Raw genomic sequence first — 57,671 nt, forward strand, 5'->3', positions numbered from 1 at the left:
ACTTTTTACTTGTTGGCTTAACATTTTTAGCGACTAGCTTGATTTTCTATATTTTGGCCTGGTTAGGTCAACCAAGTTTGGAGAATACTCTCGTAAATGTTTCTAGCATTGCCTTTACTTTAGGCGTTGTAACATATATTCTATTAGGTCTAAAGATGATTACAGATACTTTAAAGACGAGTAGTCATCCTTAAAATAGAGCAAACAGAATCCACTTTCGAGTGGATTTTTTGTTACAATAGTACAGCAGTGCTTGAGATGACAAAATAAACACTCAAGACAATTATCTTACAAGTATAAAATGATAAAGCAAACCATTGAAGAAACGAACGAGAAAGGAAATCACACGCCATGTATGATTACATCAAGGGAACTCTAGTGAAAATTACCGCCAAGTATATTGTTATAGAAGCAAACGGCTTAGGTTATATTGTCACTGTAGCGAATCCATACAGTTTTTCTGACCAAATGAATCAGACTATCCAAGTCTATCTTCATCAGGTTATTAGAGACGATGCCCACCTTCTTTTTGGTTTCCATACTGAAGATGAAAAAGAGGTCTTCCTTAAGCTTATTTCAGTTTCTGGAATAGGTCCGACGACTGCCCTAGCCATTGTTGCTGTAGATGATAATCAAGGCTTGGTTGCTGCTGTTGATAATAGTGACATCAAGTACTTGATGAAGTTTCCAAAGATTGGTAAAAAGACAGCTCAACAAATGGTTCTGGATTTGGCAGGGAAATTTGCAGAGTTACCAACAGAAACGACCAAGACGACACCAAGTCAACCTGAAGGGAATCATCAATTGGATGAGGCTATGGAAGCCTTGATTGCTCTTGGTTATAAAGCCACAGAACTTAAGAAAATCAAGGCCTTCTTCGAAGGAACTAATGAAACGGCAGAGCAATACATTAAATCGGCTCTTAAAATGTTGATGAAATGAGGTAAGCAATGGTCAATCGTTGTCGTTGGGTTCCAACAAACAATAAATTATATTGTGATTATCATGACAAGGAGTGGGGAAAGCCTATTGGTGACGACCAAAAACTTTTTGAGCTGCTTTGCTTAGAAAGTTATCAGTCAGGGCTTTCTTGGTTAACCGTTTTAAATAAAAGACAGGCCTTTAATCGTGTTTTTCATGATTATGATATTGAGCGTGTTGCCCGGCTTAGTCTAAGTGAACTTGAAGATGCGCTTCAAAATCCAGACATCATTAGGCACAAACTTAAGCTAGAAGCAACCGTAAATAATGCCAAACAAGTACTAAAAATCCAAGATGAATTTGGCTCCTTGTCCCATTATTTTTGGCATTTCTTTGACGGAAAGCCCTTGATAAATAATGTTCCCACATATAAGGACGTCCCATCATCAACTGACTTATCCCAACAGATTGCCAAAAATCTAAAAAAGAGAGGGTTCAAATTTTTAGGACCGACTACTATATATTCATTTTTACAAGCCGCAGGATTTGTGAATGATCATGAAAACAACTGTGACTTCAAATAAATGAGTAGATTTGATTGACAAGACGAGAAAAACATGTTAGTTTATAAACGAACATGTTTTTGAGATTATTTTACGAATAGTAATACAGGTGAACCAATGAAAGCTGAATTGATTGCAGTAGGAACTGAAATCCTAACCGGGCAAATCACCAATACCAATGCCCAATTTTTATCTGAGAAACTAGCTGAACTAGGAATTGACGTGTATTTTCACACAGCAGTAGGAGATAATGAAAACCGCCTACTTTCAGTTCTTGATCAAGCCAGTCAGCGTAGTGATTTAGTCATACTTTGTGGTGGACTTGGCCCTACTGAGGACGACCTAACCAAGCAAACACTGGCTAAGTTCTTAGGAAAAGAACTCGTTTTTGATGAGGAAGCTAGTAAAAAACTGGATAGTTTCTTTGCTACTCGTCCTAAACACACACGAACGCCTAATAATGAACGTCAAGCACAAATTGTTGAGGGGGCTATTCCCTTGCAAAACCCGACAGGTCTTGCAGTTGGAGGCATCATTACTGCTCAAGGGGTGACCTATGTAGTCTTACCTGGTCCACCAAGTGAACTCAAACCTATGGTGAATCAAGAACTTATTCCAGCTCTTACAGAGAATCACTCAAGTCTTTATTCGAGAGTCCTAAGATTCTTTGGCGTTGGAGAAAGTCAATTAGTGACTATTCTGAAGGAGTTTATTGTTAACCAAACGGATCCAACCATAGCTCCATACGCTAAAGTGGGGGAAGTAACACTTCGCTTGTCAACAAAGGCTTCTTCGCAAGAAGAAGCAGATCAAAAACTAGATGTTTTAGAGAAACAAATTCGTTCGACTAAAACTCTAGATGGAAAATCCTTATCTGATTTCATTTATGGATATGGAGAGTCTAATAGTTTAGCCTTTGAAGCTTTTCGCTTGCTTAAGCACCATGGCAAGACTATCACTGCAGCTGAAAGCCTAACAGCAGGTTTATTTCAGGCTAGTATTGCTGATTTTTCAGGGGCCTCACAAGTATTTAAAGGTGGATTTGTTACTTATAGCATTGAAGAAAAAGCTAAAATGTTGGATATTCCCTTGTCGCAACTAGAAGAACATGGTGTTGTCAGTCATTTTACTGCAGAAAAAATGGCTGAAGGTGCTCGAGCTAAAACAGATAGCGATTATGGAATTGCACTTACCGGTGTAGCTGGACCAGATTCATTAGAAGGACACCCAGCAGGTACGGTATTTATTGGTATTGCTGATAGGAATCAAGTAAGGTCAATCAAGGTTGTTATAGGTGGAAGAAGTCGTTCTGATGTTAGATATATTAGTACCCTCTATGCCTTTAACCTAGTTCGCCAAGCTTTATTACAAGAAGACAACTTGATTTAAGTTTGTCTTTAACTATAGAAAGAAGAGGAAAATAAGTGGCTAAGAAAACAAAGAAAACAGAAGAAATTACAAAGAAATTTGGAGATGAGCGTCGTAAAGCACTTGATGATGCTTTGAAGAATATTGAAAAAGATTTTGGTAAAGGTGCAGTGATGCGTCTTGGTGAGCGTGCAGAGCAGAAAGTTCAAGTTATGAGTTCAGGCTCGCTAGCTTTGGATATTGCTCTTGGTGCAGGTGGTTATCCTAAAGGTCGTATTATTGAAATTTACGGACCAGAATCATCAGGTAAGACAACTGTAGCCCTCCATGCTGTTGCTCAAACACAAAAAGAAGGCGGAATTGCTGCCTTTATCGATGCAGAGCATGCCCTTGACCCTGCTTATGCGGCAGCCCTAGGTGTTAATATTGATGAGCTTCTTTTGTCACAACCTGATTCAGGTGAACAAGGTCTCGAAATTGCCGGTAAGCTGATTGACTCTGGTGCAGTTGATTTGGTTGTTGTTGACTCAGTTGCAGCTTTGGTACCTCGTGCAGAAATTGATGGAGATATTGGTGACAGCCATGTCGGACTTCAAGCGCGTATGATGAGTCAAGCCATGCGTAAGCTTTCTGCTTCTATCAACAAAACAAAAACAATTGCTATCTTCATTAACCAATTGCGTGAAAAAGTTGGTATTATGTTTGGTAATCCAGAAACAACCCCTGGTGGACGTGCTCTAAAATTCTATGCATCAGTACGTCTTGATGTACGTGGAAATACGCAAATCAAAGGGACTGGTGATAAAAAAGACCAAAATGTTGGTAAGGAAACTAAAATTAAGGTTGTTAAAAACAAGGTTGCTCCACCATTTAAAGAAGCCTTTGTTGAAATTATGTATGGTGAAGGGATTTCACAAACAGGTGAGCTTGTAAAAATCGCTAGTGACTTAGGCATTATTCAAAAAGCTGGAGCGTGGTTCTCATACAATGGAGAGAAGATTGGTCAAGGATCTGAAAATGCTAAAAAATATTTGGCAGATCATCCAGAAATTTTTGAAGAAATTGATCATAAAGTACGTGTACACTATGGTTTGATTGAACCAGATGAAGAGGATATTGTTGAAGAAGCACAAGTTGAAGAAACATCTGATGAACTTGTTTTAGACCTAGATTCAACCATTGAAATTGAAGAATAAGTGTAAAAGAGCCGACGAGCTCTTTTTTTCTGTTTTAATCTCTTGAATATACAATATAAGTGCACAATAAAAACTCATAAGATTTTCTAGTAAAATAGAATTGAACGAACTAGTTACGAAAGGAAATCTTATGAGCTACCATCATTTTACCATAGACGAGCGTGAAAGTATTCTCATTTACCGTACGCAAGGCCTAAATTTTTCTCAAATTGCTAAGTTACTTCATCGTCATCCATCTAGTATTAGTCGTGAGTGGAAGCGGCATCTAAAAGAAGGAAGCTATTCTCCAAGTCATGCACAGGAATCTTACCATAGGGCTAAATCACACTGTGGACGAAAACGTATGCTTGAAATAGATCACAATTTAAGCAATACCGTCAAACATCTATTTCTCAATTACCAATGGTCTCCTGAAGAAATAGAAGGTCGGTTGCGAATAGAGTATGGAAAAACTGTTATTAGTTATCAAACAATCTATAGAGCCATTTACAGAGGTCATTTTGATGATAACTCACTATCTCATGGTGCTCGTGGTGTCATTCGTAAACTTCGTCATCGTGGGAAAACACGTCATACTAAAGGTCATGTTGAAAATAGAGGGAAAATATCCATTTCTCATACAATTCACGAAAGACCAGAAGAAGCTAATAATCGAACTAGAATAGGAGATTGGGAAGCCGATACTGTTGCAGGTAAAACTGGAAAAGCTTGTTTAGTGACTCTAACAGACCGTTATTCTCGTTTTCTAAAAATCAAAAAGGTAGCTGTTAAGAAAAGCAAGTTGGTAATAGAAGCTATGGTAAAACTGTTAGAACCCTTGACGAAGTATACAGTAACTCCTGATAGAGGGAAAGAATTCACGTATCATCAGAAATTGAGTGATCAATTGAACATTGAAGTCTATTTTCCTGACCCTCATGCTCCATGGCAACGAGGAACCAATGAGAACACGAATGGATTACTTAGAGAATATTTTCCAAAGGGTAGTGATCTAACATTGGTTGATGATCAGACTATTCAGCTATGGGAGAACAAACTTAATAATAGGCCACGAAAATGTCTTAACTGGAAAACACCTTATGAAGTATTCTATGGGGAAAGTATGCACTTAATTTGACAATTCAAGCTAAATAAAAAACGGTCTATGGTAATTGAAAAAAGTCACCAAGATTCAAAATAGGTCGCTAGACCGATTTCTTAAATCAAGGACAGTGATAAGATAATAGTATCATGTGACAGAAAGAGAGAATTAACATGATTAAGATTTATACAATCTCAAGTTGTACAAGTTGTAAAAAAGCAAAAACATGGTTGAACAACCATCAACTTCCTTATAAAGAACAAAACCTTGGTAAAGAACCACTTACAAAAGAAGAAATCTTAAACATCCTATCAAAAACAGAGAATGGTGTTGAGAGTATTGTTTCATCAAAAAATCGCTATGCTAAAGCTCTAAATTGTGATATCGACGAGCTCAGTGTCAGTGAAGTGATTGATTTGATTCAAGAAAACCCAAGAATCTTGAAGAGTCCAATCTTAATTGATGATAAGAGATTGCAAGTGGGTTATAAGGAAGATGATATCCGTGCTTTCTTACCACGTTCAATACGAAATGTCGAAAATTCACAAGCACGCATGCGCGCAGCTCTATAAAAAAGTAAAAAAGGAGATACTTGCGATCTTCTTTTTACGTTTACTCTGGCATAGAAAATAAGTATTGACATTAGTTCGCAAACTTGATAGACTAATAAAGTCTTAAGGAAATTGTCCAGTAACAAAAAGTTTGAAAAACTTTAAAAAAGTTATTGACAAGACAGGTCAGAGATGATATTATAAATAAGCTGTTTCGCGAGAGACAGCGGACACGAGAAGTGAAAAAAACTTCAAAAAAAGTGTTGACAAGGCATTCTAGATTTGCTAGAATATAGAAGTTGTCTTAAGAGAGACAAAGACCTTTGAGAACTGAATAAGAAACCAAGTGCAGGGTTATAGAAGAAATTATAACCTGTCAATTTACAAGAATAAATCGTCAGACGACGGTAATGAGTTAACGCTCGAACAATTATTAAATTTTTTAATGAGAGTTTGATCCTGGCTCAGGACGAACGCTGGCGGCGTGCCTAATACATGCAAGTAGAACGCTGAAGAGAGGAGCTTGCTCTTCTTGGATGAGTTGCGAACGGGTGAGTAACGCGTAGGTAACCTGCCTTGTAGCGGGGGATAACTATTGGAAACGATAGCTAATACCGCATAACAATGGATGACCCATGTCATTTATTTGAAAGGGGCAAATGCTCCACTACAAGATGGACCTGCGTTGTATTAGCTAGTAGGTGAGGTAACGGCTCACCTAGGCGACGATACATAGCCGACCTGAGAGGGTGATCGGCCACACTGGGACTGAGACACGGCCCAGACTCCTACGGGAGGCAGCAGTAGGGAATCTTCGGCAATGGGGGCAACCCTGACCGAGCAACGCCGCGTGAGTGAAGAAGGTTTTCGGATCGTAAAGCTCTGTTGTAAGTCAAGAACGAGTGTGAGAGTGGAAAGTTCACACTGTGACGGTAGCTTACCAGAAAGGGACGGCTAACTACGTGCCAGCAGCCGCGGTAATACGTAGGTCCCGAGCGTTGTCCGGATTTATTGGGCGTAAAGCGAGCGCAGGCGGTTTGATAAGTCTGAAGTTAAAGGCTGTGGCTCAACCATAGTTCGCTTTGGAAACTGTCAAACTTGAGTGCAGAAGGGGAGAGTGGAATTCCATGTGTAGCGGTGAAATGCGTAGATATATGGAGGAACACCGGTGGCGAAAGCGGCTCTCTGGTCTGTAACTGACGCTGAGGCTCGAAAGCGTGGGGAGCGAACAGGATTAGATACCCTGGTAGTCCACGCCGTAAACGATGAGTGCTAGGTGTTGGATCCTTTCCGGGATTCAGTGCCGCAGCTAACGCATTAAGCACTCCGCCTGGGGAGTACGACCGCAAGGTTGAAACTCAAAGGAATTGACGGGGGCCCGCACAAGCGGTGGAGCATGTGGTTTAATTCGAAGCAACGCGAAGAACCTTACCAGGTCTTGACATCCCGATGCTATTTCTAGAGATAGAAAGTTACTTCGGTACATCGGTGACAGGTGGTGCATGGTTGTCGTCAGCTCGTGTCGTGAGATGTTGGGTTAAGTCCCGCAACGAGCGCAACCCCTATTGTTAGTTGCCATCATTCAGTTGGGCACTCTAGCGAGACTGCCGGTAATAAACCGGAGGAAGGTGGGGATGACGTCAAATCATCATGCCCCTTATGACCTGGGCTACACACGTGCTACAATGGTTGGTACAACGAGTTGCGAGTCGGTGACGGCAAGCTAATCTCTTAAAGCCAATCTCAGTTCGGATTGTAGGCTGCAACTCGCCTACATGAAGTCGGAATCGCTAGTAATCGCGGATCAGCACGCCGCGGTGAATACGTTCCCGGGCCTTGTACACACCGCCCGTCACACCACGAGAGTTTGTAACACCCGAAGTCGGTGAGGTAACCTTTTGGAGCCAGCCGCCTAAGGTGGGATAGATGATTGGGGTGAAGTCGTAACAAGGTAGCCGTATCGGAAGGTGCGGCTGGATCACCTCCTTTCTAAGGAAAAACGGAATGTACTTGAGTTTCTTATTTAGTTTTGAGAGGTCTTGTGGGGCCTTAGCTCAGCTGGGAGAGCGCCTGCTTTGCACGCAGGAGGTCAGCGGTTCGATCCCGCTAGGCTCCATTGAATCGCAAGATTCAAGTATTGTCCATTGAAAATTGAATATCTATATCAAATTCCATATGTAATTAATTACATATAGATAGTAACAAGAAAATAAACCGAAACGCTGTGAATATTTAATGAGTTAGGTCGAAAGACCAAAATAAGGTTAAGTTAATAAGGGCGCACGGTGGATGCCTTGGCACTAGAAGCCGATGAAGGACGTGACTAACGACGAAATGCTTTGGGGAGCTGTAAGTGAGCAATGATCCAGAGATGTCCGAATGGGGGAACCCGGCAGGTAATGCCTGTCACTCATTACTGTTAAGGTAATGTAGAGGAAGACGCAGTGAACTGAAACATCTAAGTAGCTGCAGGAAGAGAAAGCAAAAGCGATTGCCTTAGTAGCGGCGAGCGAAACGGCAAGAGGGCAAACCGAAGAGTTTACTCTTCGGGGTTGTAGGACTGCAACGTGGACTTAAAGATTATAGAAGAACTACCTGGGAAGGTAGGCCAAAGAGAGTAATAGCCTCGTATTCGAAATAGTCTTTATACCTAGCAGTATCCTGAGTACGGCGAGACACGAGAAATCTCGTCGGAATCTGGGAGGACCATCTCCCAACCCTAAATACTCTCTAGTGACCGATAGTGAACCAGTACCGTGAGGGAAAGGTGAAAAGCACCCCGGGAGGGGAGTGAAATAGAACCTGAAACCGTGTGCCTACAACAAGTTCGAGCCCGTTAATGGGTGAGAGCGTGCCTTTTGTAGAATGAACCGGCGAGTTACGATATGATGCGAGGTTAAGTTGAAGAGACGGAGCCGTAGGGAAACCGAGTCTTAATAGGGCGTATTAGTATCATGTCGTAGACCCGAAACCATGTGACCTACCCATGAGCAGGTTGAAGGTGAGGTAAAACTCACTGGAGGACCGAACCAGGGCACGTTGAAAAGTGCTTGGATGACTTGTGGGTAGCGGAGAAATTCCAAACGAACTTGGAGATAGCTGGTTCTCTCCGAAATAGCTTTAGGGCTAGCGTCGATGTTAAGTCTCTTGGAGGTAGAGCACTGTTTGGGTGAGGGGTCCATCCCGGATTACCAATCTCAGATAAACTCCGAATGCCAACGAGATATAATCGGCAGTCAGACTGCGAGTGCTAAGATCCGTAGTCGAAAGGGAAACAGCCCAGACCACCAGCTAAGGTCCCAAAATATATGTTAAGTGGAAAAGGATGTGGGGTTGCACAGACAACTAGGATGTTAGCTTAGAAGCAGCTATTCATTCAAAGAGTGCGTAATAGCTCACTAGTCGAGTGACCCTGCGCCGAAAATGTACCGGGGCTAAAACATATTACCGAAGCTGTGGATACCTTTATAGGTATGGTAGGAGAGCGTTCTATGTGCGAAGAAGGTGTACCGTGAGGAGTGCTGGAGCGCATAGAAGTGAGAATGCCGGTATGAGTAGCGAAAGACAGGTGAGAATCCTGTCCACCGTAAGACTAAGGTTTCCAGGGGAAGGCTCGTCCGCCCTGGGTTAGTCGGGACCTAAGGAGAGACCGAAAGGTGTATCCGATGGACAACAGGTTGATATTCCTGTACTAGAGTATATAGTGATGGAGGGACGCAGTAGGCTAACTAAACCAGACGATTGGAAGTGTCTGGCCAAGCAGTGAGGTGTGATATGAGTCAAATGCTTATATCTATAACATTGAGCTGTGATGGGGAGCGAAGTTTAGTAGCGAAGTTAGTGATGTCACACTGCCGAGAAAAGCTTCTAGCGTTAATTATACTCTACCCGTACCGCAAACCGACACAGGTAGTCGAGGCGAGTAGCCTCAGGTGAGCGAGAGAACTCTCGTTAAGGAACTCGGCAAAATGGCCCCGTAACTTCGGGAGAAGGGGCGCTGACTTATGGTCAGCCGCAGTGAATAGGCCCAAGCAACTGTTTATCAAAAACACAGCTCTCTGCTAAATCGTAAGATGATGTATAGGGGGTGACGCCTGCCCGGTGCTGGAAGGTTAAGAGGAGTGCTTAGCAATAGCGAAGGTATGAATTGAAGCCCCAGTAAACGGCGGCCGTAACTATAACGGTCCTAAGGTAGCGAAATTCCTTGTCGGGTAAGTTCCGACCCGCACGAAAGGCGTAATGATTTGGGCACTGTCTCAACGAGAGACTCGGTGAAATTTTAGTACCTGTGAAGATGCAGGTTACCCGCGACAGGACGGAAAGACCCCATGGAGCTTTACTGCAGTTTGATATTGAGTATCTGTACCACATGTACAGGATAGGTAGGAGCCTATGACCTCGGGACGCCAGTTTCGAGTGAGGCGTTGTTGGGATACTACCCTTGTGTTATGGCTACTCTAACCCAGATAGGTTATCCCTATCGGAGACAGTGTCTGACGGGCAGTTTGACTGGGGCGGTCGCCTCCTAAAAGGTAACGGAGGCGCCCAAAGGTTCCCTCAGAATGGTTGGAAATCATTCGCAGAGTGTAAAGGTATAAGGGAGCTTGACTGCGAGAGTTACAACTCGAGCAGGGACGAAAGTCGGGCTTAGTGATCCGGTGGTTCCGCATGGAAGGGCCATCGCTCAACGGATAAAAGCTACCCTGGGGATAACAGGCTTATCTCCCCCAAGAGTTCACATCGACGGGGAGGTTTGGCACCTCGATGTCGGCTCGTCGCATCCTGGGGCTGTAGTCGGTCCCAAGGGTTGGGCTGTTCGCCCATTAAAGCGGCACGCGAGCTGGGTTCAGAACGTCGTGAGACAGTTCGGTCCCTATCCGTCGCGGGCGTAGGAAATTTGAGAGGATCTGCTCCTAGTACGAGAGGACCAGAGTGGACTTACCGCTGGTGTACCAGTTGTTCTGCCAAGAGCATCGCTGGGTAGCTATGTAGGGAAGGGATAAACGCTGAAAGCATCTAAGTGTGAAGCCCACCTCAAGATGAGATTTCCCATGATTTTATATCAGTAAGAGCCCTGAGAGATGATCAGGTTGATAGGTTAGAAGTGGAAGTGTGGTGACACATGTAGCGGACTAATACTAATAGCTCGAGGACTTATCCAAAGAAAGTAACTGAGACATATTGACAACGATTTGGTTTCTTGATACAGTATAGATATTCAATTTTGAGTTGAGAATACTCAGAGTTAAGTGACGATAGCCTAGGAGATACACCTGTTCCCATGCCGAACACAGAAGTTAAGCCCTAGTACGCCTGATGTAGTTGGGGGTTGCCCCCTGTTAGATACGGTAGTCGCTTAGCGCAAAGGGAGTTTAGCTCAGCTGGGAGAGCATCTGCCTTACAAGCAGAGGGTCAGCGGTTCGATCCCGTTAACTCCCATTAAGCGGGTGTAGTTTAGTGGTAAAACTACAGCCTTCCAAGCTGTTGTCGCGAGTTCGATTCTCGTCACCCGCTTTATTTGGAAACAAATAACCAAGCATTTAGCTTGGGCGCGTAGCTCAGATGGTTAGAGCGCACGCCTGATAAGCGTGAGGTCGGTGGTTCGATTCCACTCGTGCCCATTATATGGTCCGTTGGTCAAGGGGTTAAGACACCGCCTTTTCACGGCGGTAACACGGGTTCGAATCCCGTACGGACTATATTTTATGGAGGATTACCCAAGTCCGGCTGAAGGGAACGGTCTTGAAAACCGTCAGGCGTGTAAAAGCGTGCGTGGGTTCGAATCCCACATCCTCCTTATAATTAACGCGGGATGGAGCAGCTAGGTAGCTCGTCGGGCTCATAACCCGAAGGTCGTAGGTTCAAATCCTGCTCCCGCAATATGGCTCGGTAGCTCAGTTGGTAGAGCAATGGATTGAAGCTCCATGTGTCGGCGGTTCGATTCCGTCTCGCGCCATTTGTTTATATTTTGGAAGGGTAGCGAAGAGGCTAAACGCGGCGGACTGTAAATCCGCTCCTTCGGGTTCGGGGGTTCGAATCCCTCCCCTTCCATAGTTACGGGCATAGTTTAAAGGTAGAACTAAGGTCTCCAAAACCTTCAGTGTGGGTTCAATTCCTACTGCCCGTGTTAGTAAAGTGGCGAATGTGGTGAAGTGGTTAACACATCAGATTGTGGCTCTGACATTCGGGGGTTCGATTCCCCTCATTCGCCTATATTTTTGGGGTATAGCCAAGCGGTAAGGCAAGGGACTTTGACTCCCTCATGCGTTGGTTCGAATCCAGCTACCCCAGTTATACTTTGCCGGCGTGGCGGAATTGGCAGACGCGCTGGACTCAAAATCCAGTGTCCGCAAGGACGTGCCGGTTCGACCCCGGCCGCCGGTATAAGTTACACTCCTTAAGGAGTGTTTTTTTGTCTATAGGAGTTTATTTTTTATGTCTGATAAATTTCAGCTTCTCTTAAAACAAATTCGTTTTCCTGAGGATCACGATGCTTTTAAAGAAATTAAAGATGGTTCTATTGAAACAGTAAAGCTATTTAAATCAAAACGCCAATGGTTCTTTGTTTTTTCTTTTCCTAGTGTTCTGTCTTATGAGTCTTTTGCTCTTTTTGATAGTTTACTTCACTCTTCTTTTAATTCTTTAGGTGCTAAAGCTTCTTTTGAGATTCGTTTAGTTTCTACTGCTTGCGATGATTCTTTACTTGGAGATTACTTTTCATATGCTTTAGATAGTTTAAAAGTGTCACACTTTTCTACTTATTCTTTATTCTCAAATCTAAAGGTTGAGATTTCGAATAATAGTATTTTTGTTAAGGCTCCAGAGCATATTATAAAGGAAAATTTACAAGATAGATTTATTTCTTTGATATCTAAATCTCTTTCTCAAGTTGGTTTATCTGATGTATCCATTTCTGTTGTCGAAGATAAGGAAGCTTCATCTTCTTTAGAAGAGGCTTACCAAACAAATAAGGTTTCTTTACAAGAACAAGCTGAGTCTCAAGCAAGACAAGCGCTTCAATCTATTCTTGAAAGTGCCCCAGCACCGAAACCTGTGACCGAACCATCACAAAATTTTGCTGAGAAACAAAGTCAACGTCAAGCTAGTTTTGATAAGGCTGAAATAACGCCAATGGTTGATATTAATTCTGAAGAGAATCGTGTTGTTTTTGAAGGATATATTTTTGATGTAGAGCAACGTGAAACTAAGACGGGTCGAATTATTATTAATTTCAAGGTAACTGATTATACCTCTAGTTTTGCTATGCAACGATGGGTCAAAGATAGTGATGAGCTTGCTAAGTTCGATATGATAAAAAAGGGGAACTGGGTAAGGGTTCGTGGCCGTATCGAGAATAATCCTTTCACTCATAGTCTGACTATGAATGTGCAAGATATTAAAGAAATTTCACATACTCCTCGTAAGGATTTGATGCCTGAGGGACAAAAGCGTGTAGAATTTCATGCGCATACCAACATGTCTACTATGGATGCAATGCCAACTGTTGAAGATCTTATTGATACTGCTGCCTCTTGGGGACACCCAGCAGTTGCTATAACAGATCATGCTAATGTTCAGAGCTTTCCTCATGGCTACCATAGGGCTAAGAAAGCTGGGATTAAGGCTATTTTTGGTCTTGAAGCCAATCTTGTTGAGGATAAAGTTCCTATTGTTTATAATTCTGAGGATTTGGAATTAAAAGAAGCAACTTATGTTGTATTTGACGTTGAGACAACGGGCTTGTCTGCTGTTCATAATGATTTGATTCAGATTGCGGCATCAAAAATGCATAAAGGTAATATTATTGAGCAATTTGATGAATTCATAGATCCAGGACATCCTCTTTCTGCATTTACTACTGAGTTGACCGGTATTACTGATAATCATGTTAAGGGTGCTAAACCTTTAGTGCAAGTTTTACAGGAGTTTCAAGAATTCTGTCAAGGAACTGTTCTAGTGGCCCATAATGCGACCTTTGACGTTGGTTTTATGAATGCCAATTACGAAAGACATCAGTTACCAACAATTTCACAACCGGTTATTGATACTTTAGAATTTGCACGAAATCTTTATCCTGAGTATAAGCGTCATGGTTTGGGTCCTTTGACGAAGCGGTTTGGTGTGGCTTTGGATCATCACCATATGGCCAATTATGATGCGGAAGCTACGGGTCGTTTGTTGTTTATCTTCATAAAAGATGTGTTTGATAAGCACGGTTTGACTAATCTGGAACAGTTGAACACGGAGTTGGTTTCTGAAGATTCGTATAAAAAATCTCGTGTCAAACATGCAACTCTATATGTTCAGAATCAAACTGGCTTGAAGAATATCTTTAAGTTGGTAAGTCTATCAAATGTCTCATACTTTGAGGGAGTAGCACGTATTCCTCGTACGGTCTTAGATGAGTATCGTGAGGGAATTATTGTAGGTTCTGCTTGTGCTGATGGTGAGGTTTTTGATACGCTTCTGTCTCACGGTATTGACAAGGCGGTTGAAGTTGCCAAATATTATGACTTTATTGAAGTTATGCCACCGGCAATTTATGCTCCCTTGATTGCAAAGGATTTAATCAAGGATGAGGCGGCTATAGAACAACTGATTAGAGATTTGATTGAAGTCGCTAATCGTCTGGACAAGTCTGTGCTGGCTACAGGAAATGTACACTATATCAACCCTGAGGATGCCATTTATCGTGAAATCATTGTTCGCGCTTTGGGACAAGGAGCCATGATTAATAGGCCAATTGGTAAGGGAGAAAATGCGAAACCTGCTCCTTTACCTGAAGCTCATTTTAGGACAACTAACGAGATGCTAGACGACTTTGCCTTTTTAGGAAAAGACTTAGCCTATGAAATTGTTGTAACTAATACGCAGGCTATGGCAGATCAAATTGAAGAGGTTGAGGTTGTCAAAAAAGACTTGTACACACCTTTCATTGATCGAGCGGAAGAACAGGTTGCGGAGATGACATATGCTAGAGCGTTTGAGCTCTATGGTAATCCTTTACCTGATATTATTGACCTGCGAATTGAGAAAGAGTTGTCTTCAATTCTTGGTAATGGTTTTGCCGTAATCTACCTGGCTTCGCAGATGCTAGTTAACCGTTCAAATGAACGTGGCTACCTAGTTGGTTCGCGTGGATCTGTCGGATCTAGTTTTGTTGCGACGATGATTGGAATTACTGAGGTCAATCCGATGCCACCTCATTATCTATGTCCTAATTGTCAACACTCAGAGTTTATTACAGATGGTTCCTATGGATCTGGCTTCGATTTGCCTGATAAGGAATGTTCAGAATGTGGAACGGAGTATAAAAAAGATGGTCAGGATATTCCTTTCGAGACCTTCCTAGGTTTTGATGGGGATAAGGTACCTGATATCGATTTGAACTTTTCCGGAGATGATCAGCCATCAGCCCACTTGGACGTTCGTGATATTTTTGGAGAACAATATGCTTTTCGTGCCGGAACAGTAGGAACTGTTGCAGATCGGACTGCTTATGGTTTTGTTAAAGGTTACGAACGTGATTACAATAAGTTTTACCGTGATGCCGAGGTCGATCGTTTAGCCATGGGGGCTGCGGGTGTTAAGCGAAACACTGGTCAGCACCCGGGTGGTATTGTTGTTATTCCAAATTATATGGATGTCTATGATTTCACACCTGTTCAATATCCGGCTGATGATGTAACGGCTGCCTGGCAGACGACTCACTTTAACTTCCACGATATTGATGAGAACGTGTTGAAGCTTGATATTCTGGGACATGATGATCCGACTATGATTCGTAAGTTGCAGGATTTATCAGGAATTGATCCAAAAGATATTCGAGCAGATGATCCAGATGTAATGAAACTTTTTTCAGGGACTGATATTTTAGGAGTAACACCTGAACAGATTGGGACACCAACGGGAATGTTGGGAATCCCTGAGTTTGGGACTAACTTTGTTCGTGGTATGGTCGACGAGACGCATCCGACGACCTTTGCGGAACTCTTACAGTTATCTGGTTTGTCCCACGGAACAGACGTTTGGTTAGGTAATGCACAAGATTTGATTAAGGAAGGTATCGCCACTCTGAAAACAGTTATCGGTTGTCGTGATGATATCATGGTATACTTAATGCATGCGGGATTAGATCCTAAGATGGCCTTCACAATCATGGAACGTGTGCGTAAGGGGATGTGGTTGAAGATTTCCGAAGAAGAGCGTAATGGCTATATTCAAGCTATGCGTGAAAATAATGTTCCAGACTGGTATATTGAATCTTGTGGTAAAATCAAGTACATGTTCCCTAAAGCCCATGCGGCAGCCTACGTTATGATGGCCCTACGTGTAGCTTATTTCAAAGTGCACCATCCTATTTATTACTATTGTGCCTATTTCTCAATTCGAGCTAAAGCATTTGAGCTTAAGACGATGTCTGCGGGTCTTGATGCTGTTAAAGCTCGAATGGAAGATATTAAGGAGAAACGCCAACGAAATGAAGCGACTAATGTTGAAAATGACTTATTTACGACGCTTGAAATTGTCAATGAAATGTTAGAACGTGGCTTTACCTTTGGTCAGTTGGATCTTTATAAGAGTCAGGCAACTGAATTTCTGATTGAAGGAGATACTTTGATTCCACCGTTTATTGCACTTGAAGGTTTGGGTGAGAACGTTGCTAAGCAAGTGGTTGCTGCGCGTGAGGAAGGTGAATTCCTTTCCAAGACAGAATTGCGTAAACGAGGAGGTCTATCATCTACCTTGGTTGAAAAATTGGATGAAATGGGAATCCTAGGAAATATGCCAGAAGATAATCAATTAAGTCTTTTTGATGATTTCTTTTAATAGCTAAAGAGAATCGTCATCAACTTTGAGAGAATGGAGTCAGTCTCTGTTCTCTTTTTGTTTAGGGGGCTGCATGAGATGCTAAAAAGCCAAAGCTGAGAGGAAACCTTTTTCTTCGTCTTATGGTATACTGATAGAAAATTATAGTTTCAAGGAGTTAATTATGGTTTTACCAAATTTTAAAGAAAATCTTGAGAAATATGCTAGATTACTGGTTGCTAATGGGATTAATGTACAACCTGGTCACACAGTGGCCTTGAGCATTGATGTAGAACAAGCAGAGCTAGCTCATCTCTTAGTTAAAGAAGCCTATGCTCTAGGAGCAGCTGAGGTAATCGTTCAATGGTCAGATGATATTATTAATCGCGAGCGCTTCTTGCATGCTGATATGGACCGCATCGAAGAGGTTCCTGCTTATAAAAAAGCTGAGATGGAATATTTGTTGGCCAAGAAGGCAAGTCGCTTAGGCGTTCGTTCATCAGATCCAGGTGCCCTTAATGGTGTAGCTCCGGAACGTTTATCTGCTCATGCTAAAGCTACTGGAGTGGCCTTTAAACCTATGCAGGTGGCAACTCAGTCTAATAAGGTTAGTTGGACTGTAGCTGCTGCAGCTGGTAAGGAATGGGCTAAGAAGGTCTTTCCTGATGCTTCGAGTGATGAGGAAGCTGTAGATTTACTTTGGGATCAAATTTTCAAGACCTGTCGTGTTTATGAAGAGGATCCTGTACGTGCCTGGAAGGAACATGCTGACCGTTTGGATGCTAAAGCACGCCTACTCAATGAGGCACAATTCTCAGCCTTACACTACCAAGCACCTGGAACAGATTTGACTCTAGGATTGCCTAAAAACCATGTTTGGGAGTCTGCAGGTGCCATTAATGCGCAAGGTGAAGGTTTCCTTCCTAATATGCCAACAGAAGAGGTCTTTACGGCACCAGATTTTCATCGTGCAGATGGTTATGTCTCAAGCACAAAGCCTCTAAGCTACAATGGTAATATTATTGAGGGAATCAAGGTAACCTTCAAAGATGGTGAAATTGTAGATATCACAGCGGATCAAGGTGATGAAGTGATGAAGAATCTCGTCTTCAACAATAATGGAGCGCGTGCTCTAGGTGAATGTGCTTTGGTTCCAGATCCAAGTCCGATTTCACAGTCAGGCATCACTTTCTTTAACACTCTTTTTGATGAGAATGCATCCAACCACCTAGCTATTGGAGCAGCCTATGCTACTAGTGTTAAGGGAGGGGCAGACATGACAGAAGAGGAGCTTAAGGAAGCTGGACTTAATCGTTCTGATGTACACGTAGACTTTATGATTGGTTCAAATCAAATGGATATTGATGGTATCCGCCAAGATGGTAGTCGTGTACCGATCTTCCGAAATGGGGATTGGGTAATCTAAGTATGATGGAGAATTTATCATGATTGGAAGTATGATAGTTGGTTTTCTAATTGGCCTTATTGCCTCTGCTATATCAAATAGGGGTGAACATATGGGCTGTATTGGTAAGACCTTTGTTGGATGGCTAGGTGCTTTTGTTGGTCAGCTTCTTTTTGGAAATTGGGGACCGATGCTAGCAGATACTGCTATCGTTCCTTCAGTACTAGGTGCTGTTATCTTATTAGCCCTTTTTTGGAATCGTAATAGTTAGAAATGAAAGAGTTCTGAGGTATTGGTTAGATATCTAAGGACTCTTTTTTCTTATTTTTTCATTTTCATATACCACTTTTAGAAAAACTGTGGTAGAGTAATAAAAACAGCATCTATTTGGAAAGGACTAGAAATGAGTGACTTAGATAAAAACATGGCTGTAAAAAGTATGGTAGTTATGCGTAAGGCTTTTCGTACCATCGATGCCAAGGTTTCTGAGACCTTTAAAGAATTTAATTTGACACCAACTCAATTTGGTGTCATGGACGTGCTTAATGCCAAAGGACGTATGAAGATTGGCGAATTAATTGACCGCATGCTTGCCACCTCCGGGAATATGACTGTTGTCATTAAAAATATGGAGAAAAAAGGTTGGTTGACGCGAGAAGCCTGCCAAACAGATAAGCGTGCTTTCGAGGTTGATTTGACGGATGAGGGCCGTCGTATTATTCAAGCAGCAATCCCGCCACATCAGCGAGCTATTGAGGAGACTTTTTCCGTTCTGACACCTGAAGAGCAGGCACAGTTGGTAGAGCTCCTGAAAAAATTTAAGAATGTCTGAGCATATTTCTTTATATTTCTAATGGAATTATATATATTACTATGTAGTAGTAAATATTAATTATTAGAAATACAAAGGAAACGTATCATGAAAAACATTCTATTTATCGTTGGATCTCTTCGCAAGGGATCATTTAACCACCAATTAGCAGAAGAAGCTGAGAAAATGCTAGCTGGTAAAGCTAATGTTTCTTATCTTGACTATAGTCAAGTACCTGTTTTTAATCAGGATTTAGAAAGTCCAGTTCTTCCAGTTTTGGCAGAAGTTCGAGAACAGATCTTGGCAGCAGACGCAATTTGGATTTTTTCACCGGTTTATAATTTCTCAATTCCTGGGCCAGTGAAAAATTTGCTTGACTGGTTGAGCCGTGCCCTTGACCTATCAGATCCTTCAGGGCCATCAGCTCTTCAAGATAAGATTGTAACCGTGTCATCAGTTGCTAATGGTGGTCACAATCAACTTTTTGATGCCTACAAAGACTTGTTACCATTTATCCGTACCCAAGTGGTTGGTGATTTTACAGCGACACGTGTAAATGATACAGCCTGGGCAGATGGGAAATTCCTAGCAACTGAAGAAGTTCTTGAAAGCCTTCAGAATCAAGCGGAAGCTTTGATTGAAGCGATTAAATAAGAATAATGAATACCCGAGGTTTCTAGCTTCGGGTATTTTTATATCTTGAATTGTCAAATTAAGTGCATACTTTCCCCATAGAATACTTCATAAGGTGTTTTCCAGTTAAGACATTTTCGTGGCCTATTATTAAGTTTGTTCTCCCATAGCTGAATAGTCTGATCATCAACCAATGTTAGATCACTACCCTTTGGAAAATATTCTCTAAGTAATCCATTCGTGTTCTCATTGGTTCCTCGTTGCCATGGAGCATGAGGGTCAGGAAAATAGACTTCAATGTTCAATTGATCACTCAATTTCTGATGATAGGTGAATTCTTTCCCTCTATCAGGAGTTACTGTATACTTCGTCAAGGGTTCTAACAGTTTTACCATAGCTTCTATTACCAACTTGCTTTTCTTAACAGCTACCTTTTTGATTTTTAGAAAACGAGAATAACGGTCTGTTAGAGTAACTAAACAAGCTTTTCCAGTTTTACCTGCAACAGTATCGGCTTCCCAATCTCCTATTCTAGTTCGATTATTAGCTTCTTCTGGTCTTTCGTGAATTGTATGAGAAATGGATATTTTCCCTCTATTTTCAACATGACCTTTAGTATGACGTGTTTTCCCACGATGACGAAGTTTACGAATGACACCACGAGCACCATGAGATAGTGAGTTATCATCAAAATGACCTCTGTAAATGGCTCTATAGATTGTTTGATAACTAATAACAGTTTTTCCATACTCTATTCGCAACCGACCTTCTATTTCTTCAGGAGACCATTGGTAATCGAGAAATAGATGTTTGACGGTATTGCTTAAATTGTGATCTATTTCAAGCATACGTTTTCGTCCACAGTGTGATTTGGCATTATGGTACGATTCCTGTGCATGACTTGGAGAATAAGCTCCTGATTTTGTATGGCGCTTCCACTCACGACTAATACTAGATGGATGACGATGAAGTAACTTAGCAATTTGAGAAAAATTTAGGCCTTGCGTACGGTAAATGAGAATACTTTCACGCTCGTCTATGGTAAAATGATGGTAGCTCATAAGATTTCCTTTCGTAACTAGTTCGTTCAATTCTATTTTACTAGAAAATCTTATGAGTTTTTATTGTGCACTTATATTGTATATTCAAGATGCAATAATGAAAAAAGACACCCTAAGGTGTCTTCGTATTATGAAGGCGGTAGACGGATTTGAACCGACGATCAAGCTTTTGCAGAGCCGTGCCTTACCACTTGGCTATACCGCCATAACAGATACCATTCTATCGAAAAAAAAAAGATTCGTCAAGTCTCTTTCATCAAATTGACGGGTTGTTTGTTCAAACTGCCTATTTACAAGAAACATAAAGAGGTTGAAAGACATTCAACCTCTCAGAATGAAGACAAACATCGTTTTTGATGTTTGTCTTTTTTATATTCTTACCTAATTCTCCTATAATCCAATAATATTGAGATATTTGGGTAAAATTATAGGTCTTTCCTGTCATCATTTTTACCAATTTTTTGATATTTAGACACGCTAAAGTAAGCCCAACCTTAGCTTCCATTTTGGACTTTCCTTTTTCTCTGGTATAACGTAAGTTATGATATTCTTTAGCTGTTCCGAATAACCGTTCTATCGTTTCTTTCCGGTGTTGATACCGTTCTTTCATACCACTTTGATGGCGAATATCTTCACAGACTTCTAGGGCATCTTTCCAAATATGACGCACAACAACTTTTTGGTGCTGGCGACTTTCAGTACAAATCGCTAACAAGGGACAGGTCTTACAAATTTTAGGATTACTTTTATACTCTCGATAACCTTCACGTGTGGTTGTACGATAAGTTAATACATGGTTCTCTGGACAAAGATAACAATCAAAATGCTCGTCATAGACAAAGTCTTTTGGACGTAAAAAATCTTTCTTACCTCTTGGTCTAGTGTAAGGGAAAACTGGTGTAATCCCTTTTTCTAGAAGAAACTTGGCAATACTAGGTGTTTTATAGCCTGAATCCGCAATAATGAATTCAGGTGAGAATGGTTCTAGTTTGACAAAAAGAGCAGAGAAAGCCTGACTATCATGGATGTTTCCTGCTTCAACCGTATAAGCTAAGGCCCAGCCGTGTTTATCACAAGCTACTTGAGCATTGTAAGCGAAGACTTCCTTATGTTCCCCCTTATGAAACCAACCACTGTCTGGGTCTGTCGTTGATTGTTTCTTAGGTTTAGCCTCGCCTTTTTTGGCGGGCTTTAAGAACTTTTTTGCGTGTTTTTTCCTATCTAAATTAATCTCAATCTCCAGTTGTTCACTCATGAATTTAGCTTTTTGATCAATAACAACAGTTTTGTACTTATGATTATTAGCAGCTGCCTTGATATGGGTCCCATCAATGAAGATTTCTGAGGGATCAATGAGCCCTGCTTCCAAAACATGATGAAGCACATGACTAAAAATGTGTGCTAACACTTCCTTGTTTTCAAAGCGTCGGCTATAGTTCTTACCGTAAGTTGTAAAATGAGGCACCTTATCGTCCAGAGATAAGCCAAGAAACCAACGGTAAGCCGTATTCACCTCAATATCTTTAATGGTTTGGCGCATAGAACGAATGCCATAAAAACATTGAATCAACGGAATTTTAACTAATAAAACAGGGTCTAGACTAGGGCGACCATTATCCGAGGAATAACTATCTTCGACAAGATCATAAATAAAAGAGAAATCAATCGTTTCCTCGACTTTTCTTAGAAAATGGTCTTTAGGCACAAGTTCATCAAGCGTATAGAATCCTACTTGACGTCGATTGTATTCAGGATTTTCTTTGTGAAACATAGGAACACCTCATCAAATACCTTTTTCTTTTATTATACTCCTTCAAAGCAAGAAAAATCCCCAGAAGTATAACTTCTGAGGACTTTGTCTTCAATCTGAGAGGTTGAAAGACATTCAACCTCTTTATATTAATTATAACTGTTGAAGATAGATTACTAACACGCAAGTGTTGATTATTGTCTAATCAAGTAATCAAAGGCTCCAATAGCAGCTGTAGCACCAGAACCCATGGAGATAATGATTTGCTTGTAGGCGCTATCTGTACAGTCACCTGCAGCAAAAATACCAGGGATATTTGTTGAACCAAATTTATCAACGATAATTTCTTGGCGCTCATTGAGTTCAATACCACTATCTTTGAGCCAAGCAGTACTTGGTACAAGACCAATTTGAACAAAGACACCTTCAAGATCAAGATGTTTTTCTGCGTTTGTATCACGCTCAACGTAATTCAAACCAGTTACATGATCTTGACCAACAATTTCTTTGGTTGCAACGTTCTTAAGAATGGTGAGATTATCAGTTTTAGCAGCTCGTTCTTGTAAGACTTGATCTGCCTTTAATTCAGGTAAGAACTCTAAGACTGTAACATATTTAGTAATGCCTGCTAAATCTAAAGCCGCTTCCAAACCTGAGTTACCACCACCGATAACTGCAACATTCTTTCCTTCAAATAGTGGACCATCACAGTGTGGGCAGTAAGTAACCCCTTTATTGCGGAATTCTTCCTCGCCAGGAACGTTGATATTACGCCATTTGGCTCCGAGAGCTAGGATAGCAGTTTTGGATTTTAAAACGGCACCGTTAGCCAGTGTCACTTCAATAAGTTCTTTCTTTTCGATGCCAGTAGCTAATTGACTTTTGATGATATCAACATCATAAGATTTCGTATGCTCTTCAACTTGGGCCATTAACTTAGGACCTTCTGTATATAGCGTACCAATCATGTTCTCAATACCGACTGTCTCGATAACTTGTCCACCAAAGGTTTCTGCTAAAAGACCAGTTTTTAAACCTTTACGGGCAGCATAGATGGCCGCACTGTTTCCAGCAGGACCACCACCAATAACCAAAACATCATAGACACCTTTATCAGCGAAAGCATCAGCATCAAGTGGTCCGTCCAATTTTTCTACAAGCTGTTCAATGGTTGCACGACCAGATGTAAATTCTTCTTGGTCTTTGTAAACCGTAGGAACAGACATGATACCTTTGGCTTTGACCTCATCCTGATACATACCACCTTCAATCATGGTGTGAGTGATATTTGGGTTCAAAACAGCCATTATATTAAAGGCTTGAACAACGTCCGGACAATTGTGACATGTTAATGAAACATAAGTTTCTAAATTGATGGGTTTATCAATCTTCTTGATACGTTCGATAGTGTCCTCATCAACTTTAGGTGGACGACCAGAAACTTGCAAGAGAGCTAAGATGAAAGATGTGAATTCGTGGCCCATTGGTAAGCCTGAGAAAATAACACGACTTTTTTGCCCTTTTTGTGCAATACCAAAACTAGGTTGACGTTTTAAATGTGTTGATTCAAGACTAATGCGGTCAGACATAGCGGCAATCTCGTCTAGAAATTCCTTCACTTTTCGAGAATTATCGTCATCCCCTAAATCTGTTTGTAATACAATATCAGATTCTAGTAAATTTAAATATTGTGCTAATTGCGTCTTGATTTCTTTATCTAAGACCATGGATACCCCCTGGTTGTTAAATTTTACCTACAAGATCTAAGCTAGGAGTAAGTGTTTCAGCTCCTTCTTTCCATTTGGCTGGACAAACTTCACCTGGATGTTGACGAATATATTGAGCAGCACGGACTTTATCAATAAGAGTGCTTGCATCACGTCCAATACCATCAGCGTTGATTTCCATCATTTGGATAACGCCATCTGGATCAATGATAAATGTACCACGTTGTGCGAGACCATCTTGCCCAAGAACATCAAAGCCTTGTGAGATGTGGTGTGAAGGATCTCCAATCATAGGATAAGTAATAGTTCCAACAACATCTGAGTCATCATGCCAAGCTTTGTGAACAAAGTGAGTGTCAGTAGAGACAGAGTAAACCTCTACACCAAGAGATTTAAGAGCTTCATATTGTTCTTGAAGGTCACCGAGTTCAGTTGGGCAGACAAATGAAAAATCTGCAGGGTAGAAGCAGAAAACAGCCCATTTTCCTTTAACATCTTTATCTGTAACAGTAATGAATTCCCCGTTGTGGTAAGCTTGTGCTGAAAATTCAATAATTTCTTTTCCGACTAATGACAAAATAATGTCCTCCTCTATTTTTGATAGCCTAATTATAAACAAAATACTTATCAACCTCAAAGAAAACGATTGCAATTTTAATAAGGGTGAATTTTTTCTAATGGTCAGACTGATTTTATAGCTTGTCAAATGTCACTTTTTTTGATAAACTACTATAGTTGCGTAAAGTGACAAATACTCATTCTAAGCCGATTGTGGTCTTGTTGCCGCAGGGTGGGACTGCAAGTCTAAAGCTTAGAAGAGGAAAAAACAATTTTTAAGGAGAAATGCTCATGGCAGTAATTTCAATGAAACAACTTCTTGAGGCTGGTGTTCACTTCGGTCACCAAACTCGTCGCTGGAATCCTAAGATGGCTAAGTACATCTTCACAGAACGTAACGGAATCCACGTTATCGACTTGCAACAAACTGTAAAAATGGCTGATACAGCTTACGAATTCGTTCGTGAAGCAGCAGCTAACGATGCAGTAATCTTGTTCGTTGGTACTAAAAAACAAGCAGCTGAAGCAGTAGCTGAAGAAGCAACTCGTGCTGGTCAATACTACATCAACCACCGTTGGTTGGGTGGTACTCTTACAAACTGGGATACTATCCAAAAACGTATCGCTCGTTTGAAAGAAATCAAACAAATGGAAGCTGATGGAACTTTCGAAGTTCTTCCTAAGAAAGAAGTTGCACTTCTTAACAAACAACGTGCACGTCTTGAAAAATTCTTGGGTGGTATCGAAGATATGCCTCGCATTCCAGATGTAATCTACATCGTTGACCCACACAAAGAACAAATCGCTGTTAAAGAAGCTAAAAAACTTGGTATCCCAGTTGTAGCGATGGTTGATACAAACGCTGATCCAGATGAGATTGATGTAATCATCCCAGCTAACGATGACGCTATCCGTGCCGTTAAATTGATCACTTCAAAAATGGCTGATGCTATCATCGAAGGTAACCAAGGTGAAGATGCTTCTGCAGATTTCCAAGAAGCAGCTGCAGCTGATTCAATCGAAGAAATCGTTGAAGTTGTCGAAGGTGACAACAACTAATCTTTAAGATTGGTTTGGGCTCAATGCCCACTAAAGATACGACAAACACCTAAGGGGCGGGGCTCAGCCCTGCCCCTTAGTTTGATAAAATAAATTTGGAGAAAAACAAAATGGCAGAAATTACAGCTAAACTTGTTAAAGAATTGCGTGAAAAATCTGGTGCTGGTGTCATGGACGCTAAAAAAGCATTGGTTGAAGTTGAAGGTGATATCGAAAAAGCAATTGAATTGCTTCGCGAAAAAGGTATGGCTAAAGCAGCTAAGAAAGCTGACCGTGTTGCAGCTGAAGGTTTGACTGGTGTTTACGTTAACGGTAACGTTGCAGCAGTTGTTGAAGTTAATGCTGAAACTGACTTCGTTGCGAAGAACGCTCAATTCGTTGAATTGGTAAACGAAACAGCTAAAGTAATTGCTGAGGGTAAACCAGCTAACAACGAAGAAGCACTTGCATTGACTATGCCTTCAGGTGAAACTCTTGAAGCTGCATACGTAACTGCTACAGCTACTATCGGTGAAAAGATTTCATTCCGTCGTTTTGCAGTTGTTGAGAAAACTGATGCACAACACTTCGGAGCTTACCAACACAACGGTGGACGTATCGGTGTTGTTTCAGTTATCGAAGGTGGAGATGATGCTCTTGCAAAACAAATCTCAATGCACATCGCAGCGATGAAACCAACTGTTCTTTCATACACTGAATTGGACGAACAATTTGTTAAAGATGAATTGGCACAACTTAACCACGCTATCGATCAAGATAACGAAAGCCGTGCTATGGTTAACAAACCAGCTCTTCCACACCTTAAATATGGTTCTAAAGCTCAATTGACTGATGCTGTTCTTGCTCAAGCTGAAGAAGATATCAAAGCTGAGTTGGCTGCTGAAGGTAAACCAGAAAAAATCTGGGATAAAATCATCCCAGGTAAAATGGACCGCTTCTTGCTTGACAACACTAAAGTTGACCAAGCATACACACTTCTTGCTCAAGTTTACATCATGGACGACAGCAAAACAGTTGAAGCTTACCTTGAATCAGTAAACGCTTCAGTAGTAGAATTCGTTCGCTTTGAAGTTGGTGAAGGTATCGAAAAAGCATCTAACGACTTTGAATCAGAAGTTGCAGCTACAATGGCAGCAGCTCTTAACAACTAATTCTAGTTACTAGATAAAAAGAAAAGAAGTTACGTGAATGAATCGTAGCTTCTTTTTTGTTGCTATTAAAAAACGTCTGAGTATGCCCCAGACGTTGAAAAAGTAATTAATGAGCGAAGGTATTTACACCAAGTAGAAGAGAGAGTGTTCCCATGATGATACCTGCAAGGATAACCCCAAGCATAACAGCAATAACACTACGTTTAAAGTCCCAATCTAGGATAGATGCTGCTAGGGTACCAGTCCAAGCTCCTGTTCCTGGAAGCGGAATTCCCACAAAAAGGAGAAGGGCCCAGAAGACACCCTTATCTCCGGCAGCTTTTTCAAGTTTTTGGCCACCACTGTGACCTTTTTTAAGACACCAGGTAAAGAAACCACCAATTAGAGGTTTGTCTGCCCCCCATTCGAGAACACGGCGGGCGAAGAAAAAGATAATTGGGACTGGAATCATGTTCCCAATGACACAAAGAATTAGGGCTTGCCACCAAGGAATACCTGAGGCGATAGCAACAGGTACGGCTCCACGGAGCTCAACTAAAGGAATCATAGAGATTAAGAGTGCAATGATGTATTTCATGAGTAACCTTTCATAGGGAAATAAAATAAGAGATAAGACTAATACTACTGCGAAAGTGCTAAAAAGTACTTATTGGATTAGGTGGGTCTCAGCCTGTTAAAGTGGATAGAAAATTTGAATCAAACACCTTAAGTTACCTAATATTTCAGTCTTATTTATTGTATCTTATATGGTCTCTAATGACAACTTTAAAAAGCTTTTTGAGGGTATAGTTTCCCATGAGCTGACATTTTTGGTATAATAATAGTCAGTTATAGTCAAATTAGACTGGAGGAATTAAGATGGCAAGAAATACATCAGATAGTATAGAAGAATATATTAAAGAATTGCTGGGCCAGTCTGGAATTGCTGAGATTCAACGCTCGAACTTAGCAGATACTTTTCAAGTTGTACCGAGTCAGATTAACTATGTTATTAAGACTCGTTTTACAGAAAGTCGTGGTTATATTGTTGAGAGTAAACGTGGAGGTGGCGGTTATATTCGTATCGTCAAGGTCAGATTCTCCGACAAGCACCACATGATTAATGATTTGCTTCAGAACTTGGCAGATCAGCTCAGCGAGCAGGTATTTACAGACTTGATTCAGTTGCTTTTTGATGAAAAAATCATCACTGAACGTGAGGGAAATTTGATTTTAGCAACTGCTAGTGATGATGTTTTAGGCGAAGATGCGGCTGCTATTCGTTCGCGTATTCTACGCTCGCTATTACTTAGATTGGATAGAAAAGGAAATTAGATGACGACATATTCAAGAAAAATGCAGGCCATTTTCCATCGTGCTCAGCTTGAGGCAGAGCGTTTTGGAAGTCCTTTCTTGGAGACTTGGCATGTGCTTCTGGCTATGGTTGAGGTTCCAGGATCTGTAGCCTACCTAACATTTACTGATTTTGAGGACCGTATTCGTGCGGAAGAGATTGAGACAGCCACTGTACTAGCGATGGAGAAAAGTCCAAAAGACTTGTCTGAATCCGATATTATCGATTTACGTGCACAGTCACATGCTTTAGAGGTTATGTTGCAAGAGGCAGAGGGAATTGCTAGTGTGACTGGTGCTGTAGAGGTAGGGTCTGAACATGTATTGATGGCCTTCCTTCTTCATAAGGATTTGATGGTTTGTCGTCTCCTTGAAGTTGCTGGTTTTCAATATAAGGATGACAGCGATAAGCCTCGCATTATCGATTTACGACGTTCTTTGGAGCGTTACGCAGGTCTTAGTAAGCAAGATTTGAAGGCCATTCATGACCTTCGTAAGCCTAAAAAATCAAAGGCATCAGGAAATTTTGCTAATATGATGCAGCCTCCTCAATCTTCTACTGGGGAACTGTCAGATTATACCAAGGACTTAACGGCAGTAGCCGAGTCAGGTGCTCTTGATCCTGTTATCGGACGTGAGAAAGAAATTTCACGCATGATTCAGGTTTTGAGTCGTAAAACGAAGAATAACCCAGTTCTTGTGGGTGAAGCAGGTGTTGGTAAGACGGCACTTGCGCTTGGCTTAGCACAGCGTATTGCTTCAGGCGAAGTACCTTTTGAGTTGGCTGATATGCGTATCTTAGAGCTTGATATGATGAGTGTGGTTGCAGGAACACGTTTCCGTGGCGATTTCGAAGAACGTATGAATCAGATCATTGATGAGATTGAAGCTGATGGAAAAATCATTCTTTTTATTGACGAATTGCATACGATTATTGGTTCTGGTTCAGGTATTGATAGCACCTTAGATGCGGCGAATATTTTGAAACCCGCTCTAGCACGTGGAACTCTTCATATGGTTGGAGCAACTACTCAAGCTGAGTACCAGAAGCATATTGAGAAAGATGCAGCTCTTTCTCGCCGTTTTGCTAAGATTACAATTGAGGAGCCAAGTGTACCTGAGGCGATTGATATTCTAAAAGGCCTACGTTCGTCTTATGAAGACTATCATCGTGTAACGATTACTGATGAGGCGGTTGAGACAGCAGTCAAGGCAGCCCACCGTTATTTGACGAGTAAAAACTTGCCTGACTCTGCCATTGATCTTTTAGATGAAGCGAGTGCAACTGTTCAAGGTCGTATCAAAAAAGAAGCCAAACGTGAGATAACGCCTTTGGATGAAGCGCTTCTATCTGGTGATATGAAGGCTGCTGTTAAACAATATAAAGCTAGCCAAAAAGCAAAATTACCAGAACCTGCCTTGGTAGATGCAGATCAGATTATGCAAACCCTTAGTCGTCTATCAGGTATTCCTGTTGAGAAGATGACTCAGGCAGATAGCAAGCGTTACTTGAATCTGGAAGCAGAGCTTCATAAACGTGTTATTGGTCAAGACGAAGCAGTTTCAGCGATTAGTCGTGCTATTCGTCGTAACCAGTCAGGTATTCGTACTGGAAAACGTCCGATTGGTTCCTTCATGTTCCTTGGACCTACTGGTGTTGGTAAGACAGAGTTGGCCAAGGCTTTGGCGGAAGTTCTCTTTGATGATGAGTCAGCTTTGCTTCGCTTTGACATGTCAGAATACATGGAAAAATTTGCGGCTAGCCGCCTTAATGGTGCTCCTCCAGGTTATGTTGGATATGATGAGGGTGGTGAATTAACAGAGAAAGTTCGCAATAAGCCTTACTCAGTTCTCCTCTTTGACGAGGTGGAAAAGGCTCACCCAGATATTTTCAACATCCTCTTACAGGTTTTGGATGATGGTGTCTTGACGGATAGTCGAGGTCGTAAAGTCGATTTCTCAAATACCATTATCATTATGACTTCGAACTTGGGAGCGACTGCTCTTCGTGATGATAAGACTATTGGATTTGGTGCTCAAGATATTTCTCATAATCACCAAGCAATGCAGTCACGTATCATGGAAGAACTTAAGAAGGCCTACCGTCCAGAGTTTATCAACCGTATTGATGAGAAGGTTGTCTTCCATAGTCTAGAGGAAGAGCAACTTCGTGAGATTGTCAAGATTATGATGAAACCGTTGGTATCAGCTTTGGCTGAAAAAGGGATTGACTTGAAATTCCAACCAGCTGCTCTCAAGCATTTAGCTAAAGATGGCTATGATGTTGAGATGGGTGCTCGTCCATTACGTCGCACGATTCAAACTCAAGTGGAGGACAAGTTATCTGAGCTCTTACTAGGTGGTCAAGTAGTTAGTGGACAAACTCTTAAAATCGGCTGCTCGAAAGATAAATTAACCTTTACAGTAGTGTAAAAATCAAACAAATAGACAGATTACAGGTGTAGTCTGTCTTTTTTTGTGTCAATAGGAGTCAAGATAGAGTCAATCTTTCTGTAAAGATGGGGTAAAAGAAAAAGCCGAGCAAAGCTCGACTGTAATAATTAGAGTTTTTCGTTGACAAAGTTGACAAAGTGATTCCACCAGACCTTGAGGAAGAAGCTTTTCTTAACTTCTTTACCAGCAACCAGTTCCATGCTAGGCATACCTTGGTTAGGCAAGTAACCTTCTCCTACAAGTGACTTATCTTCAAAGGTAGCAGTTCCAACCTTGTCACTTGAGTTGACAGGGGCTTGGACTTGATTTGTAGTAACTTTAATATGTTTACTATTGTTAGCATCTATTTTTTGGATGATATTAAAGTCAGACTTAGCAACAGCAGTGACTTGCTTAGATTTCCCATCAAGGACAGGGGCTTGGCTTTTACCGATGGCTTGTCCTTTTTTGGCAATGGTCTTGCTTTCCCAATGATAGACTACGTAATTAAGTAGGTCATTGGTTGCAGTGAAACGGGCGTAGTCATCAGTATCGGTATTATCAGCATTCAAAATGACTGTGATAATGCTCATGCCACTTTCATTTGAGTGGGCCACGAAGGAAGCACCGGCTAAATCAGTGGTCCCTGTTTTTAGGCCATCCACTCCTTTACGGTAACTAGGTTGTCCCTTGAGCATATAGTTGAAGGTTTTGAGTTTGTTGACACCATCAAAATCAGCTTCAGTTTTTTTAGTGATATCGAGAATTTCAGGATATTCTTTCACTACGTGTTGTGCAATGATAGCAACATCTTTAGCACTCATGGTATTTTCTTCGTCTGATTTAGAGCCTGGATAGATATTGTCACCTAAGTAAGAATTATTGAGACCAGAGGCATTGACAATCTTGGCATCAGTGATACCCCAATCTTTAAGTTGGGCTTTCATCATGTCGACAAACTTACTTTCGGTTCCTCCGATTTCCTCGGCTAGAGCAATAGATGCACTGTTGGCACTGGAAATAAGAGTTGCGTCAAGAAGTTGTTTGACAGTGTATTTGCGGGCGTCTAGTGGAATATTAGATACTCCGGTACTGACAGTTAGTTCAAAGGGGTAGTCAGAAATGTCAACTTTGCTGTTCCACTTGAGGTCTCCCTGATCTACCGCTTTATAAACCATATAGGCTGTTAGAAGCTTGGTAATAGAGCCAATCCCCGTAGAGGTGGTTGCATCTTTTTCGTATAAAATTTTGCCAGTATTAGCTTCGACAGCGATGGCATGTTTGGCTGCGGCATTATATCCTTTTTTCTTATCTGCTGCAAAAGCAGGGGCTACGCTTCCCAGACAGAGTAAGAAGGTCATCATAAGCGTAATCAGTTTTTTCATGGTTTGTTCCTTCATGTGTTTTGGATATTTATTATACCACATTTTGAGAGGAACTTAAGGTGTTGAGAAGGAGCTTTTACTTACAAGAATAATTTTTAAAGCAAGATAAAACTACCTTTTGATATCTAAAAGGTAGTTTTGTGTTTACTTGTTTCCTGTAAAGAAATTAACGATATGGTTCCACCAAACTTTTAAGAAGAAACTTTTCTTGATAGATTGGTTAGCTGTTACAGAAATTTGAGGTGGATCAGAGATGTAACCTGTTCCAACGAGATCCTTATCATCAAAGGTCGCTGTTCCAATAGTGTCATCTTTTTTGATAGGGGCTGTTATAGTTTTTGCTTTGATTTTAACAGCATCATTTTTGCTGTTTATTTTTTGAACGACTGTAAGGTCTGACTCGAGTTTAGCAGAGATGGTTTGACTGTCTCCATCGGCTACCTTAATATCATTTTTCTTGACGATTTGTCCCTTGGTGTTGAGGGTTTTGATTTTCCAGTTTTGAGTCACATAATCTAGCAACTCATTTGTGGCCGTGAATCTGGCTGCTTCATCTTCTCCGCCATTGTCCGCATTCATAACAACGGTAATTAAACTCATGCCATTTTCATTGGCGTGGGCTACAAAGGATGCCCCTGCAAGTTCAGTTGTTCCAGTCTTGAGTCCATCAACGCCTTCACGGTAGTTGTCTTGCCCCTCCAACATGTAGTTGTGCGTCGTTAATTTGTTGTTACCTTCGAAATCAGTTTCGGTTTGCTTGGTGATTTCAAGTACCTGAGGATAGTCTTTGATGAGGTGGTCTGCAATAATGGCAACATCTAGAGCGCTCATAGTATTTTCGTCATCTGCTTTAGAGCCAGGATAGCGGTTATCCCCAAGGTATTTATTGTTTAGGCCAGAAGCGTTAAATAATTTAGCATCTGTAATGCCCCATTCTTTAAGTTGGGCTGTCATAGTGTCAACAAAGGCACTCTCTGATCCTGAGATTTTTTCAGCTAGAGCAATAGCAGCACTGTTAGCGCTGGAAATGAGGGTGGCATCCAGGAGCTGTTTAACAGTGTATTTTCGGGAATCTAGTGGGACATTTGAAACTTCTGAATCAACGGTTAAGTTGAAAGGATAGTCTGAAATATCTACTTCAGTGTCCCAGGTAATTTTTCCTTGGTCAACTGCTTTATAGACCATGTAGGCTGTTAGGATTTTAGTCATTGAAGCCACACCATCAGGAGTAGTGGCGTCCTTTTCATAGAGGACTTTCCCAGTAGTTGCTTCGATAGCAATCGCATGTTTAGCAGAAACATTGAAGTTATCTGTCTGTTCTTGTGCTAGAGCAGGTGTTACTAGGCCTAGTAAGATTAAGGCAATCATAATGATGTGTTGTAATTTTTTCATAGTCATTCCTTTGTCTCTCATAAGTGTTTATTATATCACAAAACGACTTAAATATCTGAGAGAAAGGGAGACTTGGGCGCTAACTTATGCCGGAGCTCTGCCATTTTTGACTATATTATGGTAAAATGAAAGTTATATCAAATGAATGACATAAAGTTGACCGGTTCGTTTTTTTAAGGGCTGGTCATGGATAAAAAGAGGGATCAAACATGGCTAAACAAACTTTTGAGATGACCTTTGCAGGACGCCCGCTTGTCGTTGAAGTTGGGCAGGTAGCCAAGCAGGCTAATGGTGCTGTCGTCGTGCGTTATGGAGATACAACTGTATTATCAACAGCTGTTATGTCTAAAAAGATGGCAACTGCAGATTTCTTTCCTTTACAGGTTAATTATGAGGAAAAAATGTATGCAGCTGGTAAGTTCCCGGGTGGCTTTAATAAGCGTGAGGGTCGTCCTTCAACAGATGCCACTTTGACTGCTCGCCTCATCGACCGTCCTATTCGTCCTATGTTTGCGGAGGGCTTTCGTAACGAAGTTCAAGTCATTAACACCGTCCTCTCTTATGATGAGAATGCTAGTGCTCCGATGGCGGCTATGTTTGGGAGTTCTTTAGCTCTTTCTATCTCTGATATTCCTTTCAATGGTCCGATTGCTGGGGTTCAAGTGGCCTATGCTGCAGAAGATTTCATCATCAACCCAAGTGCAGCGGATAAGGAAGTTTCACTTTTAGATTTGACAGTGGCAGGTACCAAGGAAGCTATCAATATGGTAGAGTCAGGTGCCCAGGAATTGTCTGAGGATATTATGTTGCAAGCACTCTTGAAGGGACATGAGGCTATTCAAGAGTTGGTTGATTTCCAAAATTATATCGTTGCAGCTGTTGGCAAGGAAAAGGCTGAGGTTGAACTTCTACAAGTTGATGCTGATTTGAAAGTCGAAATCGAAACAGCTTATTATGATCAATTAGCTAAGGCTGTTCAGGTGGAAGAAAAACTGGCGCGTGAAGCAGCAACCCAGGCTGTAAAAGAAGAGGTCCTCGCTTCTTATCAAGAACGCTTTGCGGAAGATGAGGATAAGGAAACTATTCTGCGTGATGTAGCAGAAATCCTTGAGCAGATGGAACATGCTGAAGTGCGTCGTTTGATTACAGAAGACAAGGTTCGTCCAGATGGTCGTCGTGTGGATGAAATCCGTCCTTTGGACGCAGAGATTGACTTTCTTCCTAAGGTTCATGGTTCAGGTCTCTTTACACGTGGTCAAACTCAAGCCTTGTCAGTTTTGACTTTGGCACCTATGAGTGATACACAACTTGTTGATGGTTTGGATCCAGAGTATAAGAAACGTTTCCTTCACCACTATAATTTCCCTCAGTATTCAGTGGGTGAAACAGGGCGTTATGGTGCGCCAGGCCGACGTGAGATTGGTCACGGAGCCTTGGGTGAACGTGCCCTTGCTCAGGTTCTCCCAAGTGTTGAAGAGTTCCCTTATGCTATCCGTTTGGTAGCAGAAGTCTTGGAGTCAAATGGTTCTTCATCACAAGCTTCTATTTGTGCAGGAACCTTGGCTCTTATGGCTGGTGGTGTACCTATTAAGGCACCTGTTGCAGGGATAGCCATGGGACTTATCTCAGATGGTACTAACTACACTGTCCTAACTGATATTCAAGGTTTGGAAGATCATTTTGGAGATATGGACTTTAAGGTGGCTGGTACACGTCAAGGAATTACAGCTCTTCAGATGGATATTAAGATTTCGGGTATTACACCGGCCATTCTCGAAGAGGCTTTGGCTCAAGCAAAGGTAGCTCGTTTTGAAATTCTTGATGTTATTGAGTCAGCAATCGCTGAGCCACGTCCAGAATTGGCACCAACAGCACCTAAGATTGACAGTATTCAGATTCCTGTTGACAAGATCAAGGTTGTCATCGGTAAAGGTGGCGAAACTATTGACAAGATTATCGCTGAGACTGGTGTCACTATTGATATTGATGAAGAAGGTCTTGTTCAGATTTTCTCTAGTGATCAGGATGCTATTAACCGTGCTAAAACTATCATCTCCGATCTTGTACGTGAAGCTAAGGTTGGAGAGGTTTACACTGTACCCGTTGTGCGTATTGAAAAGTTCGGTGCCTTCGTCCACCTTTTCAATAAGACAGATGCTCTCATCCACATCTCAGAACTAGCTTGGGAACGTACTGAGCATGTCGAAGATGTGGTTAAAGTTGGGGGTACGGTAACTGTTAAAATTATCAAAATCGATGAAAAAGGACGTATTGATGCCTCAATCAAGGCCTTGCTTCCTAAGCCTGAAAAACTTGATGATGGGGAAAATGGAGGAGAGCATCGTCACCGCCGTCGTTCTCATCATAAACCACGCCACCATGATGAAAGTGGTGAAGCACCGAAAAATCCTGATAAATCAGAAACGAAAGAACAGACAGAAGAATGACAGAAAATCAAGAATTGCAAGCTTTTGATGAAACTCTAAAAGAATTTTTAAAGGAACCAGACCACTTTTTAACCAGTCTGGCTTTGGTTAATTACCTACAACGTACTCCCGTCTTGGCTGCTCAAGACCTCTACGCAGTTGAAGTGGAAGGAAAGAAGGTTGTTCCTGTCTTCACCAATGAACAGGACCTACAATCTTTCAAAGCTACTCAGGAGAGTGCTCGAGAACAAATTTGGATAGAACGTTCGAGCTTAGATGTTTTAACACAACTTGTTCAGGCAGAGCTTTTTGGTCTTGCTTTCAATTTAAAAGAGGATGGTGACTTCTCAAATACCACTCTTTTTGCAAGCAGTGAACTCATCCAGTTTATCAACTATTTCACTCAGACCCTTAATAATCTTTTGGGTGAGGAAAATCAAAAGGCAGCTCCTAAAGATAAGATTTATCTTGTTCCAGCCTTCGTTCACAAACGCGAGGAAGATGGCCAGGATGACCGTCTCTTTGCGACCATGTCGAATGCAGAGGGACAGAGTTATGTGCCTGTGTTTACGAACTTAACGAGCTTTGCAAAATGGTACGGTAACGAGACTTTTGGCCTACCTTTCCGTAAGGCTAAAGGGACGATTTTGCAATGGCCACTGTCAGAAATTTACCAGCCTTCAACAGGTGAAAATGAGTTGGATAAGGTTCAAGGTGTTGTCATCAATCCGTTTGATGAGCAGCCTGAGTTAGTCGACTGGTCTTATTTTAAAGGGGATGGCGAGTAGACCTAGTGTTAGTAGCTTTCCACTTTAAAGAATAATAGGCCACAGCAAACAATAATAACAATAATGATGTAAGGAGTGACCTAAATGGGTTGGTGGAAAGAAAGTATTGATATAGTAAAGAAAAATGACCCGGCAGCTCGGACGAGTTTGGAGGTTCTTTTAACCTACCCTGGCTTAAAAGCCTTGGCTGCTCATCGTATCTCACATTTTCTCTGGCGCCACCATTGTCGACTCTTAGCGCGTATGCATAGTCAGTTTTGGCGCTTTTGGACTCAGATTGAGATTCACCCAGGGGCTCAGATCGCTGAAGGAGTCTTTATTGACCATGGCTCTGGCCTTGTTATTGGTGAAACAGCTGTTGTGGAGAAGGGCGCTATGCTTTACCACGGTGTCACTTTAGGTGGTACTGGTAAAGATGTGGGAAAACGTCACCCAACCGTTCGTGAGGGTGCCTTGGTTTCAGCCCATGCTCAGGTCATAGGCCCTATTGAGATTGGAAAGAATGCTAAGGTCGGTGCGGCAGCTGTGGTTGTTGCGGATGTCCCAGAAGATGTTACAGTCGTTGGTGTTCCTGCTAAGGTTGTGCGTGTTCATGGTCAAAAGGATGAAGAAGTTATCCACGATATTGAAGAAGGTCGTGAATACTATAGCGAAAAGCTAGAAGACCTTCTAAAAGCAGCTAGCTTTCATTCATCACGTCTATAAGGAAAGGAAACGATGAAACTCTTTAGTTCAAAGGTGACTCGATTGACGGTTGTGGGTCCTCTTGCTCTTGTTTACATTGCTTTACATAGAGCAGACTATAGTATGGCCGCCTTATGGTTTTGCATTGCTCTGTTATGGGCCGGTCTTGTTTTTAAGCAACGACACAAGTGAGATTTGAGTAATGAAAAAATTCTTCAAGGACAATCCTTTTTTGGTCTTCTATATAGTTGGGAGTTTTCTTTCAGCTATGTCTCTCTTAGCTCAAGGTCAGCTAGATGCGGCTATTTGGATTATCATTCTCGTTATACTCTTGTGTTTGTACCTAAACCATATCAAAGATAAAAAATAGTTTCCAGTTAATTGAAAGGAATCTCTAGTGATTAAAATTTATGATACGATGACGCGTTCGCTCCGTGATTTTGTACCTTTGACAGAAAATGTTGTCAATATGTATGTCTGCGGACCAACAGTTTACAATTACATTCATATCGGAAATGCCCGTTCAGCAGTAGCTTTTGATACTATTCGTCGTTATTTTGAGTATTGTGGCTACACAGTCAACTATATTTCCAACTTTACGGATGTAGATGATAAGATCATCAAGGCAGCCAATGAAGCTGGTATTTCAACTAAGGAATTGTCGGACAAGTTTATCGCGGCCTTTATGGAAGATACCGGACAACTTGGCATCAAACCAGCGACACAAAATCCACGTGTTATTAACTACATGGATGAAATCATTGCATTCGTGTCAACCTTGGTTGACAAAGGATTTGCCTATGTCTCTGAAGGTGATGTTTACTTCCGAGTAGCTAAGTCAAACAACTATGCTAAATTGGCTAACAAGACCTTGGAAGATCTTGAAATTGGTGCAAGCGGACGTACGGATGCTGAAACAGAACGTAAGGAAAATCCTCTAGATTTTGCCCTTTGGAAAGCTGCTAAAGAGGGAGAAGTTTCTTGGGATAGCCCATGGGGACCTGGTCGTCCTGGTTGGCACATCGAATGTTCTGTTATGGCGACTGAAATCCTTGGAGATACTATCGATATTCATGGTGGAGGGGCAGACCTTGAGTTTCCACACCATACCAATGAAATTGCCCAATCCGAAGCCAAAACTGGCAAGACCTTTGCTAACTACTGGATGCATAATGGTTTTGTCAATGTGGATAATGAAAAAATGTCAAAATCCTTGGGTAACTTCGTGACCGTTCATGATATGCTTCAAACGGTTGATGGTCAAGTGCTTCGCTTCTTCCTAGCAACACAACAGTATCGTAAACCAATTAACTTTACAGAAAAAGCTATCCATGATGCTGAAGTCAATCTTAAGTATTTGAAAAATACCCACAGTCTTCCGTTGACAGAACAGGTGAATCAAGCTGAGTTGCAAACTTATCTTGACGCCTTCCAAGAAGCTATGGATGATGATTTTAATACGGCAAACGGAGTGACTGTTCTGTTTGACATGGCTAAATGGATTAATTCAGGCAATTATGATCAAACCGTTAAGGATGCTTTTGAAAAAATGCTCCAAGTCTTCGGTATTGTTTTCGAAGAAGAAGTCCTTGATGAAGATATCGAAAAACTCATTGAAGAGCGTCAAGCGGCGCGTGCCAACAAGGACTTTGCGACAGCAGACCGCATTCGTGATGAGTTAGCTGCTCAAGGTATCAAACTTCTTGATACCAAGGAGGGCGTGAGGTGGACACGTGACTAAACATCTTGATGTCAACCTTATTAATGGTATTGCTCTCGCTTTTGAGGGAGATGCTGTTTATTCCTTGTACATTCGCCGTCACCTGATTTTTCAAGGTCAGACCAAGCCAAACCAACTGCACCGTCTAGCTACACGCTATGTTTCAGCTAAGGCCCAGGCTAGTCTCATTGAAAAAATGCTGGAGCAAGAGCTTTTGACTGAAAAAGAGCTAGACATCTATAAACGAGGTCGTAATGCGAATAGCCATACCAAGGCTAAAAATACAGATGTTATTACTTATAAAATGTCAACAGGCTTCGAAGCAGTCATGGGCTATCTTCATATGACAGAGGATATCGCTCGCTTAGAGGAACTGATTGCTTGGTGTATTGACGAAGTTGAAAAAGAAATCTAAAAATTCTGCCGAGAGCAGGATTTTTTGTTTAAAGGCTATAAAAATTGTAACAGTTAGCCAGAGTTTCAAAATTTAGATTATTTGATAATCAAAGTAATTCGGCGTCTTGACAATAAAAAATAAGATGAAACTAATATTTAGCACCTTGAAAATGAGAAAGTTAAGGGATGTCTGACACGTGTAAAACCCCGATATAATAGCGTTTTTTAATAAAACTAATTTGACAGAAAGTAAAAAAAAAGTCTATAATATTAGTAAATGAGGCCATCTAAAAAATGAGGAGGTGAATGGAAATAGCTAAGAAAAAAGTTTTCTATACAACTTTTGCTGCTTTGATTTTATCTAGCTTTACGCTTCAAACAGGTAAAGCAGATGAAGTTCAGGTAAAACCTGATGAAGCTAAAATAGATTATGTTAATAGTGAGGCACCGGCTCCAGTTGCTCCTCAGGCTGATTTTTCTTCAGTAGGAGCTAAGGCAGAGTCAGCGAGTCAAGTAAGTTCAGTAGTGACCTCAACGTCACTGATGGTTGTCTCTTCAAGTGAGACAGATGAGGGGCTTCTTGAGGTACATTCTCAAGTTGATATCGTGGAGACTAGTGTTTCTACGACGACACCTCATTCAGAAGAGGCTCGTGCCCAGGCTTTTGGTGAGGATCGATCAGTAGCGGCATCTGAACGAGGAGATGCAAACCCAACATCTGATTCTGAACAAGCAAAACCAAATATTGTGCTTACTTATGATAAGTCTCATGAGGCTACAGCGACTGCAGAGTCTCAAGCTGTGACTTCAATGTATAAGAGTGAAAGCACACTATACACATCTGAACTTGCTGGAAATACACATGCAGTTATAGAAAAATCAGAGTATTCTTCACTGGATTCTCATACGACATCTGTAAGTGCGACTCCTACTAGCCAAGCTATTGCAACTTCTGAAGTCGCTTCTGAGTCTGCAAGCACTGCAAGCTCTCTTGCATCTACGGCTCCAGAAACGAGTCAGTTAAATAATAATTCAGAAGATAGCTTAACTGTCCTTACGGTTGGCTGGAAAGATTCATCATCAACTTCTGAGGTCTTTGAAACTTCTGTAGTGGTTTCTATGTTGCAAAGTGAGAGTTTGACCTATTCGTCAGAGGTAACCTTTACGGATGGACTTACTTCAGAAATCTTAGCAACTCCAATCACTTCTGAAGTTTATACCGTTGTTCCAAAACGAGACAGTACTGGAGCGCTTCTTGAAGATCAACCTGCTGTTACAGGGAATACAGATATTCTTTATTTAGCACGTGGTGAAATCTTTAACGTCAACTTTGATGTTAACAAGATGGAAGGTAAGAAGATTAAGGGCCTTAATCTAGTCCTTGATGGCAAACAAATTCATCACAGTTACTTTGTTGAAGGAACTCTGGATGAGGTCAATGCTGGTTTGAGTGCCTACCATTTGGCAGAGCAAACAACTGGTATTCATAAAATGACCTTTGAGTTGATTGATACGAATAACAATATTCATTACCTGACACAAACCTTCAGTGTCTTCAATGAAGGTGAGCGTCCAGTGACACCTGATAGTTACCGTAGGAATCAGTATTCATCAACAACGACTGTACCGGTTACTTATAATACCAGTGCAAATAGCTACACTGAAACAGCCAATCATATACAAGCTACGGCTGTTAATGAGTTGGCTGAGACAACTAGAGCGCTAACACAGCAATTGGCAGAACAAATTGCTGAGGTTTTGAGTGGTTGGTCTTCAGCGATTTCTGGAAATAGTTCAACAAGCGCAGGTTCAATTGATATCTTCCAAGCAGCAGGTAAAACCATTACTCAAGCTGCGAGAAAGATTGCAGAATCAATCTCAGATCCAGATACAATTGGTAAGCAAGCTTTGGCTGCTGCAACTGTTGTTCTCGTTCTTCTAGTGCTTTACCTAGCAGCAATTACATTTATTTAACATGCTTTGCCCTCGTAAGAGGGCTTTTTTTATGATAGAATTAGCTTATGAAAACAACTAAAGAATCAAGTCTAGACATTGTTTATGGTGTGCATGCCGTAACAGAGAGTCTGGAAGCAAATACTGGTAATAAACTCTATATTCAAGATGATCTTCGAGGGAAAAATGTTGATGCTATTAAGGCTTTGGCAGCTGAAAAGAAGGTTTCCATCTCTTGGACACCTAAGAAAACCCTGTCTGATATGACAGGTGGAGCTGTGCATCAAGGTTTTGTTCTTCGTGTGTCAGAGTTCGCTTATTCTGAACTCTCAGTTATTATGGATAAGGCTGAACAAGAGGAGAATCCTCTAGTCCTCATTTTAGATGGACTCAACGATCCTCATAACTTTGGTTCTATCCTACGTACAGCTGATGCTACTCAGGTGACAGGAGTTATTATTCCTAAGCATCGTGCTGTGGGGGTAACACCTGTCGTTGCCAAGACATCAACAGGGGCAGTGGAACATATTCCCATTGCTCGAGTGACCAATCTTAGCCAAACTCTTGATAAACTTAAAGAAGCAGGCTTCTGGGTATTTGGGACAGATATGGATGGCACCCCATCTCATAAATGGAACACAGCTGGGAAGGTTGCCCTTATCATTGGTAATGAAGGCAAGGGAATCTCTGCTAACATCAAGAAGCAAGTGGATGAGATGATTACTATTCCTATGAGTGGTCATGTGCAGAGCCTTAATGCTAGTGTGGCAGCTGCAGTTCTCATGTATGAAGTTTATCGAAACCGATTGTAACTATGAAAAAAAGAATACTTCTAGTTGATGGTTATAATATGATTGCCTTTTGGCAAGAAACCCGTCAACTTTTTAAGACCAATCAGCTTGATCAAGCTCGTGAAACATTGCTTCGTAAGCTTAATCATTATGCTAACTTTGAACATATTGATATTATCTGTGTATTTGATGCTCAGTTTGTTCCAGGGAGCCGTCAGCGTTATGATCAGTATCGTATCAGTGTTATTTTTACTGAGGAAGATGAGACAGCAGATAGCTATATTGAGCGCGCAGCGGCTGAGATGAATACTGTTCAAAATCTAGTTGAAGTGGCAACTAGTGACTTAAATGAACAGTGGGCTATCTTTTCGCAAGGGGCTTTACGTGTTTCGGCGCGTGAGTTGGAAGAGCGTGTCAATACCGTTAAGTCTGACCTAGACAAGATGTCGGCACATATTGACTTAAAGACACCAAAACTACGTCCTTGGGACGATGCACAATTAGGGAAATTACAGGACCTTTTAAATGAAATAGAATAGAGGGATATATGACATTTAATATTTTGACAGATTCCACAGCAGATCTAGATGAAAAATGGGCTCAGGAGAATAAGGTAGAGCTCGTTGGTTTGACCATCACGCTTGATGATATTGCCTATGAGACCGTTGGCCCTAACCGTTTAACGAGTGACCGTCTCTTAGAACGTATGCAAGAAGGCAGTCAGCCAACCACAAGCCAGGTGAATGTTGGTCAATTTGAAGAGGTTTTTCGTCGTCATGCTAAAAATGGTGATGCTCTTCTCTATATTGCCTTCTCATCAGTGCTTTCAGGTACTTATCAAAGTGCTGTTATGGCGCGTGACATGATTTTGGATGAATACCCAGAAGCTATCATTGAGATTGTAGATACCCTGGCGGCAGCAGGTGGGGAAGGTTATCTTTCTATTTTGGCGGCAGAAGCTCGTGACCAAGGTAAGAGCTTATCTGAAACAAAAGCCATGATTGAGGACATTCTGCCACGTTTACGGACCTATTTCTTAGTTGATGATCTCTACCATCTCATGCGTGGGGGTCGCCTTTCTAAAAGCTCAGCTATTATTGGTAGTTTGATTAATATCAAACCCCTTCTTTGGTTGGACGCTTCAGGCAAGTTGGTTCCTCTGGCCAAAATCCGTGGACGTAAAAAAGCCATTAAAGAAATGGTCCTACAAGCTACCCAGGATATTGGACATAGCACAGCAATTGTCGCTTATGCCAATGATATTGAAGCGGCGGAGAATCTAAAAGAACAATTGTTAGCAGTTGACGGCATTGAGCAAGTTCTCATTATGCCACTTGGGCCAGTCATCTCTACTCACGTCGGACCGGATACTTTAGCCGTCTTTACGATTGGTAAAGAAGCTAGATAGAAAAAGTGTCAGATAGGCTTTCCTATCTGATTTTTTTGTTTTCTGAAATGATAGATTAATAGAATATAAAAAGATAATCTATACAAAATGAATGATATATTTGACATAGTGTAAAATAATGCTATAATTAATCTAGAAAATGGAGGAAACAAAATGAAAAAGTCACAGAAAAAAGTAGCTAGCACGATGGATGAGCGTGCTCAGTTGATCAGCGGAGAATCTTCTGCTAGAGGTTATTGGATAGCCATGCTTGGTATATTTGTAACGATTATGGTTGCTAGTAAGACCCACTCCATCGAATTAGTGCAGTCACTATTAATCATCACTTTCTTTGGTTCTATGTGCCTAGTATTAGTTCACAGCGTATCACGTAATGGGCATCCATGGTTGCTAGACAAAAAACTTGAGAAGAAGATGCTCATATTATCCTGGGTAATGTGTCTTTTGGGAATTTTTATATCGCTAATGGGCCTTTTAAGTCTATTTCAGTCGTTTAAGATAGGGAAGAATCTTATGAGTAGTGTAGCATTTTTGACATTGGGTTTGACTCTTATTTGTGACTGCTGGGTTATCATTAAAAGAATCAAGAAGAACCGTTTGGAAGAACTAGAAAACGAAGAATAGGATTTTTGAATGAAAAATTTAAAAATGAAGTCAGCTCGTGTAGCAAAGGATCTCACTCAACAAGGCTTGGCAGATGCTATAGGAGTTTCTCGGCAGACCATCTCAGCTATTGAAAAAGGTGATTATAACCCTACTATAAATCTGTGTATTGCTATCTGCAAAACTCTGGACAAAACTTTAGACCAGCTTTTTTGGGAATCTGAGGATTAGTTTGTACTCACTTAGAGGTTATTTAGGCATGATTTCTAGTCTTACACCTTATAAAATGAGAGACTAAAAAAATACAAAAAATAAAAGAAAAACACCTCCAAATGACTTGCCTTGGACGTGTTTTTTTGATATTATGTTAAACGGTATTGTTTACCCCATTTGAAAGGCCCCGGAACCTTCCAAATACTTTTCGATGGGAAGGAACACCCATCACTCGTAAACAAAAATCGAACTATATATAGGAGAAATCATGAACAAAACAACATTTATGGCTAAACCAGGCCAAGTTGAACGTAAATGGTATGTCGTTGACGCAACTGATGTGCCACTTGGACGTCTTTCTGCAGTAGTTGCTAGCGTACTTCGCGGAAAAAACAAACCAACTTTCACACCACACACTGATACAGGTGACTTCGTAATTGTTATCAATGCTGAAAAAGTTAAATTGACTGGTAAAAAAGCAACTGATAAGATCTACTACACTCACTCAATGTACCCAGGTGGATTGAAACAAATCTCAGCAGGTGAACTTCGTTCTAAAAATGCTGTTCGTTTGATCGAAAAATCAGTTAAAGGTATGCTTCCACACAACACTCTTGGACGCGCACAAGGTATGAAATTGAAAGTCTTCGTTGGCGGTGAGCACACTCACGCTGCACAACAACCAGAAGTACTTGATATCTCAGGACTTATCTAATTCTAAGAGGAAAGGAGCACTAATATAATGGCACAAGCACAATATACAGGTACAGGACGCCGTAAAAACGCCGTTGCACGCGTACGTTTGGTTCCAGGTACTGGTAAAATCACTGTTAACAAAAAAGATGTAGAAGAATACATCCCACACGCAGACCTTCGTCTCGTTATCAACCAACCTTTTGCAGTTACTTCAACTGAAGGTTCATACGACGTACACGTTAACGTTGTAGGTGGTGGATACGCTGGTCAATCAGGTGCGATCCGTCACGGTATCGCTCGTGCACTTCTTCAAGTAGATCCAGACTTCCGCGATTCATTGAAACGCGCTGGACTTCTTACTCGTGATGCACGTATGGTTGAACGTAAGAAACCAGGCTTGAAAAAAGCCCGTAAAGCGTCACAATTTAGTAAACGTTAAAACTTATTTATACTTATTGAAAGCATTTCGTCTAATACGAGATGCTTTTTTTCTGGTTTAATTTTACAAATTGGGAAAATTAAAAAGTACAAATTAATGAAGTGATTATTGATAAAAATAGTTAATAATTGGTTAAACAAAATATATAACTCGTTTATAAATTTATAGAAATGAACCATTATAAATCTCCTCTTAAATATTGAAAAAATCATTGGCAGTGGACATACTTTAAGACTATATATTTCTGAAACTAGTTTCACAATACAAATATTGACATGCAATTATTAATTGGTGGATTTTAAGTTGACATCTACAAAGTTTAATGTTAGAATACATTCAAAAATATATTTGAATGAGGTGTTTTATGATTCAAAATATTGTTACTTCAATAATCCTGTATTCTGGGACAGCCGTAGACTTACTTATTATCCTAATGTTATTTTTTGCCAAAAGAAAAAGCAGAAAAGACATCATTAACATCTATTTAGGACAATTTCTAGGCTCTGTTAGTCTAATATTCCTAAGTTTGCTTTTTGCATTTGTCTTAAATTATATTCCTAGTAAAGAGATTTTAGGTTTACTCGGTTTGATTCCAATTTTCCTAGGCCTCAAAGTTTTGCTTTTAGGAGATTCTGATGGAGAAGCTATTGCAAAAGATGGTTTGCGAAAAGACAATAAAAACCTGATTTTTCTAGTCGCTATGATTACTTTTGCAAGTTGTGGCGCTGACAATATTGGTGTCTTTGTCCCATATTTTACCACCTTAAATTTAGCGAATTTGATAGTGACTTTACTTACTTTTCTAGTCATGATTTATCTCTTGGTTTTTTCTGCCCAAAAATTAGCACAAGTCCCTTCTGTTGGAGAAACTTTGGAAAAATATAGCAGATGGTTTATTGCCGTTGTCTATTTAGGATTGGGGATGTATATCCTGATTGAAAACAACAGCTTTGACATGCTATGGGCTGTGTTAGGCTAGGAGAAAAAATTATGAAAAAAGATAGTATCTGTCAAGTGGATGTTATAAATCAACAAAATGTTACAACCGCAACGAACTACCTTGAAAAGGAAAAAGTCCAAAAATCACTTCGCATTTTATCAAAATTTACCGATAATAAACAGATAAATATCATCTTTTATCTCCTTGCCGTCGAAGAACTCTGTGTCTGCGATATAGCCTGTTTATTAAATCTCAGTATGGCATCTGCCTCCCACCATCTTCGTAAACTAGCCAATCAAAATATCTTGGACACTAGAAGAGAGGGGAAAATTATATATTATTTTATAAAGGATGAGGAAATCAGAGATTTTTTTAATCAACTAGGATAACAACTATTTTTACTACTTTTCCATGATTATAGGGAGATTATAATCGTTGTTGTTTCAACGGTAGCAAACTGGTTTTTACATAAAGTAATTGATAAACCCAATATAGATCAGAAAGAATTACTTGAAGCTACCGCACAATATAGAAAGTTATTGATACCTGACCTAATAATTAAATGAGTGGGATTGATTCTATCCGTAATTGTCTATCCTCCGATTATGATGTATAGTGTTTTAATTGCGGCATTTTATATCATAACTTTAAAAACACTATCTGAAAAAAGAGTGAATAACTAAAAAATGGTGATCAAAGTTAGGTGTATTATTTTAATGCTTACAGACCTAAACTATTCCCCTATTTATAATCTATTGATTCATATTTTATGAAATTAATCAGTAGATATCGTTCTGAAAAGCCTTGATAATACGCTGTTTTTAGTCCAACTGAAACCCATACTTTCCAAACCAGGTCTTAAGAAAGCTCGTAAAGCTAGCCAGTTCTCAAAACGTTAATTCGTTGCTGGAAAGCAGAATACAAACGAAAACACTTTGCAGTTTGCAAGGTGTTTTTTGTATAGATTTCTGAAAAGTGTTCAAAATCTTACTAGAGTTTTGTCTTCATCTTGAAATTCTTATAACAATGTGATATATTTATAACAGATAAGATGTGATATATTTATAACACATTAAAAGGAGATGGAGAAAATGAAAATGTCGAAGAACTTAAAGATGATTCTTTATATCGCTAGCGTGCTTATTGTTGTATGTTTAGTATTATTGCTGGGGAATCACCTACCGATTCTAGCGAAAGGTGCTATTATGACGACGGCTTGGCTTCCTTCGTATTTGGTTTGTACGATGGTAACGGTCCTCTCAAAATCAACCTATCAAAAGAAAGAGAAAAACATGTTTGGGATTACTGCAAAATTATATACAGTGCTTGTATTTCTCTCGTCCTCAATCTATACTATTGGAGTTTGGCTTCTAACTCCTGGTTCTTTGATTAAGAATATAATGTTAGGAATTGGATTAAGTGTTCAATTGTTATTAATGTTTTACTTCTTATTCAAGAGGATTAATGAAGAACCCGATGAACGATTTTATAGAAATATTGCAAAGTCTTCTTCCATTTTGTTTACAATAGCAATCTTTATATTATTGGGAATTGCAACATTGATAGCTGTCTGTAAAGTTTTCGTTTTGAATGCTGGATTTCTTTATATTTTGGTGGCTTTTTTACTCTTATTATTTGCCATTACTTACTTTATCACTGAAAAAAGGGGATGAAATATGGCGAAAGAAAGTAAAATAAAGACTAACTTGAAAGAAGTAAGGGAAGCTTATGGTATGACTCAACAAGATTTAGCAGATCAAGTAGGAATACGGAGAGAAACGATTGTTCACTTGGAAAATAACCGCTACAACCCTTCGTTGGAAATGGCTTTAAAAATAGCGCAAGTCTTTAATAAACAAGTGGAAGAACTATTTCGTCTGAAATAAGAGAAGTAAAACAATCGAATTGATTTGTGTATCAGTTTTTGGAAACTTGTTATTCTATGGCGAGGTAGTGGTAAAAGGGAGTATTTTCAAAGGAGTTTTTCGTAATAACATTTTAGTTGAAACGCTTTCAAAAAAATAAGATAATAGTTTATTTTTCAAGAATTTTAACCAATAATAGAACTTTTTAGGTGGAAATACTCTCAAAAATGCTAATATTTCTCTAATCTATTCAATTGTGAGGTCTTGCATATTATGTAGTTATCATACAAAAATGATAAAAGTGAATGAATACATTCATTTGGAGGATGATATTGTTCTGCACTTCAAATTTATTGAAATCAAGAGTTTTTTATCTTCAACAAAGATTATTTGAGGTTTTGAAATAAAAGTTATCATAATAAAGAATGTATATTTTACAAATTATGCTTTTATATATGGATGTTCTTTTGTATTTTAACTTAAGGTAAGCCATAACAAAATGCTCAAAATAACACTAAAATTAAAAATAGTTAATCATAACTATTGGTTAGTATGTTCTAAAAACCCATTATTTGTGCGAATTGTAGGATATATTAAAATTCAAAAAAATTTTTTAAAAAATGTTGACATATCTCTAAATAGTGTTATAATCAATGGGTATCGGGAATACCTGATAAAAAAATAAGTTGTTTATAGAGGAGAATTAATTATGAAAAAAGTATTGCTTACTTCAGCAGCAGTTCTTGCGCTTTTTGCGGCTGCAGCGCCAGCAGTTGCGGATATCAATGGTGGAGCTAACACTCCAGGAGCATATGACCAACCAACAACAGGTGGTGGTGTGAATGATGCCTACAACGCTCAAACAGAATTTGAAAATGCTCGTAAAGTAAATGAATACTTGGCAGGGCATCAAGAAGATATCGATGCTGAAGCAGCTCAAGATCCAGCAGTAGTTGCAGCTAAATCTGAATTTGATGCGGTTGAAGGCGGATCACACCTTTACACTGAAAAGAAAGAAGCTTATGAATCAGCTTTGAATACTGCTCGTAACAACGTTCGTAACCGTTACACTGAAGAACTTCAAAAGAAATGGAATACTGCTTCTAAAAAAGAAGGTAATTACTACATTTTGAATGAAACTCCAGAACAAAAGAACGCTCGTTATGAAGCGGAACATGGAGCTCAAGCAGAAGATAAAACTGCTCCATCACAAGAAGATGTGAAAAAAGCTCAAACTTCAGCAGAAAAAGCTAAAAAAGCAGAAGAAAAATCTAAAGCAGTTAAAGAAAACAAATCAGGTTCTAAAGCAGAAGCAAAAGCTCTTCCAAATACTGCGGCAGTAAAATAATTAGTGATTACTAGTTATTACCAAGAATATCACTGAAGTTAGGCTTCAGTGATATTTTATTATTAATAATAAAATGAAGAGAGAGTAGAGATTTATGAGTAAACGCAATAGTAGCACGAAGATCTTAAATAAAAAATCCTTAAGTATTTTGGCATCCATTCTTGTATTAGGATTAGTGATTATTGGTGGAGTCAAACTTTTTACAGGAAACAATGCTCATTCACTTGGGAATAAGGTTACTCAAGTCAGTAACTATAAACCTACCGATGATGAAAAGAAGTATCTCAAGTCGAAGTTTGATGGTCTTTCTGCAACTAATTCAGATACGATTGCTTATATCTATGCACCAGGCACTCAATTAGATGAGCCTGTTGTACAAACTAAAGATAATTCTACATATCTAGATAAAACTTTCGAAGGAGGTAATAAGCCTCTGTTTGGTACTGTATTCATGGATACAGACAATAAGAAAGATTTTAGTGACCGTTTGACTTGGCTTTTTGGTCACGCTAGAGGAAGTCAGGTAGAAGACCATCGTATGTTTAATGATGTTAACTACTACAGTGATCAGTCGTTTTTTGACAAACACAAGTATGTTGTTGTAGAAACCCCTCAAAGAAAGTATTATTATGAAGCTTTTGCGATGGTTATTGTTCCTGAGGATACAGCTTTCTACCGTACATCATTCAAAGATGATAAGGATTTTAAGGAACAATTAGATATTATCTATGATACGGCTGATGTTAAAAACAAGGATTTGAAGGTTAGTGCTTCAGATAAATACCTCGTTCTTTCGACTTGTCGTGAGGAAGATCCAACGATTCGTGCCAATCTCTACTTGCGTCAAATTCCAGACTCTGAGATGTCTGACTTTGTAGCTAAACATGGAAAAGATTTGGAATACACACCAACACGATAATCATTAACAGAACTCTACTTCTCGTGAAGTAGGGTTTTTATTTTATTTGAACAGAGCTACTGTATTTTTAAAGTTGTTATAAGGGTGAGATGTAACTGTTTGTTAATCTTTTTTATCATTAATGGATCAGTTTTTTTGGTACACTAGTAGTATGAAAAAGGAGAGTGTTATGAAACAGAGCCAAGCTAAAAAGCGTGACAATGCGATGACTAATAAGATTTTGATGGGGTTGATTGCTCTCGTCTTAGGTTTGCTTTTTCTTGAGATTTTAATTGTTCATAGTAAGAATGAACAGCAAAAGAATGCCTCGAACCAGGTACAGACAGCACGTATCATGGCTAATGGGGACTTGCTCTATCATGACGGTCTCTATATGAGTGCCCTGCAGGCAGATGGTAGCTATGATTTCACGGAGAATTTTACTTATGTGAAGCCGTGGTTAAAGCAGGCTGATTTGGTTTTGGGTGATTTTGAGGGAACTATCAATCCTGACTATCCCTTGTCAGGTTATCCTCTGTTTAATGCTCCTCAGTCAGTGACCGCAGCTATTAAGGATGCTGGCTATGATGTTATGGATTTGGCTCATAATCATATCTTGGATTCTGGTTTAGAGGGGGCTTTTACAACGGCTGATGCTTTTAAAGAGGTGGGCATTGATCCTGTTGGTGTTTATGAAAAGCCAGTTCGTGACAAGGCGCCACTCCTCATCAAGAATGTTAATGGTATCAAGGTTGCAATACTTTCCTATGCTTATGGTTACAATGGCCTAGAGTCGAACTTGACGGATAAAGAGGTTGCAGACCACTTATCGAATTTGGATGAAAAACGTATGAAAGCTGAGATTCAGCGTGCGGAAAAAGAAGCAGATATCACGGTTATCATGCCTCAGATGGGTGTTGAGTATCGTTTGGAACCGACAGATGAACAGGTTAAACTCTATCATAAGATGATTGATTGGGGTGCCGATATTATCTTTGGAGGTCATCCTCATGTGGTTGAGCCTTCAGAGGTGGTTAAAAAGGATGGGCAGCAAAAACTTATTATTTACTCAATGGGAAATTTTATCTCTAACCAGCGCATAGAGACTATGGATGGTGTGGATAGTGCAGAGTGGACAGAGAGAGGTGTCTTAATGGATGTGACCCTTGAGAAAAAGAATGGTCAAACCACGATTAAGACGGCTCAAGCACATCCGACTTGGGTTAACCGTACGCCTAAAGGAACAACTTCGCCAGAGGGGTATCCTTTGTATACTTACCAAACTTATATTTTAGAGGATTTCATTAAAGGTGGTAAATATAGAAATAAACTAGATGAAGAGACCAAAGAACGTATCGATACTGCCTATAAAGAAATGAATGCCCATGTTAATTTAAAATGGAAATAAAGCTAAGATATCGCCTAAATTTGGCGGTATTTTTTGTTTATCGACAAGTTACCCACAGACTTATCCACAGGTGTGGATAAGTCTGTTAACTGTGTTGAATATTGATTTTTTAAGGTTTTAAAAGAAGGAAATTATTTAGGTTGTGAACAAGTTTATCCACAAGTAGTTAGGTCAAAGAGAGGATGTTTTCATAAACGATATTAGTTAAAATTCTCGGAAACATTCGTCTTTTTCAAGAAAAAAGATGCAAATTTCATAAAAAATAGCATTTTTAATCAAAATATGCTAAAATTATACAAAATAAAATGATGGAGGCTTCTCATGAAAGCGATTATTACAGTTGTAGGTAAGGACAAAGCAGGTATTGTTGCGGGTGTTGCGACTAAGGTGGCAGAACTTGGCTTGAATATTGATGATATCTCTCAAACAGTTCTTGATGAATTCTTTACCATGATGGCGGTTGTATCATCGGAAGACAAACAAGATTTTACACACCTACGTGCGGAATTGGAAGCCTTTGGTGAGTCATTGAATGTTAAAATCAACATCCAAAGCTCAGCAATTTTTGATGCTATGCACAACTTGTAAGATAGGAGTAGCTTAAAATGGATATTAAACAGGTCACAGAAACCATTGCCATGATTGAGGAGCAGAACTTTGATGTTCGTACCATTACCATGGGGATTTCACTCCTAGACTGTATCGATTCAGATATCGATAAGGCGGCGGAAAAAGTCTATAACAAGATTGTATCTAAGGCTAAAAATTTGGTAGCTGTTGGTGACGAAATTGCAGCTGAACTTGGTATTCCGATTGTTAATAAACGTGTGTCTGTTACTCCGATCTCAATCATCGGTGCGGCAACAGATGCAACAGACTATGTACCTTTTGCGAAGGCATTAGACCGAGCAGCTAAGGAAATCGGCGTTAACTTTATTGGTGGTTTCTCTGCACTCGTTCAAAAGGGCTATCAAAAAGGTGATGAGATTCTTATTAATTCTATTCCACGTGCGCTTGCAGAGACTGATTTTGTCTGCTCATCTGTCAACATTGGTTCAACAAAGACTGGTATTAACATGACAGCAGTACGTGACATGGGACGTATCATCAAAGAGGCTTCTGAGGCAGATCCAATGGGCCCAGGTAAATTGGTGGTCTTTGCTAATGCGGTTGAAGATAATCCATTTATGGCAGGTGCCTTCCACGGTGTTGGTGAGGCTGATGTTGTAATCAATGTTGGGGTTTCAGGTCCTGGTGTTGTGCAACGTGCAGTTGAGAAAGTTCCAGGTGAAAGTTTCGATGTTCTAGCTGAAACAGTTAAGAAGACCGCCTTCAAAATCACACGTGTTGGTCAGTTAGTTGGTCAAATGGCCAGCGAACGTCTTGGTGTCGAGTTTGGTATTGTAGATTTGTCTCTTGCGCCAACACCAGCAGTTGGTGATTCAGTAGCCCGTGTACTTGAAGCGATGGGTCTTGAAGTTGTTGGTACGCATGGTACTACTGCAGCTCTAGCCCTTCTTAACGACCAAGTTAAAAAAGGCGGTATCATGGCATGTAACCAAGTTGGTGGTTTGTCAGGTGCCTTTATTCCAGTTTCTGAAGATGAAGGTATGATTGCTGCGGTTCAATCTGGTCATATCAACCTTGAAAAATTGGAAGCTATGACAGCTATCTGTTCTGTTGGTCTAGACATGATTGCTATTCCTGCTGATACGCCAGATACAACAATCGCGGCCATGATTGCTGATGAAGCGGCTATCGGTGTCATTAACCAGAAAACAACAGCTGTTCGTATCATTCCTTATGGTAAGGAAGGTGACATGTTGGAACTTGGTGGTCTTCTTGGTTATGCACCAGTAATGAAAGTAAACAAGGCTTCATCGGCTGATTTCATTGCGCGTGGTGGTCAAATCCCAGCTCCTGTTCACAGCTTTAAAAACTAAGTGTATGATAATGCTTTGCCAATTGGTAAGGCATTTTCTGATGGTCTCGTTGGCTAGATAGTCGAGGGGATTTGTGCTATAATGAATTCAAAAATGACGGAAAGAAGGGGTGCTATGAGTAAGGTTAAGTTGTATATTGCGAGACACGGCAAAACGATGTTTAACACCATTGGTCGTGCACAAGGTTGGTCTGATAGCCCTTTGACCCCGTTCGGTGAAGAAGGTATTCGTGAATTGGGAGTAGGTCTGAAAGCAGCAGGTGTCCCTTTCAAGGCCGCATATTCTAGTGATTCAGGTCGAACGATTCAAACTATGGATATCATTTTACGTGAGACGGGTTTAGAAACTATTCCTTATAAACGTGACAAACGTATTCGTGAGTGGTGTTTTGGTAGTTTAGATGGTGGCTATGACGGTGAACTTTTCTACGGTGTGCTACCGAGAACAGATGTTTTTCAAGGTAAGGATTTGCATGAGGTAACTTATCCTGAGCTTGCACAAGGTATCCTTGATGTGGATACGGCTGGTTGGGCAGAGCCTTGGGAAGTGCTCAGAAAACGTATTTTAGAGGGGTTCACAGCTATTGCAGAAAATCTTGAGAGGTCTGGTGGCGGTAATGCTATCGTCGTTAGTCACGGCATGACCATTGCAACCTTTGCTTGGTTAATTGATCCTTCTGTCGAGCATCCTTCATTGGACAACGGTTCGGTTACTGTTGTTGCTTATGAAAATGGTAAATTTACATTAGAAGCACTTGGCGATATGACTTATCGTCAGGTTGGGCGAGAGATAATAGAAAAAGAAAATGGTAAAAAATAACTATCCAAGTCGCCGTCAGGCGAAAAAGCAAACCAACTGGTTTTTGGTTATCAGTAGTGTCTTGATTGCGATGCTTTTGATTGCAGCAGGACTTTATTCAGTATTTGGTGTCAGTCGTACAGTCCAACAAACCAATGGATCGTCAGTAACAAAAAGTAGTAAGCAAGCTACCGATGCGACTCAAAGCAAGGATGCAAAGGGACTACCTGATGTATCGCCTAAAGACTGGCAATTGCTTTTGGTAAATCGAGATAATAAGTCTAAAGAACTTAACCCTGAGATTGCTGATGTCGATGGTGTTTCTGTAGATGCAAGAATTGCTAAGAACGTTAAGGAGTTTTTAGCAGCTGCTCAAGAAATTGATCCAAGTTATCACTTGATATCAGGTTATCGTAGTGTTGCTTATCAGACAGAACTTTATAACAGTTATGTTCAACAGGAAATGGCTGCTGACCCAAGTTTGACGGAGTCTCAGGCGGAGAAAAAGGTTCAAACCTATTCACAACCACCAGGAGCGAGTGAACACCAAACAGGTCTTGCGATTGATATGAGTACTGTAGATAGCTTAAATGAAGCAGATCCAGATACAGTAGCTAAAGTCAAAGAGTTGGCGCCGAAATATGGCTTTGTTCTTCGTTTTCCAGATGGTAAAACATCGTCAACGGGTGTAGGCTACGAGGATTGGCATTTCCGCTATGTTGGTAAAGAGTCAGCAGAGTATATGACTGAACATAATCTTACTTTGGAGGAATATTTGGCATTATTAAAGGAGAAATCTAAGTGAGACGACGTTTTAAACTAAAAGCCTTCATTACCTTAGTTGTTGTTTTTGCTTTAGGTATTCTCTTACCTTTGATTCTTCATGCCTCTACAGCTGATAATGCTCGTGCGGTAAAGGTTGCTTACACACAGCAAGAATTTATTGAGACCTTAGCTCCAACAGCTCAAAAGATGTCTAAAAACTATGGTGTACCTGCGTCTATTCTCCTTAGTCAAGCTGCATATGAGTCAAATTATGGTAGCAGTCTTTTATCTGTTAAATATCATAACATCTACAGTCTCCCTGCTCAGCCAGGTCAAGAACGTATTCGTTTAAAGGATAGTATCTACAGTAAAGGGAAATGGCAATACCAAAAGGTGGATTTTGCAGTTTTTAAGGATTGGTCAAGTTCTATGATGACTTATTTAGAAGAACTTCGCCAAGGAACGTGGGGCGAGTCGACCTATAAAGAGGTGGCAGGAACGACTAGTTATAAAGTTGCGGCAGAAAAACTACAAGCTGCGGGTTTTAGCAGTGATCCAGATTATGCCAAACACCTCATATCTATTATTGAGACCTATCATTTGTCAAAATATGATTGATAAGATTAGAGTGCTTCTGAGGTGCTCTTTTTTAACTTTTCTAGGTCTTAAGATGTATTTTTAGCACTCTTACAAAAAGAGTGCTAATTTTTTTGGTTTTTTGGGTTGACATGTTCAAGTTTAGGTGTATAATAGAATCATAAGTTAGCAGTCGATGCATTAGAGTGCTAATAAATAGAAATGAGGTGACATCGTGATTACGCAAAGGCAAAACACTATTTTGAATTTGATAGTTGAGATGTTCACTCGTACACATGAACCGGTTGGTTCGAAAGCATTACAAGAATCAATTGATTCGAGTTCAGCGACCATTCGTAATGACATGGCCAAGCTTGAAAAGATGGGCTATCTTGAAAAAGCTCATACTTCTAGTGGGCGTATGCCAAGCCGAGCAGGTTTCCAGTATTTCGTCGCTAATTCTTTGAATCTTGATACGATTGATGAACAAGATGTTTATCAAGTGGTTAAGGCCTTTGATTTTGAAGCCTTTAAACTTGAAGATATCTTGGATGCGGCGGCGAAGCTGCTGGCAGAAATGACAGGATGTACAGCAGTGATTCAAGATGTGGAACCGACACGACAACGTCTGACTGGATTTGACATTGTTCATCTGTCCAATCACGACGCTTTAGCGGTTCTTACTCTAGATGAATCTAAGCCTGTGACAGTTCAATTTGCTATTCCAAAAAATTTCTTGTCTAGTGATTTGGAAATTCTTCATAAGCTTGTTCAAGAACGTTTTTTGGGAAACACTGTCTTAGATATCCATTACCGATTGAGAACTGAGATTCCTCAGATTGTGCAAAAGTATTTCAAAATAACAGATAATGTTCTAGATTTGTTTGATTATATCTTTTCACAACTTTTTAAGGAATTGATTTTCATCGAAGGTAAGGTTGCATCACTGACTTATGCCGATTTAAAAACCTATCAATTTTTGGACAATCCACAACATGTGGCACTTGAGCTTCGATCAGCTATCTCCGATGATGAAGTGACCAAGATTTCGGTTGCAGAATCAACTGAAGAAGCGCTTGAAAATGTCACAGTTATGAGTCATAAATTCCTGATTCCTTATCGTGGGATGGCACTCATGCATGTGATTGGTCCAGTTGAAATGGATTATCGTCGCATGGTTAGTTTGGTCAATGTTATTAGTAGAGTTTTGGTTATGAAGTTGACGGATTATTACCGTTACCTCAATAGTAACCATTATGAAGTTAGCTAAGATGTAACATTTAAAAAGTATAGAAAGAGGTGTATGCCTTGACTGAAGATATTAAAAAAGAAGAAGTGAAAGAAGAGGAAGCTACGGAGACAACTGAAGAAGTTGTAGAGGAAGTAAGCGAACCTTCTGAACTTGAAGAAGCCCAAGCGCGTGCCGAAGAATTTGAAAACAAATACCTTCGTGCCCATGCAGAAATGCAAAACATTCAGCGACGTGCAAATGAAGAACGTCAACAATTGCAAAAGTATCGTAGCCAAGATTTGGCAAAAGCGATTTTGCCATCACTTGATAACCTTGAACGTGCTCTTGCCGTTGAGGGCTTGACTGATGATGTCAAAAAAGGTTTGGAAATGGTGCAAGAAAGTTTAGTGCATGCTCTTAAAGAGGAAGGAATTGAAGAAATTCCAGCTGATGGTGATTTCGATCATAACTTCCACATGGCAATTCAAACAATGCCTGCAGATGATGAACATCCAGCAGACACGATTGCACAAGTTTTCCAAAAAGGGTATAAACTCCACGAACGCGTCTTACGTCCAGCTATGGTAGTTGTATAT

Annotated in this window: 50 protein-coding genes, 14 tRNA genes, 3 rRNA genes and 1 pseudogene (2 of these 68 cut by a window edge); 60 read left to right on the top strand and 8 right to left on the bottom strand. The window is 40.3% G+C overall.

Going from position 1 to position 57,671, the window contains the following annotated elements; translation table 11 throughout:
- The 28 genes from NSQ79_RS00335 to NSQ79_RS00470 form a co-directional block, all read left to right on the top strand.
- Positions 1-194, top strand: partial view of a hypothetical protein gene (locus tag NSQ79_RS00335; RefSeq protein WP_002886321.1) — the 3' portion only. 28 nt of this gene lie to the left of the window's left edge; only the last 194 of its 222 coding nucleotides appear in the window; the start codon falls outside the window, past its left edge; it ends in the stop codon at positions 192-194.
- Between the two features lie 157 nt (positions 195-351).
- Positions 352-942 (top strand): Holliday junction branch migration protein RuvA, encoded by a 591-nt coding sequence (gene ruvA / locus NSQ79_RS00340; protein WP_002886323.1) that lies wholly within the window; start codon positions 352-354, stop codon positions 940-942.
- A gap of 8 nt (positions 943-950) precedes the next feature.
- A complete protein-coding gene (locus tag NSQ79_RS00345; protein ID WP_014633717.1) occupies positions 951-1,505 on the top strand; it encodes a DNA-3-methyladenine glycosylase I in 555 nt (184 codons plus the stop codon).
- A 96-nt stretch (positions 1,506-1,601) separates the two neighbouring features.
- On the top strand, positions 1,602-2,873 hold the full coding sequence (locus NSQ79_RS00350; RefSeq protein WP_049527564.1) for a competence/damage-inducible protein A: 1,272 nt from the start codon (positions 1,602-1,604) through the stop codon (positions 2,871-2,873).
- A 35-nt stretch (positions 2,874-2,908) separates the two neighbouring features.
- Positions 2,909-4,048 carry a recombinase RecA gene (recA, locus tag NSQ79_RS00355; protein ID WP_014633715.1) on the top strand — a complete coding sequence of 380 codons (1,140 nt, stop codon included), beginning with the start codon at positions 2,909-2,911 and terminating at the stop codon, positions 4,046-4,048.
- Between the two features lie 130 nt (positions 4,049-4,178).
- On the top strand, positions 4,179-5,165 hold the full coding sequence (locus NSQ79_RS00360) for an IS30 family transposase (protein WP_339313686.1): 987 nt from the start codon (positions 4,179-4,181) through the stop codon (positions 5,163-5,165).
- 137 nt (positions 5,166-5,302) lie between these two features.
- Positions 5,303-5,701 carry a transcriptional regulator Spx gene (spx, locus tag NSQ79_RS00365; RefSeq protein ID WP_002886328.1) on the top strand — a complete coding sequence of 133 codons (399 nt, stop codon included), beginning with the start codon at positions 5,303-5,305 and terminating at the stop codon, positions 5,699-5,701.
- Between the two features lie 420 nt (positions 5,702-6,121).
- Positions 6,122-7,669, top strand: a 16S ribosomal RNA gene (locus tag NSQ79_RS00370).
- Positions 7,670-7,723: 54 nt separating this feature from the next.
- A tRNA-Ala gene (locus NSQ79_RS00375) sits at positions 7,724-7,796 on the top strand.
- 146 nt (positions 7,797-7,942) lie between these two features.
- Positions 7,943-10,842 (top strand): 23S ribosomal RNA (locus NSQ79_RS00380).
- Positions 10,843-10,925: 83 nt separating this feature from the next.
- Positions 10,926-11,041, top strand: a 5S ribosomal RNA gene (gene rrf, locus NSQ79_RS00385).
- Together the 16S, 23S and 5S rRNA genes with 13 tRNA genes alongside form the textbook arrangement of a ribosomal RNA operon.
- Positions 11,042-11,046: 5 nt before the next feature.
- Positions 11,047-11,119, top strand: a tRNA-Val gene (locus NSQ79_RS00390).
- Positions 11,120-11,123: 4 nt separating this feature from the next.
- Positions 11,124-11,194 (top strand) — tRNA-Gly (locus NSQ79_RS00395).
- 33 nt (positions 11,195-11,227) lie between these two features.
- Positions 11,228-11,301, top strand: a tRNA-Ile gene (locus NSQ79_RS00400).
- 6 nt (positions 11,302-11,307) lie between these two features.
- Positions 11,308-11,379: transfer RNA gene (locus NSQ79_RS00405), tRNA-Glu, on the top strand.
- Between the two features lie 8 nt (positions 11,380-11,387).
- Positions 11,388-11,477, top strand: a tRNA-Ser gene (locus tag NSQ79_RS00410).
- Between the two features lie 9 nt (positions 11,478-11,486).
- A tRNA-Met gene (locus NSQ79_RS00415) sits at positions 11,487-11,560 on the top strand.
- Positions 11,561-11,563: 3 nt separating this feature from the next.
- Positions 11,564-11,636, top strand: a tRNA-Phe gene (locus NSQ79_RS00420).
- Positions 11,637-11,650: 14 nt separating this feature from the next.
- Positions 11,651-11,731: transfer RNA gene (locus NSQ79_RS00425), tRNA-Tyr, on the top strand.
- Positions 11,732-11,736: 5 nt separating this feature from the next.
- Positions 11,737-11,807, top strand: a tRNA-Trp gene (locus NSQ79_RS00430).
- Between the two features lie 11 nt (positions 11,808-11,818).
- Positions 11,819-11,891 (top strand) — tRNA-His (locus NSQ79_RS00435).
- 8 nt (positions 11,892-11,899) lie between these two features.
- A tRNA-Gln gene (locus NSQ79_RS00440) sits at positions 11,900-11,971 on the top strand.
- Between the two features lie 9 nt (positions 11,972-11,980).
- Positions 11,981-12,064 (top strand) — tRNA-Leu (locus NSQ79_RS00445).
- A 51-nt stretch (positions 12,065-12,115) separates the two neighbouring features.
- The gene (locus tag NSQ79_RS00450; protein ID WP_049529005.1) at positions 12,116-16,510 is read left to right on the top strand and encodes a PolC-type DNA polymerase III; all 4,395 of its coding nucleotides are present in this window, start codon (positions 12,116-12,118) and stop codon (positions 16,508-16,510) included.
- A gap of 163 nt (positions 16,511-16,673) precedes the next feature.
- On the top strand, positions 16,674-17,915 hold the full coding sequence (locus tag NSQ79_RS00455; protein ID WP_013989920.1) for an aminopeptidase: 1,242 nt from the start codon (positions 16,674-16,676) through the stop codon (positions 17,913-17,915).
- A 19-nt stretch (positions 17,916-17,934) separates the two neighbouring features.
- Positions 17,935-18,165 (top strand): GlsB/YeaQ/YmgE family stress response membrane protein, encoded by a 231-nt coding sequence (locus NSQ79_RS00460; RefSeq protein ID WP_002886331.1) that lies wholly within the window; start codon positions 17,935-17,937, stop codon positions 18,163-18,165.
- A 132-nt stretch (positions 18,166-18,297) separates the two neighbouring features.
- On the top strand, positions 18,298-18,726 hold the full coding sequence (locus NSQ79_RS00465; protein WP_002886332.1) for a MarR family transcriptional regulator: 429 nt from the start codon (positions 18,298-18,300) through the stop codon (positions 18,724-18,726).
- 87 nt (positions 18,727-18,813) lie between these two features.
- Positions 18,814-19,359: an NADPH-dependent FMN reductase gene (locus NSQ79_RS00470; protein WP_045768742.1), complete on the top strand. Its 546-nt coding sequence runs from the start codon at positions 18,814-18,816 to the stop codon at positions 19,357-19,359.
- A 53-nt stretch (positions 19,360-19,412) separates the two neighbouring features.
- On the opposite strand, the gene NSQ79_RS00475 is transcribed toward NSQ79_RS00470, so the two are convergent.
- The 5 genes from NSQ79_RS00475 to ahpC all read right to left on the bottom strand — a co-directional run bounded on the left by NSQ79_RS00475 (position 19,413) and on the right by ahpC (position 24,453).
- Complete coding sequence (locus NSQ79_RS00475) at positions 19,413-20,399, bottom strand: IS30 family transposase (RefSeq protein WP_339313689.1); 987 nt, start codon at positions 20,397-20,399, stop codon at positions 19,413-19,415.
- 134 nt (positions 20,400-20,533) lie between these two features.
- A tRNA-Cys gene (locus NSQ79_RS00480) sits at positions 20,534-20,604 on the bottom strand.
- An 81-nt stretch (positions 20,605-20,685) separates the two neighbouring features.
- Positions 20,686-22,170, bottom strand: coding sequence for an IS1182 family transposase (locus tag NSQ79_RS00485; RefSeq protein WP_049529386.1), 1,485 nt, complete (start codon positions 22,168-22,170; stop codon positions 20,686-20,688).
- A 173-nt stretch (positions 22,171-22,343) separates the two neighbouring features.
- Positions 22,344-23,876 carry an alkyl hydroperoxide reductase subunit F gene (gene ahpF, locus NSQ79_RS00490; RefSeq protein ID WP_049529351.1) on the bottom strand — a complete coding sequence of 511 codons (1,533 nt, stop codon included), beginning with the start codon at positions 23,874-23,876 and terminating at the stop codon, positions 22,344-22,346.
- A gap of 16 nt (positions 23,877-23,892) precedes the next feature.
- Positions 23,893-24,453: an alkyl hydroperoxide reductase subunit C gene (gene ahpC / locus NSQ79_RS00495; protein WP_049529352.1), complete on the bottom strand. Its 561-nt coding sequence runs from the start codon at positions 24,451-24,453 to the stop codon at positions 23,893-23,895.
- Between the two features lie 272 nt (positions 24,454-24,725).
- On the opposite strand from ahpC, the gene rpsB reads away from it, so the two are divergent.
- Both rpsB and tsf read left to right on the top strand, forming a co-directional pair.
- Positions 24,726-25,493, top strand: a complete 768-nt coding sequence (gene rpsB, locus NSQ79_RS00500) for a 30S ribosomal protein S2 (RefSeq protein WP_002886342.1) — start codon at positions 24,726-24,728, stop codon at positions 25,491-25,493.
- 110 nt (positions 25,494-25,603) lie between these two features.
- Positions 25,604-26,644 carry a translation elongation factor Ts gene (gene tsf / locus NSQ79_RS00505; protein WP_002886343.1) on the top strand — a complete coding sequence of 347 codons (1,041 nt, stop codon included), beginning with the start codon at positions 25,604-25,606 and terminating at the stop codon, positions 26,642-26,644.
- A gap of 106 nt (positions 26,645-26,750) precedes the next feature.
- Here the strand turns inward: tsf and NSQ79_RS00510 are convergent, their stop codons facing one another.
- Positions 26,751-27,221, bottom strand: a complete 471-nt coding sequence (locus NSQ79_RS00510; protein ID WP_004182164.1) for a small multi-drug export protein — start codon at positions 27,219-27,221, stop codon at positions 26,751-26,753.
- Positions 27,222-27,502: 281 nt separating this feature from the next.
- Here NSQ79_RS00510 and NSQ79_RS00515 point away from each other — a divergent pair, with 281 nt between their 5' ends.
- Both NSQ79_RS00515 and NSQ79_RS00520 read left to right on the top strand, forming a co-directional pair.
- Positions 27,503-27,958 (top strand): CtsR family transcriptional regulator, encoded by a 456-nt coding sequence (locus NSQ79_RS00515; RefSeq protein WP_014633783.1) that lies wholly within the window; start codon positions 27,503-27,505, stop codon positions 27,956-27,958.
- Positions 27,959-30,409 (top strand): ATP-dependent Clp protease ATP-binding subunit, encoded by a 2,451-nt coding sequence (locus tag NSQ79_RS00520; protein WP_049529353.1) that lies wholly within the window; start codon positions 27,959-27,961, stop codon positions 30,407-30,409.
- Between the two features lie 128 nt (positions 30,410-30,537).
- On the opposite strand, the gene pbp3 (NSQ79_RS00525) is transcribed toward NSQ79_RS00520, so the two are convergent.
- Both pbp3 (NSQ79_RS00525) and pbp3 (NSQ79_RS00530) read right to left on the bottom strand, forming a co-directional pair.
- On the bottom strand, positions 30,538-31,794 hold the full coding sequence (gene pbp3, locus NSQ79_RS00525; protein WP_002886347.1) for a D-alanyl-D-alanine carboxypeptidase PBP3: 1,257 nt from the start codon (positions 31,792-31,794) through the stop codon (positions 30,538-30,540).
- A gap of 144 nt (positions 31,795-31,938) precedes the next feature.
- Positions 31,939-33,186, bottom strand: coding sequence for a D-alanyl-D-alanine carboxypeptidase PBP3 (gene pbp3 / locus NSQ79_RS00530; RefSeq protein ID WP_045002006.1), 1,248 nt, complete (start codon positions 33,184-33,186; stop codon positions 31,939-31,941).
- 209 nt (positions 33,187-33,395) lie between these two features.
- On the opposite strand from pbp3 (NSQ79_RS00530), the gene pnp reads away from it, so the two are divergent.
- From pnp to grpE, 28 genes and pseudogenes are all read left to right on the top strand, one after another.
- Positions 33,396-35,633 (top strand): polyribonucleotide nucleotidyltransferase, encoded by a 2,238-nt coding sequence (gene pnp / locus NSQ79_RS00535; RefSeq protein ID WP_049529354.1) that lies wholly within the window; start codon positions 33,396-33,398, stop codon positions 35,631-35,633.
- A complete protein-coding gene (locus tag NSQ79_RS00540; protein WP_049529355.1) occupies positions 35,630-36,400 on the top strand; it encodes an SseB family protein in 771 nt (256 codons plus the stop codon). The genes pnp and NSQ79_RS00540 overlap by 4 nt, the downstream gene beginning before the upstream one ends.
- 84 nt (positions 36,401-36,484) lie before the next feature.
- Entirely contained in the window at positions 36,485-37,105 is a 621-nt protein-coding gene (cysE, locus tag NSQ79_RS00545) for a serine O-acetyltransferase (protein WP_002886354.1), read from the top strand.
- Positions 37,106-37,481: 376 nt separating this feature from the next.
- The gene (cysS, locus tag NSQ79_RS00550) at positions 37,482-38,825 is read left to right on the top strand and encodes a cysteine--tRNA ligase (RefSeq protein WP_013989932.1); all 1,344 of its coding nucleotides are present in this window, start codon (positions 37,482-37,484) and stop codon (positions 38,823-38,825) included.
- Positions 38,818-39,219, top strand: coding sequence for a Mini-ribonuclease 3 (locus NSQ79_RS00555; RefSeq protein ID WP_002886359.1), 402 nt, complete (start codon positions 38,818-38,820; stop codon positions 39,217-39,219). Before cysS ends, NSQ79_RS00555 begins: the two co-directional genes overlap by 8 nt.
- 287 nt (positions 39,220-39,506) lie before the next feature.
- Complete coding sequence (locus NSQ79_RS00560; RefSeq protein WP_164332323.1) at positions 39,507-41,174, top strand: hypothetical protein; 1,668 nt, start codon at positions 39,507-39,509, stop codon at positions 41,172-41,174.
- 47 nt (positions 41,175-41,221) lie between these two features.
- Positions 41,222-41,965, top strand: coding sequence for a 23S rRNA (guanosine(2251)-2'-O)-methyltransferase RlmB (rlmB, locus tag NSQ79_RS00565; RefSeq protein ID WP_002886369.1), 744 nt, complete (start codon positions 41,222-41,224; stop codon positions 41,963-41,965).
- Between the two features lie 2 nt (positions 41,966-41,967).
- Positions 41,968-42,483 carry an NYN domain-containing protein gene (locus NSQ79_RS00570; RefSeq protein WP_002886370.1) on the top strand — a complete coding sequence of 172 codons (516 nt, stop codon included), beginning with the start codon at positions 41,968-41,970 and terminating at the stop codon, positions 42,481-42,483.
- A gap of 8 nt (positions 42,484-42,491) precedes the next feature.
- Entirely contained in the window at positions 42,492-43,352 is an 861-nt protein-coding gene (locus NSQ79_RS00575) for a DegV family protein (protein WP_013989934.1), read from the top strand.
- 153 nt (positions 43,353-43,505) lie between these two features.
- The gene (locus tag NSQ79_RS00580) at positions 43,506-43,976 is read left to right on the top strand and encodes a hypothetical protein (protein ID WP_013989936.1); all 471 of its coding nucleotides are present in this window, start codon (positions 43,506-43,508) and stop codon (positions 43,974-43,976) included.
- A 9-nt stretch (positions 43,977-43,985) separates the two neighbouring features.
- On the top strand, positions 43,986-44,186 hold the full coding sequence (locus NSQ79_RS00585) for a helix-turn-helix transcriptional regulator (protein WP_002886373.1): 201 nt from the start codon (positions 43,986-43,988) through the stop codon (positions 44,184-44,186).
- 250 nt (positions 44,187-44,436) lie between these two features.
- Positions 44,437-44,883: a 50S ribosomal protein L13 gene (gene rplM, locus NSQ79_RS00590; protein ID WP_002886374.1), complete on the top strand. Its 447-nt coding sequence runs from the start codon at positions 44,437-44,439 to the stop codon at positions 44,881-44,883.
- 27 nt (positions 44,884-44,910) lie between these two features.
- On the top strand, positions 44,911-45,303 hold the full coding sequence (gene rpsI, locus NSQ79_RS00595) for a 30S ribosomal protein S9 (RefSeq protein WP_002886375.1): 393 nt from the start codon (positions 44,911-44,913) through the stop codon (positions 45,301-45,303).
- 364 nt (positions 45,304-45,667) lie between these two features.
- Positions 45,668-46,282, top strand: a complete 615-nt coding sequence (locus NSQ79_RS00600) for a CadD family cadmium resistance transporter (RefSeq protein ID WP_002911684.1) — start codon at positions 45,668-45,670, stop codon at positions 46,280-46,282.
- A gap of 11 nt (positions 46,283-46,293) precedes the next feature.
- Positions 46,294-46,632 carry a Cd(II)/Zn(II)-sensing metalloregulatory transcriptional regulator CadX gene (gene cadX / locus NSQ79_RS00605; protein ID WP_000711078.1) on the top strand — a complete coding sequence of 113 codons (339 nt, stop codon included), beginning with the start codon at positions 46,294-46,296 and terminating at the stop codon, positions 46,630-46,632.
- Between the two features lie 42 nt (positions 46,633-46,674).
- A pseudogene (locus NSQ79_RS00610) lies at positions 46,675-46,926 on the top strand (hypothetical protein); the annotation flags it as partial.
- Positions 46,927-47,334: 408 nt separating this feature from the next.
- Positions 47,335-47,916, top strand: a complete 582-nt coding sequence (locus NSQ79_RS00615; protein ID WP_049529378.1) for a hypothetical protein — start codon at positions 47,335-47,337, stop codon at positions 47,914-47,916.
- A gap of 3 nt (positions 47,917-47,919) precedes the next feature.
- Positions 47,920-48,129, top strand: a complete 210-nt coding sequence (locus NSQ79_RS00620) for a helix-turn-helix transcriptional regulator (RefSeq protein ID WP_002886384.1) — start codon at positions 47,920-47,922, stop codon at positions 48,127-48,129.
- A gap of 688 nt (positions 48,130-48,817) precedes the next feature.
- Positions 48,818-49,456: an amylase-binding adhesin AbpA gene (gene abpA, locus NSQ79_RS00625; RefSeq protein ID WP_002886387.1), complete on the top strand. Its 639-nt coding sequence runs from the start codon at positions 48,818-48,820 to the stop codon at positions 49,454-49,456.
- Between the two features lie 94 nt (positions 49,457-49,550).
- Complete coding sequence (srtB, locus tag NSQ79_RS00630) at positions 49,551-50,375, top strand: class B sortase, LPKTxAVK-specific (protein ID WP_045771751.1); 825 nt, start codon at positions 49,551-49,553, stop codon at positions 50,373-50,375.
- 169 nt (positions 50,376-50,544) lie between these two features.
- Positions 50,545-51,762 carry a CapA family protein gene (locus NSQ79_RS00635; protein ID WP_037597324.1) on the top strand — a complete coding sequence of 406 codons (1,218 nt, stop codon included), beginning with the start codon at positions 50,545-50,547 and terminating at the stop codon, positions 51,760-51,762.
- Positions 51,763-52,083: 321 nt separating this feature from the next.
- Complete coding sequence (locus NSQ79_RS00640; protein ID WP_003092287.1) at positions 52,084-52,350, top strand: ACT domain-containing protein; 267 nt, start codon at positions 52,084-52,086, stop codon at positions 52,348-52,350.
- Positions 52,351-52,367: 17 nt separating this feature from the next.
- Positions 52,368-53,705, top strand: coding sequence for a PFL family protein (locus NSQ79_RS00645; protein ID WP_002886391.1), 1,338 nt, complete (start codon positions 52,368-52,370; stop codon positions 53,703-53,705).
- Between the two features lie 114 nt (positions 53,706-53,819).
- The gene (locus tag NSQ79_RS00650; protein WP_049529380.1) at positions 53,820-54,524 is read left to right on the top strand and encodes a histidine phosphatase family protein; all 705 of its coding nucleotides are present in this window, start codon (positions 53,820-53,822) and stop codon (positions 54,522-54,524) included.
- The gene (locus NSQ79_RS00655) at positions 54,511-55,308 is read left to right on the top strand and encodes a M15 family metallopeptidase (protein WP_049529381.1); all 798 of its coding nucleotides are present in this window, start codon (positions 54,511-54,513) and stop codon (positions 55,306-55,308) included. Before NSQ79_RS00650 ends, NSQ79_RS00655 begins: the two co-directional genes overlap by 14 nt.
- Positions 55,305-55,886, top strand: a complete 582-nt coding sequence (locus tag NSQ79_RS00660) for a glucosaminidase domain-containing protein (protein ID WP_014633693.1) — start codon at positions 55,305-55,307, stop codon at positions 55,884-55,886. Before NSQ79_RS00655 ends, NSQ79_RS00660 begins: the two co-directional genes overlap by 4 nt.
- Positions 55,887-56,079: 193 nt before the next feature.
- On the top strand, positions 56,080-57,114 hold the full coding sequence (gene hrcA, locus NSQ79_RS00665; protein WP_004182170.1) for a heat-inducible transcriptional repressor HrcA: 1,035 nt from the start codon (positions 56,080-56,082) through the stop codon (positions 57,112-57,114).
- Between the two features lie 38 nt (positions 57,115-57,152).
- Positions 57,153-57,671, top strand: the 5' portion of a protein-coding gene (gene grpE / locus NSQ79_RS00670; protein ID WP_002886396.1) for a nucleotide exchange factor GrpE. The gene runs 6 nt beyond the window's last position; the window shows 519 of its 525 coding nt (coding positions 1-519); it begins with the start codon at positions 57,153-57,155; its stop codon lies beyond the right edge, outside the window.

It is taken from the genome of Streptococcus sp. FSL W7-1342, from assembly GCF_037966635.1.
In the GTDB taxonomy this organism is placed as follows: domain Bacteria; phylum Bacillota; class Bacilli; order Lactobacillales; family Streptococcaceae; genus Streptococcus; species Streptococcus salivarius_D.

Bases quoted from the DNA above. Each gene is read 5' to 3' on its own strand.
- ruvA (WP_002886323.1), top strand. From the start codon at position 352: ATGTATGATTACATCAAGGGAACTCTAGTGAAAATTACCGCCAAGTAT.
- NSQ79_RS00345 (WP_014633717.1), top strand. From the start codon at position 951: ATGGTCAATCGTTGTCGTTGGGTTCCAACAAACAATAAATTATATTGT.
- NSQ79_RS00350 (WP_049527564.1), top strand. From the start codon at position 1,602: ATGAAAGCTGAATTGATTGCAGTAGGAACTGAAATCCTAACCGGGCAA.
- NSQ79_RS00360 (WP_339313686.1), top strand. From the start codon at position 4,179: ATGAGCTACCATCATTTTACCATAGACGAGCGTGAAAGTATTCTCATT.
- spx (WP_002886328.1), top strand. From the start codon at position 5,303: ATGATTAAGATTTATACAATCTCAAGTTGTACAAGTTGTAAAAAAGCA.
- NSQ79_RS00450 (WP_049529005.1), top strand. From the start codon at position 12,116: ATGTCTGATAAATTTCAGCTTCTCTTAAAACAAATTCGTTTTCCTGAG.
- NSQ79_RS00455 (WP_013989920.1), top strand. From the start codon at position 16,674: ATGGTTTTACCAAATTTTAAAGAAAATCTTGAGAAATATGCTAGATTA.
- NSQ79_RS00460 (WP_002886331.1), top strand. From the start codon at position 17,935: ATGATTGGAAGTATGATAGTTGGTTTTCTAATTGGCCTTATTGCCTCT.
- NSQ79_RS00465 (WP_002886332.1), top strand. From the start codon at position 18,298: ATGAGTGACTTAGATAAAAACATGGCTGTAAAAAGTATGGTAGTTATG.
- NSQ79_RS00470 (WP_045768742.1), top strand. From the start codon at position 18,814: ATGAAAAACATTCTATTTATCGTTGGATCTCTTCGCAAGGGATCATTT.
- NSQ79_RS00475 (WP_339313689.1), bottom strand. From the start codon at position 20,399: ATGAGCTACCATCATTTTACCATAGACGAGCGTGAAAGTATTCTCATT.
- NSQ79_RS00485 (WP_049529386.1), bottom strand. From the start codon at position 22,170: ATGTTTCACAAAGAAAATCCTGAATACAATCGACGTCAAGTAGGATTC.
- ahpF (WP_049529351.1), bottom strand. From the start codon at position 23,876: ATGGTCTTAGATAAAGAAATCAAGACGCAATTAGCACAATATTTAAAT.
- rpsB (WP_002886342.1), top strand. From the start codon at position 24,726: ATGGCAGTAATTTCAATGAAACAACTTCTTGAGGCTGGTGTTCACTTC.
- tsf (WP_002886343.1), top strand. From the start codon at position 25,604: ATGGCAGAAATTACAGCTAAACTTGTTAAAGAATTGCGTGAAAAATCT.
- NSQ79_RS00510 (WP_004182164.1), bottom strand. From the start codon at position 27,221: ATGAAATACATCATTGCACTCTTAATCTCTATGATTCCTTTAGTTGAG.
- NSQ79_RS00515 (WP_014633783.1), top strand. From the start codon at position 27,503: ATGGCAAGAAATACATCAGATAGTATAGAAGAATATATTAAAGAATTG.
- NSQ79_RS00520 (WP_049529353.1), top strand. From the start codon at position 27,959: ATGACGACATATTCAAGAAAAATGCAGGCCATTTTCCATCGTGCTCAG.
- pbp3 (WP_002886347.1), bottom strand. From the start codon at position 31,794: ATGAAAAAACTGATTACGCTTATGATGACCTTCTTACTCTGTCTGGGA.
- pbp3 (WP_045002006.1), bottom strand. From the start codon at position 33,186: ATGAAAAAATTACAACACATCATTATGATTGCCTTAATCTTACTAGGC.
- pnp (WP_049529354.1), top strand. From the start codon at position 33,396: ATGGCTAAACAAACTTTTGAGATGACCTTTGCAGGACGCCCGCTTGTC.
- NSQ79_RS00540 (WP_049529355.1), top strand. From the start codon at position 35,630: ATGACAGAAAATCAAGAATTGCAAGCTTTTGATGAAACTCTAAAAGAA.
- cysE (WP_002886354.1), top strand. From the start codon at position 36,485: ATGGGTTGGTGGAAAGAAAGTATTGATATAGTAAAGAAAAATGACCCG.
- NSQ79_RS00560 (WP_164332323.1), top strand. From the start codon at position 39,507: ATGGAAATAGCTAAGAAAAAAGTTTTCTATACAACTTTTGCTGCTTTG.
- rlmB (WP_002886369.1), top strand. From the start codon at position 41,222: ATGAAAACAACTAAAGAATCAAGTCTAGACATTGTTTATGGTGTGCAT.
- NSQ79_RS00570 (WP_002886370.1), top strand. From the start codon at position 41,968: ATGAAAAAAAGAATACTTCTAGTTGATGGTTATAATATGATTGCCTTT.
- NSQ79_RS00575 (WP_013989934.1), top strand. From the start codon at position 42,492: ATGACATTTAATATTTTGACAGATTCCACAGCAGATCTAGATGAAAAA.
- NSQ79_RS00580 (WP_013989936.1), top strand. From the start codon at position 43,506: ATGAAAAAGTCACAGAAAAAAGTAGCTAGCACGATGGATGAGCGTGCT.
- NSQ79_RS00585 (WP_002886373.1), top strand. From the start codon at position 43,986: ATGAAAAATTTAAAAATGAAGTCAGCTCGTGTAGCAAAGGATCTCACT.
- rplM (WP_002886374.1), top strand. From the start codon at position 44,437: ATGAACAAAACAACATTTATGGCTAAACCAGGCCAAGTTGAACGTAAA.
- rpsI (WP_002886375.1), top strand. From the start codon at position 44,911: ATGGCACAAGCACAATATACAGGTACAGGACGCCGTAAAAACGCCGTT.
- NSQ79_RS00600 (WP_002911684.1), top strand. From the start codon at position 45,668: ATGATTCAAAATATTGTTACTTCAATAATCCTGTATTCTGGGACAGCC.
- cadX (WP_000711078.1), top strand. From the start codon at position 46,294: ATGAAAAAAGATAGTATCTGTCAAGTGGATGTTATAAATCAACAAAAT.
- NSQ79_RS00615 (WP_049529378.1), top strand. From the start codon at position 47,335: ATGAAAATGTCGAAGAACTTAAAGATGATTCTTTATATCGCTAGCGTG.
- NSQ79_RS00620 (WP_002886384.1), top strand. From the start codon at position 47,920: ATGGCGAAAGAAAGTAAAATAAAGACTAACTTGAAAGAAGTAAGGGAA.
- abpA (WP_002886387.1), top strand. From the start codon at position 48,818: ATGAAAAAAGTATTGCTTACTTCAGCAGCAGTTCTTGCGCTTTTTGCG.
- srtB (WP_045771751.1), top strand. From the start codon at position 49,551: ATGAGTAAACGCAATAGTAGCACGAAGATCTTAAATAAAAAATCCTTA.
- NSQ79_RS00635 (WP_037597324.1), top strand. From the start codon at position 50,545: ATGAAACAGAGCCAAGCTAAAAAGCGTGACAATGCGATGACTAATAAG.
- NSQ79_RS00640 (WP_003092287.1), top strand. From the start codon at position 52,084: ATGAAAGCGATTATTACAGTTGTAGGTAAGGACAAAGCAGGTATTGTT.
- NSQ79_RS00645 (WP_002886391.1), top strand. From the start codon at position 52,368: ATGGATATTAAACAGGTCACAGAAACCATTGCCATGATTGAGGAGCAG.
- NSQ79_RS00650 (WP_049529380.1), top strand. From the start codon at position 53,820: ATGAGTAAGGTTAAGTTGTATATTGCGAGACACGGCAAAACGATGTTT.
- NSQ79_RS00655 (WP_049529381.1), top strand. From the start codon at position 54,511: ATGGTAAAAAATAACTATCCAAGTCGCCGTCAGGCGAAAAAGCAAACC.